Annotated in this window: 59 protein-coding genes and 1 tRNA gene (2 of these 60 only partly in view); 31 read left to right on the top strand and 29 right to left on the bottom strand. The window is 67.6% G+C overall.

The window, feature by feature from the left end:
• The 4 genes from ABTU82_RS16345 to ABTU82_RS16330 all read right to left on the bottom strand — a co-directional run.
• Positions 1 to 66 carry the 5' portion of a hypothetical protein gene (locus tag ABTU82_RS16345; RefSeq protein ID WP_407174368.1) on the bottom strand. Its footprint begins 186 nt before the window's first position, so the window shows 66 of its 252 coding nt (coding positions 1-66); its start codon is at positions 64 to 66; the stop codon falls past the left edge of the window.
• The gene (locus tag ABTU82_RS16340; RefSeq protein ID WP_407174366.1) at positions 63 to 818 is read right to left on the bottom strand and encodes a phage antirepressor KilAC domain-containing protein; all 756 of its coding nucleotides are present in this window, start codon (positions 816 to 818) and stop codon (positions 63 to 65) included. The genes ABTU82_RS16345 and ABTU82_RS16340 overlap by 4 nt, the downstream gene beginning before the upstream one ends.
• Positions 815 to 973, bottom strand: a complete 159-nt coding sequence (locus tag ABTU82_RS16335; protein WP_407174364.1) for a hypothetical protein — start codon at positions 971 to 973, stop codon at positions 815 to 817. Before ABTU82_RS16335 ends, ABTU82_RS16340 begins: the two co-directional genes overlap by 4 nt.
• 86 nt (positions 974 to 1059) lie before the next feature.
• Positions 1060 to 1290, bottom strand: a complete 231-nt coding sequence (locus tag ABTU82_RS16330; RefSeq protein WP_407174362.1) for a helix-turn-helix domain-containing protein — start codon at positions 1288 to 1290, stop codon at positions 1060 to 1062.
• 80 nt (positions 1291 to 1370) lie between these two features.
• Between ABTU82_RS16330 and ABTU82_RS16325 the strand changes: the two genes are divergently transcribed.
• From ABTU82_RS16325 to ABTU82_RS16315, 3 genes are read left to right on the top strand one after another with little or no spacing between them, the layout of a single operon-like run.
• Complete coding sequence (locus ABTU82_RS16325) at positions 1371 to 1853, top strand: helix-turn-helix domain-containing protein (RefSeq protein WP_407174360.1); 483 nt, start codon at positions 1371 to 1373, stop codon at positions 1851 to 1853.
• Between the two features lie 19 nt (positions 1854 to 1872).
• Positions 1873 to 2316 (top strand): ImmA/IrrE family metallo-endopeptidase, encoded by a 444-nt coding sequence (locus ABTU82_RS16320; RefSeq protein WP_407174358.1) that lies wholly within the window; start codon positions 1873 to 1875, stop codon positions 2314 to 2316.
• Between the two features lies 1 nt (position 2317).
• Positions 2318 to 3427, top strand: a complete 1110-nt coding sequence (locus ABTU82_RS16315; protein ID WP_407174356.1) for a site-specific integrase — start codon at positions 2318 to 2320, stop codon at positions 3425 to 3427.
• A gap of 320 nt (positions 3428 to 3747) precedes the next feature.
• Here ABTU82_RS16315 and nrdF read toward each other — a convergent pair whose 3' ends face one another.
• Genes nrdF through nrdH form a run of 4 tightly spaced genes read right to left on the bottom strand, consistent with a single transcriptional unit; the run spans position 3748 to position 7615 of the window.
• Positions 3748 to 4725, bottom strand: a complete 978-nt coding sequence (gene nrdF / locus ABTU82_RS16310) for a class 1b ribonucleoside-diphosphate reductase subunit beta (RefSeq protein WP_116647524.1) — start codon at positions 4723 to 4725, stop codon at positions 3748 to 3750.
• A gap of 42 nt (positions 4726 to 4767) precedes the next feature.
• Positions 4768 to 6924, bottom strand: a complete 2157-nt coding sequence (gene nrdE, locus ABTU82_RS16305) for a class 1b ribonucleoside-diphosphate reductase subunit alpha (RefSeq protein WP_407174353.1) — start codon at positions 6922 to 6924, stop codon at positions 4768 to 4770.
• Positions 6906 to 7379: a class Ib ribonucleoside-diphosphate reductase assembly flavoprotein NrdI gene (nrdI, locus tag ABTU82_RS16300; protein WP_116647526.1), complete on the bottom strand. Its 474-nt coding sequence runs from the start codon at positions 7377 to 7379 to the stop codon at positions 6906 to 6908. The genes nrdE and nrdI overlap by 19 nt, the downstream gene beginning before the upstream one ends.
• A 2-nt stretch (positions 7380 to 7381) precedes the next feature.
• Positions 7382 to 7615: a glutaredoxin-like protein NrdH gene (gene nrdH, locus ABTU82_RS16295; protein ID WP_116647527.1), complete on the bottom strand. Its 234-nt coding sequence runs from the start codon at positions 7613 to 7615 to the stop codon at positions 7382 to 7384.
• Positions 7616 to 8001: 386 nt separating this feature from the next.
• On the opposite strand from nrdH, the gene ABTU82_RS16290 reads away from it, so the two are divergent.
• Positions 8002 to 9207, top strand: a complete 1206-nt coding sequence (locus tag ABTU82_RS16290) for an MFS transporter (protein WP_407174350.1) — start codon at positions 8002 to 8004, stop codon at positions 9205 to 9207.
• A gap of 27 nt (positions 9208 to 9234) precedes the next feature.
• On the opposite strand, the gene ABTU82_RS16285 is transcribed toward ABTU82_RS16290, so the two are convergent.
• Complete coding sequence (locus tag ABTU82_RS16285) at positions 9235 to 9639, bottom strand: pilus assembly protein CpaE (RefSeq protein WP_407174348.1); 405 nt, start codon at positions 9637 to 9639, stop codon at positions 9235 to 9237.
• Positions 9640 to 9792: 153 nt separating this feature from the next.
• On the opposite strand from ABTU82_RS16285, the gene ABTU82_RS16280 reads away from it, so the two are divergent.
• The 8 genes from ABTU82_RS16280 (at position 9793) to ABTU82_RS16245 (ending at position 17777) form a co-directional block, all read left to right on the top strand.
• Positions 9793 to 10986 (top strand): acyl-CoA dehydrogenase family protein, encoded by a 1194-nt coding sequence (locus tag ABTU82_RS16280; RefSeq protein ID WP_407174396.1) that lies wholly within the window; start codon positions 9793 to 9795, stop codon positions 10984 to 10986.
• A gap of 84 nt (positions 10987 to 11070) precedes the next feature.
• On the top strand, positions 11071 to 11718 hold the full coding sequence (locus ABTU82_RS16275) for a LuxR C-terminal-related transcriptional regulator (protein WP_116647531.1): 648 nt from the start codon (positions 11071 to 11073) through the stop codon (positions 11716 to 11718).
• On the top strand, positions 11711 to 13849 hold the full coding sequence (locus ABTU82_RS16270; RefSeq protein WP_407174346.1) for an ATP-binding protein: 2139 nt from the start codon (positions 11711 to 11713) through the stop codon (positions 13847 to 13849). The genes ABTU82_RS16275 and ABTU82_RS16270 overlap by 8 nt, the downstream gene beginning before the upstream one ends.
• A gap of 75 nt (positions 13850 to 13924) precedes the next feature.
• On the top strand, positions 13925 to 14476 hold the full coding sequence (locus ABTU82_RS16265; protein WP_407174344.1) for a hypothetical protein: 552 nt from the start codon (positions 13925 to 13927) through the stop codon (positions 14474 to 14476).
• Between the two features lie 80 nt (positions 14477 to 14556).
• Positions 14557 to 15552: a hypothetical protein gene (locus tag ABTU82_RS16260; RefSeq protein ID WP_407174342.1), complete on the top strand. Its 996-nt coding sequence runs from the start codon at positions 14557 to 14559 to the stop codon at positions 15550 to 15552.
• A gap of 106 nt (positions 15553 to 15658) precedes the next feature.
• Complete coding sequence (locus ABTU82_RS16255; RefSeq protein WP_407174340.1) at positions 15659 to 16942, top strand: DUF445 domain-containing protein; 1284 nt, start codon at positions 15659 to 15661, stop codon at positions 16940 to 16942.
• Between the two features lie 5 nt (positions 16943 to 16947).
• Positions 16948 to 17313 carry a gamma-glutamylcyclotransferase family protein gene (locus ABTU82_RS16250; protein ID WP_407174338.1) on the top strand — a complete coding sequence of 122 codons (366 nt, stop codon included), beginning with the start codon at positions 16948 to 16950 and terminating at the stop codon, positions 17311 to 17313.
• Positions 17310 to 17777, top strand: a complete 468-nt coding sequence (locus tag ABTU82_RS16245; protein WP_407174336.1) for a SixA phosphatase family protein — start codon at positions 17310 to 17312, stop codon at positions 17775 to 17777. Before ABTU82_RS16250 ends, ABTU82_RS16245 begins: the two co-directional genes overlap by 4 nt.
• Before the next feature lie 49 nt (positions 17778 to 17826).
• Here the strand turns inward: ABTU82_RS16245 and ABTU82_RS16240 are convergent, their stop codons facing one another.
• Both ABTU82_RS16240 and ABTU82_RS16235 read right to left on the bottom strand, forming a co-directional pair.
• Positions 17827 to 19131 carry an MFS transporter gene (locus tag ABTU82_RS16240; RefSeq protein ID WP_407174334.1) on the bottom strand — a complete coding sequence of 435 codons (1305 nt, stop codon included), beginning with the start codon at positions 19129 to 19131 and terminating at the stop codon, positions 17827 to 17829.
• A gap of 38 nt (positions 19132 to 19169) precedes the next feature.
• Complete coding sequence (locus tag ABTU82_RS16235; protein WP_407174332.1) at positions 19170 to 20000, bottom strand: SDR family NAD(P)-dependent oxidoreductase; 831 nt, start codon at positions 19998 to 20000, stop codon at positions 19170 to 19172.
• 83 nt (positions 20001 to 20083) lie between these two features.
• Here ABTU82_RS16235 and ABTU82_RS16230 point away from each other — a divergent pair, with 83 nt between their 5' ends.
• On the top strand, positions 20084 to 20782 hold the full coding sequence (locus ABTU82_RS16230; protein ID WP_407174330.1) for a GntR family transcriptional regulator: 699 nt from the start codon (positions 20084 to 20086) through the stop codon (positions 20780 to 20782).
• Here ABTU82_RS16230 and ABTU82_RS16225 read toward each other — a convergent pair.
• Positions 20779 to 21513 carry an SDR family NAD(P)-dependent oxidoreductase gene (locus ABTU82_RS16225; RefSeq protein WP_407174328.1) on the bottom strand — a complete coding sequence of 245 codons (735 nt, stop codon included), beginning with the start codon at positions 21511 to 21513 and terminating at the stop codon, positions 20779 to 20781. The two genes, ABTU82_RS16230 and ABTU82_RS16225, sit on opposite strands and share 4 nt — an antisense overlap.
• A gap of 99 nt (positions 21514 to 21612) precedes the next feature.
• On the opposite strand from ABTU82_RS16225, the gene ABTU82_RS16220 reads away from it, so the two are divergent.
• Positions 21613 to 22473 (top strand): N-acyl homoserine lactonase family protein, encoded by an 861-nt coding sequence (locus ABTU82_RS16220; protein ID WP_407174327.1) that lies wholly within the window; start codon positions 21613 to 21615, stop codon positions 22471 to 22473.
• A gap of 10 nt (positions 22474 to 22483) precedes the next feature.
• Here ABTU82_RS16220 and ABTU82_RS16215 read toward each other — a convergent pair whose 3' ends face one another.
• The 4 genes from ABTU82_RS16215 to ABTU82_RS16200 all read right to left on the bottom strand — a co-directional run bounded on the left by ABTU82_RS16215 (position 22484) and on the right by ABTU82_RS16200 (position 26063).
• Positions 22484 to 23635, bottom strand: a complete 1152-nt coding sequence (locus ABTU82_RS16215; protein ID WP_407174325.1) for a serine hydrolase domain-containing protein — start codon at positions 23633 to 23635, stop codon at positions 22484 to 22486.
• Positions 23636 to 23674: 39 nt separating this feature from the next.
• Positions 23675 to 24568 carry an NAD(P)-dependent oxidoreductase gene (locus ABTU82_RS16210; protein ID WP_407174323.1) on the bottom strand — a complete coding sequence of 298 codons (894 nt, stop codon included), beginning with the start codon at positions 24566 to 24568 and terminating at the stop codon, positions 23675 to 23677.
• Positions 24561 to 24950, bottom strand: a complete 390-nt coding sequence (gene pcaC, locus ABTU82_RS16205; protein WP_121150127.1) for a 4-carboxymuconolactone decarboxylase — start codon at positions 24948 to 24950, stop codon at positions 24561 to 24563. Before pcaC ends, ABTU82_RS16210 begins: the two co-directional genes overlap by 8 nt.
• Before the next feature lie 105 nt (positions 24951 to 25055).
• On the bottom strand, positions 25056 to 26063 hold the full coding sequence (locus tag ABTU82_RS16200; protein ID WP_407174321.1) for a LacI family DNA-binding transcriptional regulator: 1008 nt from the start codon (positions 26061 to 26063) through the stop codon (positions 25056 to 25058).
• A 152-nt stretch (positions 26064 to 26215) separates the two neighbouring features.
• On the opposite strand from ABTU82_RS16200, the gene ABTU82_RS16195 reads away from it, so the two are divergent.
• The 4 genes from ABTU82_RS16195 to ABTU82_RS16180 are packed head-to-tail and all read left to right on the top strand — an operon-like array spanning position 26216 to position 31461.
• The gene (locus ABTU82_RS16195) at positions 26216 to 27451 is read left to right on the top strand and encodes a sugar ABC transporter substrate-binding protein (protein ID WP_407174319.1); all 1236 of its coding nucleotides are present in this window, start codon (positions 26216 to 26218) and stop codon (positions 27449 to 27451) included.
• A 7-nt stretch (positions 27452 to 27458) separates the two neighbouring features.
• Complete coding sequence (locus ABTU82_RS16190) at positions 27459 to 28601, top strand: carbohydrate ABC transporter permease (RefSeq protein WP_407174317.1); 1143 nt, start codon at positions 27459 to 27461, stop codon at positions 28599 to 28601.
• Positions 28598 to 29521: a carbohydrate ABC transporter permease gene (locus ABTU82_RS16185; RefSeq protein WP_407174315.1), complete on the top strand. Its 924-nt coding sequence runs from the start codon at positions 28598 to 28600 to the stop codon at positions 29519 to 29521. The genes ABTU82_RS16190 and ABTU82_RS16185 overlap by 4 nt, the downstream gene beginning before the upstream one ends.
• Positions 29518 to 31461: a glycogen debranching N-terminal domain-containing protein gene (locus ABTU82_RS16180; protein ID WP_407174313.1), complete on the top strand. Its 1944-nt coding sequence runs from the start codon at positions 29518 to 29520 to the stop codon at positions 31459 to 31461. Before ABTU82_RS16185 ends, ABTU82_RS16180 begins: the two co-directional genes overlap by 4 nt.
• 104 nt (positions 31462 to 31565) lie before the next feature.
• Here ABTU82_RS16180 and ABTU82_RS16175 read toward each other — a convergent pair whose 3' ends face one another.
• Together ABTU82_RS16175 and ABTU82_RS16170 are read right to left on the bottom strand one after the other, a co-directional pair.
• The gene (locus tag ABTU82_RS16175) at positions 31566 to 32042 is read right to left on the bottom strand and encodes a YbaK/EbsC family protein (RefSeq protein ID WP_407174311.1); all 477 of its coding nucleotides are present in this window, start codon (positions 32040 to 32042) and stop codon (positions 31566 to 31568) included.
• 52 nt (positions 32043 to 32094) lie between these two features.
• Complete coding sequence (locus ABTU82_RS16170) at positions 32095 to 32823, bottom strand: acetolactate decarboxylase (protein ID WP_407174309.1); 729 nt, start codon at positions 32821 to 32823, stop codon at positions 32095 to 32097.
• Positions 32824 to 33402: 579 nt separating this feature from the next.
• On the opposite strand from ABTU82_RS16170, the gene ABTU82_RS16165 reads away from it, so the two are divergent.
• The 6 genes from ABTU82_RS16165 to ABTU82_RS16140 all read left to right on the top strand — a co-directional run bounded on the left by ABTU82_RS16165 (position 33403) and on the right by ABTU82_RS16140 (position 39777).
• Positions 33403 to 34275: a hypothetical protein gene (locus ABTU82_RS16165; RefSeq protein ID WP_407174307.1), complete on the top strand. Its 873-nt coding sequence runs from the start codon at positions 33403 to 33405 to the stop codon at positions 34273 to 34275.
• A gap of 280 nt (positions 34276 to 34555) precedes the next feature.
• Entirely contained in the window at positions 34556 to 35299 is a 744-nt protein-coding gene (locus tag ABTU82_RS16160) for a DUF2971 domain-containing protein (RefSeq protein ID WP_407174305.1), read from the top strand.
• Between the two features lie 136 nt (positions 35300 to 35435).
• Positions 35436 to 35726, top strand: coding sequence for a hypothetical protein (locus tag ABTU82_RS16155; protein ID WP_407174303.1), 291 nt, complete (start codon positions 35436 to 35438; stop codon positions 35724 to 35726).
• 1 nt (position 35727) lies between these two features.
• The gene (gene dgt / locus ABTU82_RS16150; protein ID WP_407174301.1) at positions 35728 to 37377 is read left to right on the top strand and encodes a dGTP triphosphohydrolase; all 1650 of its coding nucleotides are present in this window, start codon (positions 35728 to 35730) and stop codon (positions 37375 to 37377) included.
• Positions 37378 to 37772: 395 nt separating this feature from the next.
• Positions 37773 to 38930, top strand: coding sequence for a PIN domain-containing protein (locus ABTU82_RS16145; RefSeq protein ID WP_407174299.1), 1158 nt, complete (start codon positions 37773 to 37775; stop codon positions 38928 to 38930).
• 274 nt (positions 38931 to 39204) lie between these two features.
• Positions 39205 to 39777, top strand: coding sequence for a sce7726 family protein (locus ABTU82_RS16140; RefSeq protein WP_407174297.1), 573 nt, complete (start codon positions 39205 to 39207; stop codon positions 39775 to 39777).
• On the opposite strand, the gene ABTU82_RS16135 is transcribed toward ABTU82_RS16140, so the two are convergent.
• Positions 39746 to 40831: a beta family protein gene (locus ABTU82_RS16135; protein ID WP_407174295.1), complete on the bottom strand. Its 1086-nt coding sequence runs from the start codon at positions 40829 to 40831 to the stop codon at positions 39746 to 39748. The genes ABTU82_RS16140 and ABTU82_RS16135 overlap by 32 nt on opposite strands.
• Before the next feature lie 339 nt (positions 40832 to 41170).
• Between ABTU82_RS16135 and ABTU82_RS16130 the strand changes: the two genes are divergently transcribed.
• Entirely contained in the window at positions 41171 to 41710 is a 540-nt protein-coding gene (locus ABTU82_RS16130) for a hypothetical protein (RefSeq protein ID WP_407174293.1), read from the top strand.
• Here ABTU82_RS16130 and ABTU82_RS16125 read toward each other — a convergent pair.
• Positions 41700 to 43814, bottom strand: a complete 2115-nt coding sequence (locus tag ABTU82_RS16125; RefSeq protein ID WP_407174291.1) for a hypothetical protein — start codon at positions 43812 to 43814, stop codon at positions 41700 to 41702. The two genes, ABTU82_RS16130 and ABTU82_RS16125, sit on opposite strands and share 11 nt — an antisense overlap.
• Before the next feature lie 661 nt (positions 43815 to 44475).
• Here ABTU82_RS16125 and ABTU82_RS16120 point away from each other — a divergent pair.
• On the top strand, positions 44476 to 45312 hold the full coding sequence (locus ABTU82_RS16120; RefSeq protein WP_407174289.1) for a hypothetical protein: 837 nt from the start codon (positions 44476 to 44478) through the stop codon (positions 45310 to 45312).
• On the opposite strand, the gene ABTU82_RS16115 is transcribed toward ABTU82_RS16120, so the two are convergent.
• Together ABTU82_RS16115 and ABTU82_RS16110 are read right to left on the bottom strand one after the other, a co-directional pair.
• Positions 45309 to 45743 carry a DUF488 domain-containing protein gene (locus tag ABTU82_RS16115; protein ID WP_407174394.1) on the bottom strand — a complete coding sequence of 145 codons (435 nt, stop codon included), beginning with the start codon at positions 45741 to 45743 and terminating at the stop codon, positions 45309 to 45311. The two genes, ABTU82_RS16120 and ABTU82_RS16115, sit on opposite strands and share 4 nt — an antisense overlap.
• A gap of 131 nt (positions 45744 to 45874) precedes the next feature.
• On the bottom strand, positions 45875 to 46288 hold the full coding sequence (locus ABTU82_RS16110) for a hypothetical protein (RefSeq protein ID WP_407174287.1): 414 nt from the start codon (positions 46286 to 46288) through the stop codon (positions 45875 to 45877).
• A 440-nt stretch (positions 46289 to 46728) separates the two neighbouring features.
• On the opposite strand from ABTU82_RS16110, the gene ABTU82_RS16105 reads away from it, so the two are divergent.
• Positions 46729 to 47082 carry a hypothetical protein gene (locus ABTU82_RS16105; protein ID WP_407174285.1) on the top strand — a complete coding sequence of 118 codons (354 nt, stop codon included), beginning with the start codon at positions 46729 to 46731 and terminating at the stop codon, positions 47080 to 47082.
• Between the two features lie 89 nt (positions 47083 to 47171).
• Here ABTU82_RS16105 and ABTU82_RS16100 read toward each other — a convergent pair whose 3' ends face one another.
• Complete coding sequence (locus tag ABTU82_RS16100) at positions 47172 to 47957, bottom strand: hypothetical protein (RefSeq protein ID WP_407174283.1); 786 nt, start codon at positions 47955 to 47957, stop codon at positions 47172 to 47174.
• Between the two features lie 75 nt (positions 47958 to 48032).
• On the opposite strand from ABTU82_RS16100, the gene ABTU82_RS16095 reads away from it, so the two are divergent.
• The gene (locus ABTU82_RS16095; protein WP_407174281.1) at positions 48033 to 48761 is read left to right on the top strand and encodes a hypothetical protein; all 729 of its coding nucleotides are present in this window, start codon (positions 48033 to 48035) and stop codon (positions 48759 to 48761) included.
• A gap of 16 nt (positions 48762 to 48777) precedes the next feature.
• Here ABTU82_RS16095 and ABTU82_RS16090 read toward each other — a convergent pair.
• From ABTU82_RS16090 to galU, 5 genes are all read right to left on the bottom strand, one after another.
• Positions 48778 to 48853, bottom strand: a tRNA-Ala gene (locus ABTU82_RS16090).
• Positions 48854 to 48909: 56 nt separating this feature from the next.
• Entirely contained in the window at positions 48910 to 49899 is a 990-nt protein-coding gene (locus ABTU82_RS16085) for a large exoprotein (RefSeq protein WP_407174279.1), read from the bottom strand.
• A gap of 60 nt (positions 49900 to 49959) precedes the next feature.
• A complete protein-coding gene (locus tag ABTU82_RS16080; RefSeq protein WP_407174277.1) occupies positions 49960 to 50832 on the bottom strand; it encodes an LLM class F420-dependent oxidoreductase in 873 nt (290 codons plus the stop codon).
• A gap of 52 nt (positions 50833 to 50884) precedes the next feature.
• Positions 50885 to 51514 (bottom strand): GNAT family N-acetyltransferase, encoded by a 630-nt coding sequence (locus ABTU82_RS16075; protein WP_116647543.1) that lies wholly within the window; start codon positions 51512 to 51514, stop codon positions 50885 to 50887.
• Between the two features lie 23 nt (positions 51515 to 51537).
• The gene (gene galU / locus ABTU82_RS16070; RefSeq protein ID WP_116647544.1) at positions 51538 to 52428 is read right to left on the bottom strand and encodes a UTP--glucose-1-phosphate uridylyltransferase GalU; all 891 of its coding nucleotides are present in this window, start codon (positions 52426 to 52428) and stop codon (positions 51538 to 51540) included.
• 64 nt (positions 52429 to 52492) lie between these two features.
• Between galU and ABTU82_RS16065 the strand changes: the two genes are divergently transcribed.
• Genes ABTU82_RS16065 through mscL form a run of 3 tightly spaced genes read left to right on the top strand, consistent with a single transcriptional unit; the run spans position 52493 to position 53877 of the window.
• Positions 52493 to 53089: a 5-formyltetrahydrofolate cyclo-ligase gene (locus ABTU82_RS16065; protein WP_407174274.1), complete on the top strand. Its 597-nt coding sequence runs from the start codon at positions 52493 to 52495 to the stop codon at positions 53087 to 53089.
• A 19-nt stretch (positions 53090 to 53108) separates the two neighbouring features.
• Complete coding sequence (locus ABTU82_RS16060) at positions 53109 to 53414, top strand: FmdB family zinc ribbon protein (RefSeq protein ID WP_116647546.1); 306 nt, start codon at positions 53109 to 53111, stop codon at positions 53412 to 53414.
• Positions 53415 to 53448: 34 nt separating this feature from the next.
• Positions 53449 to 53877 carry a large conductance mechanosensitive channel protein MscL gene (gene mscL, locus ABTU82_RS16055; RefSeq protein ID WP_407174272.1) on the top strand — a complete coding sequence of 143 codons (429 nt, stop codon included), beginning with the start codon at positions 53449 to 53451 and terminating at the stop codon, positions 53875 to 53877.
• A gap of 326 nt (positions 53878 to 54203) precedes the next feature.
• Here mscL and ABTU82_RS16050 read toward each other — a convergent pair whose 3' ends face one another.
• Positions 54204 to 54830: the end of an AAA family ATPase gene (locus ABTU82_RS16050; RefSeq protein WP_407174270.1), read on the bottom strand. 3108 nt of this gene lie beyond the right edge of the window; the window shows 627 of its 3735 coding nt (coding positions 3109-3735); its start codon lies beyond the right edge, outside the window; the stop codon is at positions 54204 to 54206.

Below are 54830 nucleotides of genomic sequence, written 5' to 3'. Positions count from 1 at the left end.
ACCGGACGCGTACAGAGCCATCACTGCCAGGAACACGCCCAGGGCGATGTAACGGACCGCGTTCATGACGCCTCCACGGCGCGCAACACGCCAAGCCGTACGCGGAGCCGCTCGACCCCGCGCAGAGTGATGCGCACCTGGGGCGGGTCGATGATCAGCTCGCCAGTGCGGGGGTGGTGGTGCGACTGAGGTCGCTCGGCCAGGTAGCCGGCGCTGACGTGTTGCGCGTACGCGCGCCACTTGCCATCGCTCGCGCGGAAAGTCCATGCGAGAGCGGCGAGCTGCTCGAATAGGCGTTGGGGGCCGGTCTCGATGCCTGATCGCGCGAGAATCTTCGCGGCATCCGCGACGGAGTAGTCACCCTCTGCGGAGGCGAGCTCATCCCACGCCTCGGCGCGGGGTGTGAGCACGGCGATCTGCTGGTCTCTTCGGGCGACGATGTCCTGCGCCTGGATGAGCGCTCGAGCGACGAGCTGCTCGGGGGTCTCGGCGACGGCGTAAGTACCGGTGCGCCGGATGCTGGGCAGCACTTCGTGCGTCACCCACCGCTTGAAGGCGCGCGCCTCGGGGCGTCTCGACCGGATGACCAGCGAGTACAGGCCCGGCTCGTTCACCGTGGCGCGGGTGGGGTTTCCCGGGGTTCCGTCAGCAATGCTGATGGAACCCTTCTCGTCTTCGTCGAGCCCGGCGAGTGCCTGAGCTACGTTCGCCAGGCCGAGCGCGGCGCAGACATCGGCCGCGATGAACCAGGGCTCTCCGCTGTTGTCGACGACGCGGACGGGAACCTCGTCGAACCGGAAGACCTCGAGCGCGCTCATGCGGCACCACTCTGGGTCTGCACACGTGCGGCGATGACCCAGGCAATGATCTCGGCTCGGTCGTAGAGAACGACCTTGCCGCTCTCGCCGGTGGGCTTGAAGTAAGGGGGGTCGAGCCGCTTCTTGCGGCGCTTGGTCAGAATCTCTTCGGTCATCCCGGGGAGGAGCTCGCACACCTGTGCTGGCGAGAGCCACTCGACCGCTGGAGCGGGAGTGCTTCTGATTGCGGTCAGGCTTCCCATCAGGGGGCAACCTTGCCCGCGAGGGTGTCAAGGTCGACGCGAAGGAAGTTCGCCGCCGCCTCGATCTCGTCGAGCTTGAACGGGGCGTGCCCGTTCACTCTCGTCGACGTGTAGTTTCTGCTCCGGCCAATCGCTGCTGCGAGCTGCCCCTGATCGATGCGCTGTCTCGCGAGTTCGACGCGAACGCCCTCGGCGATGCGCTTCCAGAAGGGGGTTTCGGTTGGGCTCATATGGGAACGCTATATCTTGCATGAGGGCAAATGCAACCCCAAGCGGAATTCTGTGTTCCCATACGGGTACGCTGATGCTCATGGCTTCAGGAGCACAGGGACGCGCAGAAGGACTCGCGAAGCACTTCGCCGACTTCGTTCGGCGAGGTGGTCTCACGCACGACGAGATCGCCAAGGGCATTGGGATGTCGAAGACCTACACGTCGAAACGGATCAACGGTGAAGGCCAATTCACCCTGAAGGATTTCGAGCGATACGCCGTTCTGCTCGGCCTCGAGCCGCAGGAGTTGCTTGCGCGCGTCCGTCTTCCAGAGGCGTTGGAGTACGACGGGCGTCTCGTCCCCGAGTTCGAGGTCGTAAGCGGTCCCTCCGGGCGAACGGTCTACCTCACTCGCGGGGTCGATCCAGCGCCGCGCCCGGTCGGGAACGTCATCGAGGGCCGGTTCGGTGTCGGACCCTCCATCGAGGATGAACCCGGTATCCAGCAGCCGCCGGCCGACGTCGAACGCACTGCCGCACGAAAGGGCACCCGGAAGGCCGACCAGGCGCCGCACGCCGAATGATCTCGGGGAGGAGGTCTCGATGAAGGAGATACTGCGGTTCGCCGCTTCCTTGAACATCGCGGTCCACGGCGCCCACCTCGAGCCTGGAGTCCTCGGCGAATGGTACGAGGAGCGACGCGAGGTGTACTTCGACCTCCGCCTGACACCAGACGAGCAGGTCTTCACAGTCGCCCACGAGCTCGGCCACGCGCACCACGGCCATCAATGCCGCGCAGACCAGCGCGCTGAAGACCAGGCCGACGAGTACGCAGCGCGGCTCCTCATCGACCCCGCAATCTACGCAGCGCTCGAGCGACAGGGCCTCCATCAATACGACATCGCCGAGCACTTCGGCGTCAGTGTCCACGTCCTGAATCTCTGGATGACCGATTGCCTCCTCGCGCTCCGCGGTGTGACCTACGTGCGCTCAAGGATGGGCGTCGGCCAATGGACCGCACGCCACCTCCGCGCGCAGACCGCCTGACATGGCCGGCACGATCGAGCCCTACCCCACCGCCAGCGGGAAGCGTTACCGCGTCCGCTACCGGAAGCCAGACGGGAAACAGACAGACAGGCGCGGCTTCAAGACGAAGCGCGAGGCTGAGACGTTCCTCGCCGAAATCACCGTCTCGAAAGCCACGGGCGGCTACCTAGACCCGACGCTCGGCAAGAAGACCGTGACGATGTTCGGTGAGCAATGGAAGACCGGCCGCCTCGCACGCCTCAAGCCGTCGAGCCGGAACACCATGGAGACGGCCTGGCGCGTGCACGTGCAGCCGAAATGGGGCGGGCGCGGCGTCGCCAGCATCCGTTCATCAGAGGTCGAGGACTGGGTCAGCGCACTGCTTACGAAGACCGACGATCGGAAGGCGCTCAGCGCGCAGACCGTCCGCCGCTGCGTGTTCGTCCTGTCGAGCGTCATGGCGATCGCCGAGCGCGACGGCATCATCCGCTCGTCGCCGACCAAGGGCGTGCCGCTGCCGGCGAAGACCTCGAAGCCGAAGCGCTACCTCACCCATGAGCAAGTCGAGCATCTCGCTGCTGCCGCGCCCGGCCACGAGACGCTGATGCTGCTGCTCGCGTACGCAGGGCTCAGGTGGGGTGAGGTGTCTGCGCTGCGAGTGCGACACCTCGATATGCTCCGTCGACGCATGCTGATCGAAGAGAACGCAGTGCTCGTGAAAGGCGTCTACGAGATAGGCACCCCGAAGCAGGGTGAATCTCGCGAGGTTCCGATCCCCCTGTTCCTTGTGAAGCCGATGGCGAAGCTCTGCGAGGGGAAAGGGCGCGACGGGTTCGTCTTCTCCGACGGCGCCTCGCCGATGACCTACCCGCACCGCACGTCGGGGTGGTTCGTGAAGGCCGTGACCGCACGCCAGCTCGCCGACGCCAGCTTCCCGCCAATCACCCCGCACGATCTGCGCCACACGGCGGCCTCGCTCGCGATCTCCGCCGGAGCGAACGTGAAGGCCGTGCAACGGATGCTCGGACACGCCTCTGCGGCCATGACGCTCGACGTCTACGCGGATCTCTTCGACGATGATCTCGAAGCTGTTGCCGTGGCGATGAACAAGGCTCGCGCGGCAGCCATCTAGTGGCTGTAACGTGGAACGCGGCGAGGCCCCGGACTGGTACTCCGAAAACCTCGCCGCGTTCACCTGGATTTACTTACCTGACTTCTTGGTGGGCCTCTCGACGACGGTCGTCCGCGGGTTGCGGGCGGCCGTCGACTTCTTTACGAAGCGCCCGGTGATCGCGCTTCGTGCGCGTCCCTTGCCTGCCATAACATCACCCCCTCCCATACGAATGTGGGCAGAACGTGGGCAAGCCCCCACCGAGACGGCACCGAAGTGCGCGGCTCGATGAGGGCTTGCGGATCGCAGAAACCCCACGTTTACCTCTGCGATCAGGCATTTTAGAAGTCCCAGTCGTCGTCTTCGGTCGCCTCGGCCTTGCCGATGACGTACGACGATCCCGAACCACTGAAGAAGTCGTGGTTCTCGTCGGCGTTCGGCGACAGGGCCGACAGGATCGACGGGTTCACGTTCGTCACGGTCGCCGGGAACATCGCCTCGTAGCCCAGGTTCATCAGGGCCTTGTTGGCGTTGTAGTGCAGGAACTTCTTGACGTCTTCGGTGAGACCGACGGCGTCGTAGAGGTCTTGCGTGTACTGGATCTCGTTGTCGTAGAGCTCGTAGAGCAGCGAGAACGTGTAGTCCTTGATGTCGTCGCGCTCGGCCTGCGTGACCTTCTCGAGGCCCTTCTGGAACTTGTACCCGATGTAGTACCCGTGCACGGCCTCATCGCGGATGATGAGGCGGATGATGTCGGCCGTGTTCGTCAGCTTCGCCTTCGACGACCAGTGCATCGGCAGGTAGAAGCCGGAGTAGAACAGGAACGACTCGAGCAGGGTCGATGCGACCTTGCGCTTGAGGGGCGAGTCGCCGCGGTAGTACTCCATGACGATCTGAGCCTTCTTCTGAAGGTTCGGGTTCTCGACCGACCAGCGGAACGCCTCGTCGATCTCGGTCGTCGAGCACAGCGTCGAGAAGATCGACGAGTAGCTCTTGGCGTGCACCGACTCCATGAACGCGATGTTCGTGTAGACGGCCTCCTCGTGCGGGGTGATCGCGTCGGGGATCAGCGAGACGGCGCCCACCGTGCCCTGGATCGTGTCGAGCAGGGTCAGACCGGTGAACACGCGCATCGTCAGCGTCTGCTCGTCGGGGGTGAGCGTGTTCCACGACTGGATGTCGTTCGACAGCGGCACCTTCTCGGGCAGCCAGAAGTTGTTCACGAGGCGGTTCCACACCTCGAGGTCTTTATCGTCCTGGATGCGGTTCCAGTTGATGGCCTCGACGTGCGAGAGCAGCTTGAGCGGTTCGGGTGTCATGTCAGTCCTTGTCGGTTCCTGAGCCTGTCGAAGGACGCGGCACTAGAGGGTGCAGCTGACGCACATGTCGAGCTCGGTGCCCTCGAGCGCCATCTGACGCAGGCGGATGTAGTAGATCGTCTTGATGCCCTTGCGCCACGCGTAGATCTGCGCCTTGTTGATGTCGCGCGTGGTGGCGGTGTCTTTGAAGAACAGCGTGAGCGACAGGCCCTGGTCGACGTGCTGCGTCGCCGCGGCGTAGGTGTCGATGACCTTCTCGTAGCCGATCTCGTAGGCGTCCTGGTAGTACTCCAGGTTCTCGTTCGTCATGAACGGCGCCGGGTAGTAGACGCGGCCGAGCTTGCCTTCCTTGCGGATCTCGATCTTCGCCGCGATCGGGTGGATCGAGCTCGTCGAGTTGTTGATGTACGAGATCGAACCGGTCGGCGGCACGGCCTGCAGGTTCTGGTTGTAGATGCCGTGCTTCTGGATCGACGCCTTGAGCTCTGCCCAGTCGCCCTGCGTCGGGATGTGGTGGCCGGCGAACATGTCCTTGACCTTGTCGGTCTGCGGCACCCACTCCTGCTCGAGGTACTTGTCGAAGAACGTGCCCGACGCGTAGGTCGAGTCTTCGAAGCCCTCGAACGCCTGCTTGCGCTCGATCGCGATGCGGTTCGACGCCTGGAGGGCGTGGAAGAGCACCGTGTAGAAGTAGATGTTCGTGAAGTCGATGCCCTCTTCCGACCCGTAGTGCACGTGCTCGCGCGCCAGGTAGCCGTGGAGGTTCATCTGCCCGAGACCGATCGCGTGGGTGCGGTCGTTGCCGTCCTCGATGGAGCGCACCGAACGGATGTGGCTCTGGTCGCTGACCGCGGTGAGGGCACGGATGCTGGTGTCGACCGTCAGCCCGAGGTTGCCGCCGTCCATCGCCAGGGCGATGTTGAGCGAGCCCAGGTTGCAGGAGATGTCCTTGCCGATCTGGTCGTACGACAGGTCTTCGTTGTAGGTCGTCGGGGTGTTGACCTGCAGGATCTCCGAGCACAGGTTCGACATGTTGATGCGGCCCTTGATCGGGTTCGCCTTGTTCACCGTGTCTTCGAACATGATGTACGGGTAGCCCGACTCGAACTGGATCTCGGCGAGGGTCTGGAAGAACTCGCGCGCGTTGATCTTCGTCTTCTTGATGCGCGCGTCGTCGACCATCTCGCGGTACTTCTCCGACACCGAGATGTCGCCGAAGGGAACGCCGTAGACCTTCTCGACGTCGTACGGCGAGAAGAGGTACATGTCTTCGCCGTTCTTGGCGAGTTCGAACGTGATGTCGGGCACGACGACGCCGAGCGACAGCGTCTTGATGCGGATCTTCTCGTCGGCGTTCTCGCGCTTGGTGTCGAGGAACCGCATGATGTCGGGGTGGTGCGCGTTGAGGTACACCGCTCCGGCGCCCTGACGCGCGCCGAGCTGGTTGGCGTAGCTGAAGCTGTCTTCGAGCAGCTTCATCACGGGGATGATGCCGCTGGACTGGTTCTCGATCTGCTTGATCGGGGCGCCGGCCTCACGGATGTTCGACAGCAGCAGGGCCACGCCGCCGCCGCGCTTGGAGAGCTGGAGCGCGGAGTTGATGCCGCGCGAGATCGACTCCATGTTGTCTTCGATGCGCAGCAGGAAGCAGGAGACGAGCTCGCCGCGCTGCGCCTTGCCCGTGTTGAGGAACGTCGGGGTGGCGGGCTGGAAGCGGCCGGAGAGGATCTCGTCGACGATCTGCATGGCGAGCTTCTCGTCACCGTCGGCGAGGCCGAGACCGGTCATGACGACGCGGTCTTCGAAACGCTCGAGGTAGCGCTTTCCGTCGAACGTCTTCAGCGTGTAGCTGGTGTAGTACTTGAACGCGCCGAGGAAGGACTCGAAACGGAACTTCTTGCCGTAGGCGAAGTCGTTGAGCTTCTGGATGAACTCGAGCGAGTACTTCTCGATGACCGCGGGCTCGTAGTACTCCTTCTCGACGAGGTAGTCGAGGCGCTCCTTCAGCGAGTGGAAGAAGACGGTGTTCTGGTTGACGTGCTGCAGGAAGTACTCCCGCGCCGCGCGCTTGTCGGCGTCGAACTGGATCTTCCCGTCCGCGTCGTACAGGTTGAGCATCGCGTTGAGGGCGTGGTAGTCCATGCCCTCGAAACGCGCCTGGGTCTTGAAATCGAGATCCTTCAGAACCGTTTCCACCATCGTTCCAATCCTTCGTTGACGTGGTCGACGTCTTCCGGCGTGCCGAAGACCTCCACCCGATACAGGTGCGGCACGGAGCACTTCCGGCTGATGACGTCACCGGCGAACCCGAAGTGCTCGCCGAAATTCGTGTTGCCCGCGGAGATGACCCCGCGGATCTGACTGCGGTTGCCCGGATCGTTCAGAAACCGGATGACCTGCTTGGGAACGGCACCCTTCTCGACCCCGCGGCCCTGCCCCCCGCCATAGGTCGGGGTCACGAGCACGTACGGTTCGTCGACGTGAAGGGGTGGTTCGGAGGGGAGAAGAGGAATCCGCGCCGCGCGCGCTCCTAGCTTCTCGATGAAACGTGCGGTGTTGCCCGACACGCTCGAGAAGAACACCAGGAGCGGCGCAGCGGCATTCGATTCAGTGCTGGACGACTCGGCCGCACTGGACTCAGTGGCGACCGTCATCGTCAGACGAGTCGCGAGGCGAGTGCGTCGATCTTGTCGGGACGGAAGCCCGACCAGTGGTCTTCGTCGGTGATGACGACGGGAGCCTGGAGGTAGCCGAGAGCCTTGACCTGCTCGAGCGCTCCGGCGTCCTGCGAGAGGTCGAGGACCTCGTATTCGATGCCCTTCGAGTCCAGCGCTCGGTACGTCGCCGTGCACTGTACGCACGAGGGCTTGGTGTACACCGTGATAGCCATCAGAACCGTTTCTCCCCTCACAACCTTCGTTTTCCCGGTGGACCGCCGCCGGGACCTCAATACTACATATGGGTGCCGACATCGGAAGACACCACAAGGGGTAGTAGTTACATTCGTGTAGTTTTCCACCGCCCTCCCCATATACAACACAGGTTGTCCACCGTTTCATCCACAGGCGCGAGCATTGATCGATACCTGGAAAACGCCTGAACGACGGGCTTTTCGGGAGGGCCTGCAGCATCCCTCCACAGGCGCGACCATACGAGCACCCACCGACATCGGCACACCTGTGGAAACCGACGTCACGGCGTGTCGCGAGCCGACGCCTCCGGCCCCCTCGCGACCGGGCACCCGAACCCGCGCGGAGTCGGTACCGTAGAGCGGTCATGGCTGGCTACGGAGATCTTCTGCGCACCCGAGGGGTCGCGCGCATCATGGCGGCCCAGCTCACGGCCCGCTTCCCCAACGGCATGACCAGCCTCGCCGTTCTGCTACACATCGAGCAGGTCACGGGGTCGTACGGCGCCGCGGGCCTCGTGCTCGCCGCGACGTCGATCGGCCAGGCCGTGGCCGGCCCCGTCACCAGCCGGTGGATGGGCCGGTGGGGCATGCGCCGCGTGCTGACCCTCACCCTCATCGTGTGCGCCGCGGCGATCGCGGCCCTCGCCCTGGTCGACCTGCCCGTTCCCGGGTACATGGCGCTCGGGCTCCTCGCCGGCCTCGCTACCCCGCCGGTGCAGTCAGCCGTGCGCACCATCTACCCCAAGATGGTGACCTCGAAGCAGCTGACGCCCCTGTTCTCGCTCGACGCCTCCCTGCAGGAGATCATCTGGATCGTCGCGCCGGTCGTCATCACGTTCGTCGCCACCCAGGTCGGTACCGTGCAGGCACTGCTGCTCATCGTCGTCATCCTCATCGGCGGCGGCGCGTGGTTCATCCTCTCCCCCGAGGTCGGGCGCGTGCGCATCCCCCGCAGCCGTCGCGGTTTCGGACGAGTGCTCGCCAAGCCGCCGGTCATCCTCGCCACCGTCTCGGGTTTCCTCCTGATCGGGGCCTGCGCGGCGGTAGAGGCCGGAGTCGTCGCGACCTTCGGCCACGGCGGCGCCGAGGCGGGCATCGTGCTGGCCGTCTTCGCGATCGGAAGCCTCACCGGCGGCCTCAGCTTCGGACACATCCCGATGGGCCGCTGGGCCATGGCTCGCCGACTGGCGATCGTCGCCGGAGGCCTGGCGCTGACGATGATCTCGCTCGAGATGTGGTGGCTCAGCGGCACGCTGTTCATCGCCGGCATCGGCATCGCCCCCGCTCTCGCGGTCATCTTCGCGATCACCTCGGCGAGCGTGCGCTTCAGCGAGACGGCCGAGGCCTACGGCTGGGTCGGCACCGGTCAGCTCATCGGCGCGGCCGCGGGCTCGGCGGTCGCGGGGTTGCTCATCGACGCGGGCGGCGCCAGCGGCGCGTACGTGGCGGCGACGGCCTTCGCCGTGGCCGGCGTCGCCGTGGCAGCGACATTCGTGCGGGGCTTCCCCGACCTGCGCGGGCGCGATGCGAGCCCCGCGCCCGATACCGAGCCGGTGCGGACGATCACCTGACCGCCTCGCTCACGATCGGCGTGTGACTCAGGCGATGCGGCGCAGGTGCTCGAGAACGGCGAGCGCGTAGGCGTCGGAAGGCTCCGGATGCTGGAAGGTCACCACGTCGGCGCCGATCGCGGCTTCGACCTCGTAGGTGTCGGTGAGCCGTCGCAGCATCCGGAATCCTCCGCGCAGCATCTCGCGCAGCTGCTCCTCGGCCGGGAGCCACAGGGCGTCCTGCAGCGCGACCGAGTCGAGCGCCCACTCGGTCGTGCCGTTGAACGCGAGGATCGTGCCCGTCGAATACGCGCGCGGCTCGATCGTCATCTCGCTGACAGTGAAGACGTCGGCGTCGAACTCGGGGTCGTTCAACTGGAAGCGATCGCCTGACTGCGGGCGCCAGACGAGACCGGCGTCGCGCAGCGCCATGGCCGACTCGGAGGAGATCATGCCTCCAGTCTGCGACCCCTCGGCGCCTGCGGACGGAAACGGGCGACGAACGGAGGAGATGTCACCGCGGGAGTATCCATCTCTCCCGCCCCGCCCTCCGCTCGTGAGATGTCCTCCTCCGATGACGGAGGCACGGGCGCCGGGGCTCGCCGGATGCTGCGCGATCGGGCGGACAATGGAAGGGTGACCGACACGTTCGACCCCGCCCGGATCCTCCCCGACGACCTGCTGGAGCGGATCCGCGAACGCGCCGTGGTGCACGACCGCGAGAACACCTTCCCCGAAGACGACCTCGCAGAGCTTCGCGAGGTCGGGTACCTCTCGATGCTGGTGCCCGCCGATCGCGGCGGACTCGGGCTCGGGTTGGTCGAAGCATCCGTCCTGCAGCAGCGGCTCGCGACCGCCGCGCCCGCCACGGCGCTGGCGATCAACATGCACCTGGTCTGGACCGGTGTCGCGAAGGTGCTGCGCGACCGGGGCATCGACGACCTCGCGTTCGTGCAGGAGGGGGCGGCGGCCGGTGAGGTCTTCGCCTTCGGCATCAGCGAGGCCGGCAACGACCTGGTGCTCTTCGGCAGCGGAACGGATGCGGCGCCCACCGGCGACGGCGGATACTCCTTCACCGGAACCAAGATCTTCACCTCCCTCTCCCCCGTCTGGACGCAGCTGGGCGTGCACGGGCTCGACACCACCTCGCCCGACGCGCCGAAGATGGTCTACGCCTTCGTTCCCCGCGGCGACGCGGTGGCCACCCGCGACGACTGGGACACCCTGGGCATGCGGGGTACGCAGAGCCGCACCACTGAGCTGCGCGGGGCCGTCGCGCCCGCCCACCGCGTGGTGCGACGCGTCGACCCCGGACCCCAGCCCGACCCGATCGTGTTCGGCATCTTCAGCGTGTTCGAGATCCTGCTGGGCTCGGTCTACACCGGCATCGCCCGCCGCGCGCTCGATCTCGCGGTCGAGGCCGCGTCCGGCCGGCGTTCGAAGAAGACCGGCAAGGCCTACAGCCAAGACCCCGACATCCGCTGGCGCGTCGGCGCGATGGCACTCGAGTACGAGGCCCTCCCGCCCCAGCTGGCCGCGCTCGCCCGCGACGTCGACGAGCGCGTCGACCACGGCGGCAGATGGTTCTCGCTGCTCTCGGGCGTGAAGCACCGCGCGGTGGTCTCGGCCAAGCACGTCGTCGACGAGGCGATCCTCGTCGCCGGCGGGTCGTCGTACTTCGCCTCGAACGAGCTGTCGCGCCTCTACCGCGACGTGCTGGCTGGCATGTTCCACCCCTCCGACCCCGAGTCGGCGCACGGCACCGCGGCGAGCGCGTGGCTCGGGCCGATCGAGGGCTGAACCCCCGCCCGCCCGCGTGCGGGCGGCCTCCCTTGCTCGTGCGTCCACGCCATACTGAGTGCGAGAAGAGAGAGGGGCGGGGCGATGACGGATGCGGCGACCGTCGCCATCGTCGACGATCATGAGCTCATCGCTCTGGCCGTTCGAGGGATTCTGGCGCAAACCGACGATCTCGTCTTCGCACGGCATGCCCCGACCGTCGGCGAGCTCGTTTCGCGCCCGCGCGACGCCGACCTGGTGCTCCTGGATCTGAGACTGCGCGATGGAAGCCGGCCCGCCGACAACGTCGCAGCCCTACGGGAATGGGGGGCCAGGGTGCTCGTGCTCACCTCGGCGGAGAACCCGTATCTCGTGCGCGAAGCGGCCCGCACCGCCGCGGAAGGGGTGGTGCGCAAGTCCGCCCCCGCAGAGGTGCTGCACCAGGCGCTGCGCGACGCCGCGCGTGGGGACCTCCCGCTCAGCCCGGAGTGGGCGTCCGCCCTCGACACCGACCCGCTGATGGACGCGGCACCGCTGACCGACCGGGAGCGCGAGGTTCTCTCGCTGTACGCGTCGGGCCTGGGCGCCAAACAGGTCGCACGTCAGCTCTACGTCAGCGAGAACACCGTCGACGACCATCTGCGGCGCATCCGGAGCGTTTATCAGCAGATCGGGCGCCCGGCGGCCACGAAGGTCGACCTGTATCGACGCGGCGTGGAGGACGGGTTCCTTCCGGGACCGACGCGTGGGTGAGATCGGCGGGGCGGAGCTGGTCAGCCGGCGCGTCTTGGCGGTCGCCGCCGCGTTCATCACGGTCGTCATCACCGCCGTCACGCCGCGATTCGTCGGTGGCGAGGGGGCAGCGTTGCCGACGTGGTACGTCACCCTCGTCGTGGCGGTCATCGCCGTGATCGTCGTCACCGGCACCGTGGCGGCGTGGTCGAGCGCTCGGGTGCTGCGCCTCGGCGCCGCGGTCGCGACGACGGGTTACGTGCTCATCCTCGTCGGCTTCGCGCCCGCGGCGCTCGCGACGCCGTCGCTCGGTCGGGTGCCGTGGATGTTGTCAACGGTGGGGCTCGGGTCGGGCATCGCGCTCCTCGCCGGCGGGGTGGTCCTCGCCGGCGCCGTCCTCGCGCTCGGTGCGGGACTCGGTGTGACCTACCGCCTGGCATTCGGCGGTTTCGACCTCGACGGCGTCGTGAACGATCTCGAGAGCGTCATGACGGCGACGATGGCCTGCGCTCTGATCGCGCACCTGCTGGCCGTGACCGGCTCGATCGACCGGGCCCGCGCGGCGGAGAGGGAAGCGAGGGCACGCGCGGCCGCAGAAGGCGGCCGCCTCGCCGCCCGCACCCGGGCAGCGGCGCTCGTGCACGACGAAGTGCTCGCCACTCTCACGATCGCGGCGGCGAAGGGAGCCGCGGCCTCGCTCATCCCCCGCGCGGCACTGTCGCGTCAGGCCGCGCAGGCACGTGCCCTGGTCGAAGACCTCGACCGGCAAGGGGCATCGCCGGTGGGCACCCTACGCGCGGAGCTCGTCACGGTCACGAGCGGCGCCCGCGCCGAGCTCGAGGTGCTCATAGCGGACGCCGTCGAACCGCCCCCCGCGGCGGAGGAGGCATTGCTGGCCGCCACGCGGCAGGCGCTCGTCAACAGCATCCGTCACGCCGGCGAGGGCGCCGCCCGGCGCGTGACGTTGCGAACGGCCGCGAGCGGGATCACGATCGAGATCGTCGACGACGGATGCGGCTTCGACCCTGCGACGGTGCCCGCCGACCGGCTCGGCATCGCCACCAGCATCCTGCGTCGCATGGCCGATGTGCCGGGCGGCACAGCCGCGGTCCGCAGCTCACCGGGCGAGGGAACCGCTGTGACGGTGCAGTGGGCGCCCCCACCCGTGACACCCGTCGCCCCCACGCCCGGCACCCGCTCGGTGCGCGGTGCGATCACGGCGACGGCCGTCGTCTTCGTCGTGACGCAGGGACTCGCCGCAGTCGCCGCGGCGCTGGCAGGCCCGGCGTGGTGGGTCGCGCCGGCACTGCTGGTCACGCTGCTCGCTTTCGGTGAAGGGCTTCGCCGTGCCGCGCGCCCTCAACCCCCGGTCTGGAGTGCCGCGTATATCGCCGGAGGCCTGGTCGCGGTCGTGGCAATGGGCGCACTGGTCAGCCCGTACGGCTTCGGCCGATTGTGGTTCGTCACCGCCGCCGGGTTCGTGCTGGCCGCGCTCGCCCTGACCGGTCGGCCACTCATCGCGGTGACCGCGCAGGTCGCGGTGGTGGTCGCGGTGGTGGCGATCGTGCTGGTGCGCCACGATGACCTCGTCGTCCTCGGGTGGGTGATCACTCGCGCGCTGCTGGTGGTCGGCGTCTCCGCGGGGCTGTGGTTCGTGATCGCTCGGCTCATGCACCGCCGTCGGCTGCTCGACGCGCAGACCATGTCGGAGGCTGGGGCGCGGGCATGGGATGCTGCCGCCCGGGCGGAGCTCGCCCAGCACGCAACGACGCTTCGCGCACAGGTCGCGCCCGTCCTGACGCGACTCGCGGGCGACGAACCGCTGGACGAGCGAGACCGCAGCGCCTGCGCGAGCCTCGAGGGCCAGCTGCGCGACGAGTATCGCGCGGGCGTGCTGGCCCGCGATCCGCTCGATGCCGCCGTCCGCGCCGCCCGCGCGCGAGGGGTGGACGTCGTGCTCCTCGACGACGGCGACGGATCGGCATCCGACGGGCTCGTCGACGAGGTCGCGCGCTGGATGGGACCGCTCGTCGACAGCGCGCGCGAGCGCGTGCTGGGGCGCCTGCTTCCCCCCGGACGGTCGGCGATCGCGACGATCGTCACCGACGACGAAACCACCCTTTTCCGGGGCCCGGACCCCTCCGCTCCGTAGCCGCCGCTCCCTAGGGTTTCGGGTGACGGCCCGCCATTCCGGCAGGTTCCGACTCGCGAAGGAGATCGCACGACCATGCGTCACATCACACGCGCCGCCCTCATCACCGTCGCGAGCGCGGCGCTGGTGGCAACGGCCTCCGCGCCCGCCCTCGCTGTACCCGACGCCTCCGACACGACGGCCCTCACCGCGACCATCGGGAGTGGATCGCTGTCCATCAGTTCCCAGGCTTCGGTCGCGTTCGCGGCGTTCACCCCCTCGGTGTACAACGGCGACCACTACGAAAACGAGAGCTTCGGCACCGTCGTCACCGACAACCGAGCCGGGACCAGCGGGTACACCGTCAGCTGGAGCGTCACAGACTTCACCACCAGCCCCAGCAACGGCAAGCCGATCGCGGCGAACCGCCTGACCGTCACCCCGATGCCGGCGGACGACACGAGCGGCACGGTCACGTGGACCGCAGGATCGGCGAGTTCCTCCGGATCCGGTGTGCTCGGGACGGCGAGCAACGTCAGCGGGGTCAACGCTATCGCGCTCAGCACCGACCTCGAGCTCAGGATGCCCGAGAGCGCACTGGCCGGCGAGTACGGCGCCGTGCTGACCGTCTCGGTGACCGGCGGCTGAGGGCGGGTGGGACGCCGACGCTCGGCCCGCACCCCGCACGCCGTGCGCGTGCCCGCGCGCGGTAGTGAGGCGACGGCGGCGTGATGAAGATCGCCGCCGTCGCCCTCCTCGGCGCGCTCCTCGTGGGCGCGCCCTCGCCCACGCCGATCGCCGACGGCAGCGGGGGCAGCGGGATCGGCATCCAGCTCCTCGACATCCCGGTCGACGCGCAGGACGACTCCCGGGCACGCACCAACATCGTCGACAACGTCGCCCCGGGAACCACGATCCAGCGCCGCGTGACGATCTCGAACTTCGACGACGGGGAACAGCAGGCGTCTGTCTCGGCGGCGGCCTCCACGGTCGTCGACGGGGCCTTCACCCCCGATGACGCGCACCCGAACGAGCTCGTGAGCTGGATCTCGGTCGATCACCCCACGCTCACCCTGCCCGCACGCTCGGCCGCCGACGTCACGGTGACGATCGCGGTGCCCGCCGACGCTCCCGAAGGGGAGCAGTACGCCACCGTCTGGGCGCAGGCCGACGCCGGGCGGCAGACCACCTCGGGCGTCACGATCGTCAATCGCAGCGGCATCCGGGTGTATCTGTCCGTCGGTCCCGGCAACGGTCCGGCGTCGGACTTCGCGATCGAGGGCGTGACGGCATCGACGGGAGCGGACGGCGTGCCGCAGATCGACGCCGTCGTGCACAACACGGGCGGACGCGCGATCGACGTCAAGGGCAGCGTCGCTCTCCGCGACGGACCCGGGATGACGTCGGCCGGCCCCTTCGATCTGGGAACGGCGACCACGATCCTGCCCGGGAAGACGCACACGGTCTCGATTCCGCTCGCGGCCGGGCTGTCGGCCGGCCCCTGGACGGCGGCGCTCACCTTGCGCAGCGGGCTCATCGAGCGCACCGAGACCGCGACCGTCGCGTTCCCCGTCGCAGAGGCGGATGCACCCGCACCCGCTCCACAGCTGTGGAGCGCGGTCCTGGTCGCCGGCGCCGGCCTCGTGGCACTCTCCGCCCTGGTGTGGGCACTCGTTCTTCTGCGTCGACGCTCGAGCCGCGCGCACGCCCGCGCGGCGGGTTGACCCCCGCGCCCGCGGCGCCGCCCGGGGCGCGCAAACCCGCGGAGCCGACTTCGCACCCCGCCCGCAAGCCCCGGCCGCGTGCCGGTGCGCGTGCGAGGATCGGGGCATGTCCCCCACCCCCGCGGCCCTGCTGACTCCAGCCGACCTCGAACGGCGGCGCGGCCTGCGTCAGATGAAGGGCGTCGCTCTCGGCGCACTCGTCTTCATGGCGGTGCTGTTCGTCGTCGCCTACCTGTTCCAGGAGCGCTACCCCTGGCTGCAGTGGGTGCGCGCAGCCGCCGAAGGGGGCATGGTCGGCGCCCTGGCCGACTGGTTCGCGGTGACCGCCCTGTTCCGCAGGCCCCTGGGGCTTCCCATCCCCCACACCGCGATCATCCCAAGGCGCAAGGACGAGATCGGCCGCACCCTCGGCGAATTCGTCGAGACGAACTTCCTCTCCGGCCCCGTCGTCCGCGCACGCCTGGAGGGCACGCCGCTCGCCGCGCGCTTCGGCGGCTGGCTTCGACAGCGCGTCAACGCCGAGCGCGTGGCCACCGAGGGCGCGTCGGTGGCCACGGCGGTGCTCGGGGCCCTCAGCGACGACGACGTGAGCGAGCTCATCGGCGACCTCGCCCGCGAGCACCTCATCGCCCCCGACTGGGGCCCCTCGCTCGGCGGCTGGCTCGAGAAGGTCACCGAGTCGGGCGCGCACCACGGCGCCGTCGACCTGGCCGCCGAGAACATCGTGAACTGGCTGAACGACAATCCGCAGGCCTTCGACGGCATCGTCTCGCGGCGGCTTCCGTCGTGGGTGCCGAGCATGGTGGTGCGGCTCATCGACGACACGCTCTACCGCGAGGCGGTCTCGTTCGTCTCGGCCGTCCGCGCCGACGGCGACCACCCCGCCCGTCACGCCATCGACGCCTACCTCGCGCGTCTGGCCGACAACCTCCAGCACGACCCCGCCACCATCGGGCGCCTCGAAGACGCGAAGGTCTCGGTCTTCGACAGTCCACGCGTGCGGGGTCTGGCCTCCGAGGCCTGGGAGACGGCGAAGACCGGGTTGCTCACGGCGCTCGCCGACCCGCAGAGCGGGCTGCGCGTGCGCGCGGCGGACGCACTGGTCGAGATCGGCGAACGACTCGAGACGGATGCGGCGCTGCAGAGCCGCGTCGACGGGTGGGTCATCGACGCCGCGGTCTTCGTCGTGGAGCGCTACCGCCATGACATCGCCTCGATCATCACCGACACCGTGCAGCGGTGGGACCCGGCCGAGACCACCGAGAAGATCGAGCTCATGGTGGGCCGCGACCTGCAGTACATCCGTTTGAACGGCACGATCGTCGGCGCGCTCGCGGGCGCCGTCATCTTCACCCTCGCCCACGTCGTGCTGGGCGGGGCGGTAGCGTGATCTCCGTGGCCGAAGCATCCGCCGACCAAGCGCTTTTCACCTACGGAACCCTGCAGCTCCCCGAGGTGCAGCTCGACACGTTCGGGCGCCTCGTCGAGGGCGAGGACGACGTGCTGCCCGGCTACACGACGGTCGACGTCAACGTCGACGATCCGCGCGTCGTGACGCTCTCGGGGTCAGCCCTGCAGTCGGTGCTGCGGCGCACGGGCAGCGCCCGCGACAAGGTCGTCGGCACCGTGCTGTGGGTCACCGAAGAGGAACTCGACGCCGCCGACGAATACGAGGTCGCCGTGTACCGCCGGGTGGAGGTCACTCTCGCCAGCGGCCGTACCGCGTGGGTCTACGCCGCGGCGGCGGGGGTCGGCGCATGATCCAGCTCGCGGTGGTGCGTCACGCCAAGGCCGAGCACGGCGGGCTCGAGCTCGTCGACCACGAGCGCCGGTTGAGTGCGCAGGGCGTGCGCGACGCCGCCGACGTGGCGGCCCGCGTTCTGCGCTCGGGCGTGAGATCGGAGGTCGTGCTCTCGAGCACGGCGGCCCGCGCCACCGCGACCGCCGCGGCGTTCGCCGACGCCTTCGGCACGACGGTCGTCGAAGACCCCGAGCTCTACGCAGCATCCGCCGACCGCATCCTCGCGATTGCCCGCGCCCACGGCGCCGCCGAACTCACGGTCGTCTCGCACGACCCGGGTGTCAGCGCTCTGGTGAGCGAGCTCAGTGGCCGGGACGTGGGGATGACCACCGGTGCGGTGGCGCTGTTGACCTGGAACGACGGCGACTGGAACGACGTCGGCATCGTGCCGCCCGACGAGTTCACGCTGCTGACGCCCGGCTGAGCCGAGGCTCGAGCCGGGCGTCAGGAAAGCTCCTCGGCAGTGGTCGCGGTTACTCGACGCGGATGCGGCGACTCGTCAGCACGGCGATGATTCCGATGAGGGCGAGCACCGACACGAGCGACGTGAGCAGATAGGTCGCCCCGCCCGCAGCTCCGATGAGGCCCGTCGCCACGAGAGGCGCGAAGCCTGCGGCGATCGTCGCGGCGAGCTGGTACGACACTCCCACTCCGGTGAAACGGTTGCGCACCGGGAACAGGTCGGCCATGTAGGCGGCGAGCGGCCCGGTGATCATCGCGTTTCCGATGGGCTGGAGGATGATGAACGCCAGGAGCACGGCGGCGAGATTGGGCTGAGCGAGCAAACCAAAGGCGACCCAGACCAGCGCACCGCTCACGACGAACCCGATGACCATCAGACGCACGCGGCCGAAGCGGTCCGACAGCGCCGCGAAGAAGAGCGTCGCGAAGATCGTCAGGGCGTTGCTGATGGTCAACATCCACAGCGCCGGCGCCTGCTCGTTGCCGTTGCCGATCGCGTACTGCAACCCGAAGGTCGCGGTCAGCGACTGCAGGAAGAAGGGCGACAGCGCGGTGAGGACGACCAGCAGCACGCTGATGCCGTTCTGCGAGAACGTCGAGAAGAGCGGAACCCGCGGCGTGCCCTCGGTGGCCTCCGTCGCCTCGAACTCCGGCGACTCCTTGACGCCGAGTCTCACCAGGATCGCCACGATGACCAGCACGGCCGACGCGAGGAAGGGGATGCGCCACCCCCACGACAGCAGCATCTCCTGGGGCATGAGCGAGACGAGCGAGAACGTCAGCGTCGCGAGGACCGCGCCGCTCGGACCGCCGCTCTGCACCACCGCGCCGGCGAAACCGCGCCTCGCGGTCTGCGCGTGCTCGATCGACATGAGGCTCGCACCCGCCCACTCGCCGCCCACGGCGAAACCCTGCACGACGCGGAGGGTCACCAGCAGCACCGCTGCGAAACCCCCGATGGCGGCCGAGCCGGGGATGAGGCCGATGCCGATGGAGGCCGCCCCCATGATGATCATCGTCACCACGAGCATCTGGCGGCGTCCGAGCCGGTCTCCGAAGTGCCCGAACACGACGGCCCCCACGGGGCGGGCGACGTAGCCCGCCGCCAATGTCACGTACGACAGGACGATGCCGAGCGCCGGGTCGATACCGGAGAAGAACACCGCGGGGAAGACGATGGCCGACGCCGTCGAGTAGATCACGAAGTCGTAGAACTCCAGCGTGGCGCCGAGGTAGCTGCCGAGAGAAGCCCGTCGGGCGTCTCGGGGGTTCTTACGGACGTCGGGGTGGACGGCTGTGGATGCAGGGGTGGACACGTCGGCTCTCCTTCGAGCGGGATCGGCTGGAACGGGGGTCAGTGGGTGGAGGCTGCGGGATCCGCGGCGACGGGAGAGAACGCGCGCAGGATGGCGTCGAATCGCCCTCTCGGGCGGAAGGCGAGCGCAGGGTGGGTCGCGATGAACAGGAGACCGGCGTCGACGCCGGCGAGAATCCGCCGCGCGGCCTCGTCGGGATCGATCATGTGGTCGACGATGGGGCCGCTCAGCTCGCCGTCGACGAGCCCGTGCACGCCATCGGCGTTGCGGTGGCGCGCACTGGTGTTGATGTTCGTGCGCACGGGGCCGGCGAGCACGACCGAGACCGAGATCGGCTCACCGGCCTGCGCGAGCTCGGCCGAGAGCGTCTCGCTGAGCGCCAGCACCGCAGACTTGGCCGCCGCGTACGCGCCCAGACCGGGAAGAGGAGACACCGCCGACATCGACGCGGTGTTGACGATGCGTCCCCCGTCGGCGTTTCGTCGAAGGAGGGGGAGGAACGCGGAGATGCCGTGGATCACGCCGTGGAGGTTGACCCCCAGCATCCATCGCCAATCGTCGGCGGTCATGCGGTCGATCGGCCCTCCGGAGCCGACCCCGGCGTTGTTGTAGAGGTCGTCGACGCGTCCGAAGCGATCGAGGGTGAACTGCGCCAGCGCGTCGACCTGAGATGCGTCGGACACGTCGCAGACGAACGCCTCGCCCCCGATCTCGGCCGCCACCGCGCGCGCCGCACTCGAATCGACATCGGCGACCACCACGCGGCAACCGCGGGCGCTCGACGCCCGCGCGAGGGCGGCGCCGATCCCGGAGCCGGCGCCGGTGACGACGACGACCGGTGCGTCCCCGCCGCGTTCTTGCTGGGCCACGATGCCTCCAAGCTGTCTGACAAGCTGATAGTAGGCGAGCTGTCTTTCCGACGCAAGCCTCGACCCGGCCTATGCTGGCTCGCATGGAACTCGCGTCCGGTTCGTCCATGGCGGTCACGCGGCACCCGACGATCCGCGACCAGATCGCGACCACTCTTCGTCGCGCCATCGCCGACCTCGAGCTCAAGCCCGGACAGCTCCTCATCGAACGCGAGCTGACAGAGCGTACCGGCGCGAGCCGCCCCTCTGTTCGCGAGGCGCTGCGTCAACTCGAGGCCGAGGGCCTCGTCGAATCGCGCAACGGGCGCGGCACCTACGTGCGGGCCCTGACGCTCGACGAGGCGCGCGACGTCTACGAAGTGCGCGCCCAGCTCGAGGGTCTCGCTGCCCGTCTGTTCACCGAACGCGCCGACGCAGCAACGCGCGCCCGCCTCTCCACCGCGATGGATGCCCTCCGCGCCGCGACCGAGCAGGGCGACAACAGCCGGGCCGTGCTCGACGCGCAGGCGGAGTTCTACGCCGCGCTCTTCCACGGCTCGGGCAACGACGTCCTCGACCGAACGGTTCAGGGCCTCCAGGTGCGGATCGCGCAGCTGCGGGCACTGACCCTCGCCGTCGAGGGCAGGGATCGAGCCTCACTGGAGGAGTTCGCGCGCATCGCCCGGGCCATCGAGACGGGCGACGCCGCTGCGGCTGAGCGCGAGGCCACCCTGCATATCCAGAACGCCGCGCGGGTGATGGCCACCGCGCACGATCTGCTCTCGCGCAGCAACGACGGCTAGAGGCCGCCGTCGACGTTCAGCAGGTGCCCGTTGACGTAGGCGGCATCCGGCGAGAGAAGGTAGGCGACGCCCGCCGCGATGTCTTCCGGCGTCCCGAGTCGGCGGAGGCCGTTCATGGTGCGGCGGATCTCGTACCCCTCTTCGTCCACGACCGCGCGGGCACCGGGTGTGGGCACCGCGCCGGGAATGATCCCGTTCACCCGGATGCCCTCAGGCCCGAGCTCGCGAGCCGCCTGCCACGTGAAGCTCGAGACCGCCCCCTTCACCGCGGAATATGCGCTGCTGCCATCGAACCCGCGCGTGGCCGCGGGCGATGAGACGTTGACGATCGCACCGCTCCCCCGGCGCACCATCGAGGGTCGGGCCGCCTGCGTGGTCCAGAAAGCGGCCTTGAGCCCGATGGCGAACATGCCGTCGAGGAGCTCCTCGGTCATCTCGACGATCGGGGCATAGCGCACCCACATCGCATTGTTGACGACCGCATCGACGCGGCCCCGATCCCGGTCGATGTCGGCGAAGAGCTCGAACACCGCTGCCCTGTCGGTCACATCGACGGCGATACCCCTCAGCCGTTTGGGAGAGACGTCGCTGCCGAGCCGCTCCATCGCCGCCGCATCACGGTCGACGGCGACGACGAACCAGCCGTCGTCGACGAGCCGGCGCGCGATGGCCTCGCCGATGCCTCGACCCGCTCCCGTGACGACCACGACCCGCGTCTCGTCGTTGTCCATTCGTCCTCCTCGACCGTCCATCGGCTCCACTGTAGATCCTCTCGGCTCGACCTGTCCGATAGGTCGATAGCTCGTATCGTTCTCGCGTACGCTGAGAGCATGGCGGCCTCGATGGGGATGGACGATCGATCTCCCGCGGCACGGATGCTGCGCGAGTGCGCCGCGTCGACGGAGCGCTACGAGGTGCTCGCGGTGCACCAGGGATCACTCGACACCCTCCGCTCCCACGTCTATCTCAACCACGACCTCTACGGCGAGGCGGACGGCGAGATGACCATCGACTACTTCTTCTGGGTGCTCCGCAGTGCCGAGCGCACCGTGCTCGTTGACACCGGCATGTCCGAGAGCGGCGCCCGCTCGCGTGGCCGCCGGTTCGAGCGCACCACCTCCGACGCGCTCGCCGATCTCGGCATCCGACCGGAAGACGTGGAGCGCGTGATCCTCACCCACGCGCACTACGACCACGCCGGCGGACTCCGCGAGCTCCCCGGGGTGCGCATCACCGCGTCCGTCGCCGAGCTCGCATTCTGGCGCGATGCGCGCTCGCAGCGGTCCCTCCTCCGCTCGGTCGTCGACGACGACGACCTCGCCGTGATCGATGCCGCCGAGGCGGCCGGCATCGTCGACGCGATCGACGAAGCATCCGTCATCGCACCCGGAATCGCAGCGATCCTGGCCCCGGGTCACACGCCCGGGGAGCTGGCCGTCCTCGTCCGCACCCGTAAGGGGGTCGTCGTCCTCGCCGGCGACGCCACGCATTTCGACGAAGAGCTCGCCCGCGACATGCCCTTCCGGCATCAGACCGATCTCCTCGCCATGTACGACAGCCTCGCCGTGCTGCGGGAGCTGAGCGACGACCCCGCCGTCTCAGAGGTCGTGGCCGGACACGACGGCGCGGTGCGCGCTCGTCACCGCTCACTGCCCGCGCTCGATCACGTGACCGTCATCGCGGAGCGCTGACCCTTCGCGCTCAGATCGCGGCGGCGACGACCATGTCGGAGATGCGCTGGTACCGCGCGATGTTGTCCGCCTGCGTCAGCAGTCCCGCGCTCAAACCGACGAACGACACATCCGTCGCCGGGTCGACCCAGACCAGACCGGTGCCCGCACCGTAGTTGCCGAAGGTCTCTGGGCTCGTGAGCGTCCCCAGCTGCGTGACGAACATGCCGTCACCGCGCACATTGAACCCGAGACCGAGATTCGCCGGCGGCACCGCGTCGCCGTTGCGGAGCGCGACCGTGCGGTAGAGCTCGTTCGGCAGATCAGCCGTCCAGACGCGTCGCGCCGCGGCGACCGTCTGCGGCGAGAGGATCCGCACCCCGTCGAGTGCGCCGCCGCACCGCAGCATCTCCATGAAGCGCTGCAGATCGCCGGTCGTCGACGCCGAACCCGCCCAGACCGCTTCGTTGCGCTCGGCGGTGTAGAGCCCGTAGTCACCGGGGCTCGTGCGCGACTTCGACGTGATGGGCAGGACACCCCGCATCTGCGGCACGACGTGGCGGTCGCGCATGTGAGGCAGGATGCCCAAGTTGGTGTCGGTCATACCGAGCGGATCCCAGAGATCCTCGCGGAGAATCCGCCCGATCGAGCGACCCTGGGGATCGGTCCGCCGCAGGGCCTCCGCCAGCAGGACGTGGTTGGCCATGGGCGCGTAATCGCAGCGCGATCCGGGCTCCACCGAGCCATGGACGTGCCCGACGACGGCCTCGACGGCTTCCTGCAGCTCTTCCAGGAGCAAGCCGGGCACCGGCTCCCACACGCCGGGCATGCCGGTCGTGTGCGTGAGGAAGTGGAAGATGGTGGCGCGCTCGCGGGGCTGCCCCGTGAACTCGGGGACGATCTCCGACATGCGCGTCGTCAGGGCGAACCTCCCGAGCTCGACCGCGCGCAGCACCAGCACGTTCACGAACGCCTTCGTGATCGAGAAGACGCTGAAGACCGAATCCGTCGCGATGGGGTGGGACCGCTCCGGGTCGGCATGCCCGACGGCGATGTCGAGAACCGTGCGCCCGTGTCGCGACACCTTCAGCGCGGCGCCGTAGTACCGCCCGCCGTCGATGTCGGCGCGGATGACCCTCTCGAGCTCGTCCAGACGCGCGGCGTCCATCGTGGGGTTCGCCATGGGTGTTCCTCTCAGACGTGGGATGCGTGCGGGCTCGCGTCAGACCGCACGCGAGTCGGATGCTGCGGATGCCCGGAGCCAGCGGACGATCTCGGTGTGGTCGGCATCCGAGGGCAGGTTCGCCGACGCCTCCGCCCAGCGTCCGACGGCGGCGTCCCCGAGTTCGACGGGGATGTCGAGGCTGTGTGCCAGGTCGGTGGCGATCTTCATGTCTTTCAGCATCAGCGCCAGGCTGAATCCCGAATCGAACCCGCCCGGGAGCACGAAGTCCGGCCACTTCTTCTCCGTCGAACCGCTGCGGCCGCTCGACGCGTTGATCGCCGCGAGCATCGTCGCCGCATCCAGTCCGAATCGCTCACCGACCAGCATCGCCTCGGACGTCGCCCAGAGGTGCGTCGCCGAGAGAAGGTTGTTGAGCGCCTTGAGCGCGTGGCCCGCGCCGACCGGACCCACGTGCCGGACGCGCCCGAGGTGCGAGACCACGAGCGATGCTCGTGCCGCGTCGGTTTCGGACCCGCCGAGCATGATCGTCAGCGTTCCCGCGACGGCCCCGGTGACGCCTCCCGAGACGGGCGCGTCGACCAGGCCGACCCCGTGCTCTGCGAGGCGCTCGGCGACGGCCTGAGTGCGCAGCGGCGCGGACGAAGACATGTCGATCACCAGCGAGCCTGGCGCGAGCTGTTCGACGAGACCGCCCTCGAACAGCACGGCCTCCACGACATTCGAGTCGGGCAGCATCAGCACGACGGTGTCGGCCGCGGCGTCACCGGCGGAGGCCACCGGCACTCCTCCGACCGCCGAGAGCGCCGTACGCGCGTTTTCCACGGGGTCGTACCCCCGAACCTCCCAGCCCGCCCGTGCGAGCCGGGCGGCCATCGGGGCACCCATCTTGCCCAGGCCGACGAAGCCGACCCGCCGGTCGGCCTCAGTCATCGGCCGCGCGGAGCTCGGACAGCGTCGACTCGGCGATGCGGAAAGACTCCAGCGCCGCCGGTACCCCGCAGTAGATCGCCGTCTGCATCAGCACCTCTTTGATCTCCTGCTCGGTGACGCCGTTCGTGATCGCGCCGCGCACGTGGACGCCCAGCTCGTGTCCGCGGTTGAGGGCCGTCAGCATCGCCAGATTGAGCATGCTGCGCGTGCGGTCATCGAGCCCGTCCCGGGTCCAGACCGCCCCCCAGCAGTACTCCGTGACGAGTTCTTGGACGTCTCTCGTGAAGTCGCTCGCAGCCTCGAGGGAGCGCTCCACATGCTGAGCGCCCAGCACCTTCTTGCGCTTGGCGAGGCCCAGTTCGTAGAGGTCTTCCGCTGCCATGGGGACTCCATCATCCGTCGTGAGTTGAGCTGTCTGACAAACAGACAATATCTCAGCAGTCACCCGCGGACAAGCACCGGGCCGATGGCGGCGGCCCCGCCGGGGTCAGCGCGTGACCAGGAGCGGCTCGACGAGAACGTGCGCCGAGCCGGATGCTGCGGGCCGGGGCGCGACGACGCTGCCGGTCTCACCCATGAGCAGGTCCAGCGCACCAGCCGCGACCTTCTCGGGCAGCTGTTCCACGCTCGACAGGCCCAGCGCCTCGGCGGTGGGGGTGTTGTCGAAGCCGACGACAAGCAGATCGGGACGCCCGGCCGCGGTCGCGGCGAGATGCGCGCCGATCGCGAGCGAGTCGCTCGCGCAGACGATCGCGTCGACGCGGTCGTCGGCGAGCGCGGCTCCGACCACGGCACGAGCGACGTCGACGCGATCTTCGCTGATCCAGCGCGGACCGTGCGCGCCCGAGATCGCCGAGGCTTCTCGCCACCCCCGCTCGCGATCGTCGCCGGTGCCCGAACCCGACGGCCATCCGAGGAAGGCGACCCGCGGGCCCGCGATCGACACGGCGTAGGCCGTCGCGTCCCTCGTGCCGGACGCGCCGTCGACATCGACCCAGAGGTGCGCGGGTCGAGCGACGTCGTCCGCGCCCCAGGGGCGGCCGAACGAGACGAACGGGAGTCCGCGCTCGACGAGCCAGTCGGTGCGCGGATCGCCGTGAAAGGTGCCCGTGATCACGACCGCGTCGACCTCGCCGCCCTCGTGCAGGTCGCGAAGACGGATGATCTCCTCCTCCGGCGAGCGCGCGGTGTAGAGGAGCACGCGCATCGCGCGCTCGTCGGCGCGGTCGGTGAGCGCGTGGACGAATCGATCGAGCACGACGCCCGAGATCCCGCCGGCGTAGGAATCGAGGTGGATGCCGATCGTCGAGCTGCGTCGGGTGCGCAGGCGGCGCGCGGCCATGTGCGGGCGATAGCCGAGGCCGGCGATCGCCGCCTCGACCCTGTGCCGGGTCTCGTCGCGCACGATCTCCGGGGTGTTCAGCACATTCGACACGGTCTGACGAGACACCCCGGCCACGCGGGCCACGTCTTCGACGGTGGGCGCCTTCGCCATGGGAAACCTCCGGTGGGATCGTTCAAATCGTCATCTTACGGTGACCTTCTCGCGCCTTGACATCCGCCCTGCCGCATCCGTACCTTAGACGAACCAGAGAAGTTTGATCGTTCAAACAGCCCTCACATGCCTCGTCGAAGGAGAAGAGACACATGGCACGGCACACCCGCGCACTCATCGGAACGGGAGCTCTGCTCACCGCGAGCGCCCTGGCCCTCACCGCCTGCGGATCGGGATTCTCCGACCCCTCAGAATCCGGATCGGCCGCGGGCGGCGGATCCCTCAACATCCTCATCGGCTCCTCGGGCGATGCCGAGACCGCGGCCGTCCAGTCGGCGGTCGACGCCTGGTCGGAGCAGTCCGGCGTCGACGCGACGGTGCAGACCGCGAACGACCTCTCGCAGCAGCTCTCCCAGGGCTTCGCCGCAGGATCGCCGCCCGACCTGTTCTATCTGGCGCCCGAGGCCCTCGCCGGCTATGCCGCGAACGGCTCGATCGCGGCCTACGGCGACAACCTCGCCAACAAAGACGACTTCTACCCGTCGCTCGTGGAGAACTTCACCCTCGACGACCAGTTCTTCTGCGCACCGAAGGACTTCTCGACTCTCGCGCTCATCATCAATTCCGACATGTGGGCGGCTGCCGGTCTCACCGACGGCGACATCCCCACCGACTGGGACCAGCTCGCCTCCGTCGCCCAGCGACTCACCGCCGACGGACACGTCGGGCTCGCCTTCGGCGCCGAGTACCAGCGCATCGGCGCCTTCATGGCCCAGGCCGGCGGCGGCATGGTCGTCGACGGTCAGGCCGTCGCGAACAGCTCCGAGAACGTCGAAGCGCTCACCTCCGTCAAGGAGCAGTTGAACGCCGGCTCGTTCGCGTTCGCCGCCGACGTCGGCGCGGGCTGGGGCGGAGAGGCCTTCGGCACGGGAGCTGCCGCGATGACGATCGAAGGCAACTGGATCACGGGCGCCCTCACGAACGACTACCCCGACGTGAACTACACCGTCGCCGAGCTCCCCGAAGGACCGGGCGGCAAGGGCACTCTGCAGTTCACCAACTGCTGGGGCATCGCGGCCGACAGCCCGAACCAGGACTCCGCTCGCGACCTCGTCGAGTACCTGACCGGCACCGACCAGCAGCTCGTGTTCTCGGAAGCCTTCGGACCGATGCCGTCGATCCAGTCGGCCGCCGATGCGTGGACGCAGGCGAACCCCGAGCTGGAAGCGTTCCTCGCCGGCGCGGAGTACGCCCAGTTCCCGCCGAACATGGCGGGTGCCGCCGATGTCGTGAAGGACTTCAACGCCCAGCTGGAATCGCTGAAGACCGGCGACCCGCAGGCGATGCTCGACACGGCGCAGTCCAACCTCGAAGCGATCGTCGAATAGGTCGGACATGACCGCTCTGGCCACCGCGCCCGACGCCGCCCGCACGGGCGGGCCTCGTCGCGCCGGATCCTCAGGAAAGGGGATCCGGCGCGGCGAGGCCGCCGCCGGGTGGCTCTTCACGCTCCCGGTGCTCGTGATCCTCGGTGTGTTCCTGCTCGTTCCGGTGCTCATGGCGCTGTGGGTGAGCTTCTCCGACTGGAACGGCCGGGGAAGCCCCCTCTCCCCCTCCGTCGGTTTCGTCGGCCTCGACAACTACGCCGAGATCACCACGGGCGGCGGGCTCGCCGAGCGCGACTTCGGCACGGCGCTGCGCAACAACGCCTGGTACGTGCTGCTCGTCGTGCCGTTGCAGACCGCTCTGTCGCTCTTCCTCGCGCTCCTGGTGAACCGCGCGGTGCTGCGCGGGCGCGGCTTCTTCCGCACCGCGTTCTACTTCCCGTCGGTGACGAGCTCGGTCGCGATCACCGTGCTGTGGCTCTTCCTCTTCTCGGCCTCCGGCGCGGTGAACGAAGTGCTCTCGTGGGTGGGCGTCAACGGCCCGAACTGGTTCAACGAGCCCAGCGGCGTGCTCCACAACATCCTCGGCGCGTTCGGTGTCAGCTCCGGCCCCGCCGCTCTCACCGGAAATAGCTTCCTCGGACTGTCGTGGTGGGACTGGCTCGCCGGACCGTCCGTGGCGATGTCGGCCTTCATGCTGATGGCCGTCTTCACCACGTCGGGCACGTTCATGCTGCTCTTCCTCGCGGGCCTCCAGAACATCGGCGGTGACGTCGAGGAGGCCGCGATGATGGACGGCGCCAACGCCTGGCAGCGGTTCTGGCGGGTGACCCTGCCGCAGTTGAAGCCTGCGCTGTTCACCGTGCTGACCCTCGGTCTCATCGGATGCTGGCAGGTGTTCGATCAGATCTACACCGGAACCCAGGGCGGGCCCGGCAAGACCACCCTCACGCCCGCCTACCTCAGCTACGAGTCGGCGTTCCTCTCGCAGGAGTGGGGGCGAGGAGCGGCGATCGCGTTCGTGCTGTTCGTGATCATCGTGTTCTTCACGATCCTGCAGCGTTGGGTGCTCCGCGACCGTCCTGTCTCGCGCCGCCGTGCGCGCCAGTACGAGGTGCCTGGGGCTCCGCGCCGGAAGGAGGGTGCACGATGAGCGGCACCACCCCCGCCCAGTCGACCGTGCTGGTCGAGCAGCGCGAGCAGGCGAAAGCCGCGCGCCCGTCGAAGCGCCGCGTTCACCTTCCCCGCAAGGTGCTCGCGTGGCAGCTCGTGCTCTACGCGGTGCTGATCCTCCTGGCGCTCGTCTACATCACTCCGTTCCTCGTGCAGGTGGCGACGGGCTTCAAGACGAACGCGGATGCGACGGCCGACCCGCTCTCCCTCATTCCGAACCCGTTCACCGTCGCCGCATACGAGCGTCTCTTCGGCCAGTCGGACTTCCCGGTGTGGTTCATGAACTCGGCGATCGTGACGATCTTCGTCACGGCCGGCCGGGTGTTCTTCGCCTCCCTCGCGGGATACGCGCTGGCGCGGCTCACGTTCCGCGGTCGAGGCCTCATCTTCGCCGCTCTCATCGCGGTCATGGCCGTGCCGGCCGTGGTGCTGCTCATCCCGAAGTTCCTCGTCATCAACCAGCTCGGCATCTACGACTCGTACGCGGGCATGATCCTTCCGCTGCTCGTTGACGCGGCGGGCGTGTTCATCATGAAGAACTTCTTCGAGTCGATCCCCCCGTCGGTCGAGGAGCAGGCCCGCATCGACGGTGCCGGCACCTTCCGGGTCTTCTGGTCGGTGGTGCTGCCTATGGCACGGCCCGCACTCATCACCATCGTGATCCTGTCGTTCCAGGGGTCGTGGAACGAGCTGAGCCACTTCATCGTCTCGACCCAATCGCCCGAGCTGACGACCCTGACGAAGGGCGTGGCGGCCCTCGCCAGCGGTCAGCTCAGCCAGGGCAACGAATATCCCATCAAGCTCGCGGCGGCCGCGATCATGACCATCCCCGTCGCGGTGATGTTCTTCATCTTCCAGCGCCGCATCATGAATTCCAGCGAAGGAGCCGTCAAGGAATGACGCACCCCATCACCGACATCGACAACCGCGCCGAGGCTCCGCCGCGGCCGTTGCAGCCGCTGCTCAGCGACGCCATCATCGCGCTGCGCGCCCCCACCCAGGTCTGGTCGGGGCGCAGCGGCGACATCGGCGACGCGGCCATCGACGCCATCGACGGCGTCTACCACGGCGACGTGCGGCACCTCCGTTCCCTCGCCCTGACGTGCGAAGGCTCGACCATCGAGTGGATCTCGGTCGCGCCCGACGGCCCCTCGCGCGTCGTCTTCGGCGGACTGCTGCGGGGCTTGGACGATCCGACCCCCGACCCCAAGGTGCGCATCCTTCGCGAGCGCCGCGTCGACGCGGGGCGGATCACCGAGACGTGGACCCTGCGCTCGCAGATCGCCGAGGCTCGGACGACCGACCTCGTGCTGCGCGTCACCCCCGACTTCGCTCTGCTGCACGAGGTGAAGTCGGGCGTCGACCGCCCGCGCGAGACGCGCGTCGACGTGACCGGTGCGTCGGCCACCGTTGCCGGCGGGTCGCCCTCGTTCACGCTCACCGCGCCGGGAGCGCGCGTCAGCCAGGACGACGGTCAGGTCGTCGCGGCGTGGCACCTCGATCTCGATCCGCGCGGCAGCGCGAGCGTGGAGTGGTCGATCGAGCTCGCCGATGCCGCTCTCGTCGTGCAGACGGCGGCATCGGCCGCCCCGTGGAATGCCGCATCCGTCGCCGCATCCGCCCCCGACCCCCGCCTCGGCCGGTGGCTCGAGACCGCTCTCGGCGACCTGGACGCGCTGCGTCTAGCCCTGCCGGGTGCCCCCGGCGACGAGTTCTATGCCGCCGGGGCGCCGTGGTTCTTCACGCTCTTCGGCCGCGACTCGATCTGGGCGGCCCGGCTCGCCCTCCCCCTCGACGTGCGAGTGGCCGCCTCCACTCTGCGTGTGCTGGCCCGCCTTCAGGGCGAGCACGACGACCCGGCGACCGCGCAGGAGCCGGGCAAGATCCTGCACGAGCTGCGCGGATCGGCCCTCGAGATCCCCGGCGAGGGCATCGTGCTGCCACCGCTGTACTACGGCAGCGTCGACTCGACCCCGCTGTGGATCTGCCTCCTCGCCGATGCCTGGCGCGCGGGCATGCCCCACGACGAAGTGCGCGACCTGCTCCCCGCCCTCCGCGGAGCTCTGACGTGGTTGCGCGAGTCGGGCGACAGCGACGGCGACGGCTTCCTCGACTACATCGACCGCCTCGGCACGGGGCTCGCCAACCAGGGCTGGAAAGACTCGGGCGATTCGATCCAGTGGCGCGACGGTCGGCTCGCGGAGGGCCCCATCGCGCTCTGCGAGGTGCAGGGCTACGCCTACGAGGCCGCCCTGGCCGGCGCCGACCTGCTCGACGCGTTCGGCGACGACACCGACAACACCGCGGCTCTGCGCACCTGGGCCGCCGACCTGAAGACCCGGTTCGCCGAGGCCTACTGGGTCGAGACCCCCGAGGGCCGCTACCCCGCGATCGCGCTGGATCACGCGAAGCATCCGGTCGACACGCTCACGAGCAACATCGGCCACCTGCTCGGCACGGGCATCCTCGACGCCGACGACGAGCGGCGCATCGCCGACCTGCTCCTCGGGCCGTCCGTCTCGAGCGGCTTCGGCATCCGCACCATGTCGACCGGGGCGGAAGGCTATTGGCCGCTGTCGTACCACGGCGGCAGCGTCTGGGTGCACGACACCGCGATCACCGTGCACGGGATGCTGCGCGCCGGGCTCGGCGACCAGGCCCGCACCGTCGTCGACGGGCTGCTGAACGCCGCCGAGGGCTTCGACTACCGCGTGCCCGAGCTGCATTCGGGCGACCCGTCTACCGAGTCGTCGGTGCCGACGCCCTACCCCGCCGCCTGCCGCCCGCAGGCGTGGTCGGCGGCGGCCGCCATCACCTGCCTCCAGGCGCTGTCTCGCTGACCCGGCGGGGCCTCCTCGGATCGAGCGAATCGGTCGAGGTCGGTGCTCTTGAGCGATCACGGGCACCGACCTCGGCCGATTTCACCGCTTTCGCGAGGCGGCCGTCAGTCGACTCTGACGACCGGGGCGCCGGTCAGGCTCACGAGCTCGTCGAACGTCAGCGGGAAGACCGTGTGCGGCGTGCCGCCCGCCGCCCACAGCTGCGGATACTCCGCCAGCGCCTCGTCGACGACCGTGCGGATCGGCGCGGGGTGGCCGGTCGGCGCGACACCGCCGATCGCCTGGCCCGTCGCCTCGCGCACCTGATCGGCGCCGGCCCGGGCGATGTGGGCGAGGCCGAGCCGTTCCGCCAGAGCGGCCGTGTCGACGCGGTGGGCGCCGCTGGTCATGACGAGCAGGGGTTCGCCGTCGCCGATAAAGACGAGGCTGTTCGCGATGGCCCCGACCTCGACACCGAGAGCCGCGGCGGCCAGGGCGGCGGTCGACGCGGCATCGGGCAGCACACGGATCTCACCCGTGATGCCCGCCTCGCGAAGGCGGGCGGCGACCAGCTGACTGCGGGCGGGAAGCGCATCGGTCATCCCCTCAGCCTAGAGCGGCGCGGGGTGCGAACGGGAGACGGATGCTGCGCCCTCAGCGCGCTCCGACGCCGCCCTCCACCGCGACGATGCGGTGGTCGCGGTCGTGGGTGAGCTCGGTGCGCAGGAACAGGTCGTCGACCGGAAGGTGCAGGTGGAAGCGGGCGTAGGCGGCGACCCGCAGCTCGCCCCTTCCGGCCGTCAGCTCGAGCACGTGTCCGCCGGCGAGTCGGTCGTCGGCGAGGAAGTGGAGGTGCAGCCCCGCGACCGCGATGCCCTGGTAGATCGCCGGGGCCCAGAATCCGACGAGCGTGCCGCGGCGCTCGACGAGGTCGGTCTCGACCTGCGTGCGGGTGACCTCATCCAGCGGCGGCAGCGGGTGGTGCTGACGGGGCGTCGCCCGGATGCGCACGCGCGCCAGCACCCCGTCGAAGCGCACCGCGTGGAAGAGGTTGCGGCTGACGAGGCGGTTCTCGACCGCGGCCGTGAAGCCCGCCAGGTCGAGCCCGCCGACGTCCGTCGCCTCCGTCTCCGCGAGAGGGGCGATGTCGACGAACGGCAGGATCGCCGAGTCGGCCATCCGGGAGGGCGGACCGTCGACGGTGCACTCGAACGCCTCCCCGTCGACGACGACGACCTCGCCGCCGAGGCGGTCGCAGCATCCGACCCCGAAATCCCCGTGCTCGAGCGCGAATCCGACCGTCATGCCCGACTCGTACGTGCCGGCGAGGAGGGCGTCGAGAACGGCGAACTGGGTCACGGCATCGGTGGAGAGGGTGGTCACGGATGCGACGCTACCGCCTCCCTCGCGCGACGGGCGGAGGAAACCTCACGACGGGAGGACGATCCGGCGCCCGGGCGTCGTCCACCCGTGAGATCTCCTCCCCCGGTGACGGCCCGGGCAAGCAAGAAGGCCCCCGGCGAACCGGGGGCCTTCTGCCGTTCTGGTGGGGAGTTCCCGTATCTCGTTCTCCCTTGAGTTTCCTGGAGCGCTCGAGGGTAAAGCCATCCCGTTTCCTCTGGGATCCCACCGCTAATCCTTTTTGCTGACGATGCCCAGTCGACTGCGAGGCCGCGTGCGTCGAGCCCATCCAGGTTGACGTGTTGCTCGACGTCCCCGCGCGCTCGAGGTACCCGCCGGCGACACAAACATCACGAAGACCAGTTGCAGCCCGCGGACGATGCCCTCGTCACCGTCGCGCCATCCGGGCACGCGGGCTGCGTCGCCACATTCAGCTCACCCACGTCCACGCCGCGTCGTAGCGGCCAAGGTCGCATCACTGCGGATGGGGGACGCTTCGCGAGATCGTCGCCGGCGGCATGCCTCCCACCCCGCCGTCGGCGTCCCAATAGAATCCCGGACGTGTCGACCGACCTCACCTGGCAGACCGAGTCACTGTCCAACGTGGACGTCGCCGTCCTCAGCTCGTGCGCTCTCGGTATCGCAGACGCGGTGGAGTCGCTCGTCCATGCCATCGCAGAAAGCGGACCCGGGCTCGACTGCCGGGCGTTGCGCGATGTCGGGTGGGAAGGGAACCCGGAGAACGCGGAAGGTAGCACCCACCTCGAGAGTGCGCATAAGTCGACCCGCACGATGTGCCGAGCGGCGACGGATCACCTGCGCGCGTTCAGCTACGGCATCCGCACCGGACAGACGACCGTGTCGAACTGGACCCTCGCCCGAGGAGCCGTGGAGTCCTTCGGAACCGCGCACTTTATGCTCGGAACGGAGAGCCCAGCAGAACTCCTGGGCCGGTACGTCGCTCTCGTTCTGGAGGAGACGAAGTACAGCAGAGGACAAATGTTCGCGTACCGGTACGGCGACCTCATCGGCGTCGACGACTACCGGCAGGGGATGAAGGACCTACTGAGCGAACGGCGCATCCCGCTGCCCGTCGGCGCGTCGCCGACCGCCGTGGCGCGCACCGTCATCGACGACGCAGCGCCCGGGTCCGACGGCAGACTGCGATATTCCCACCTCTCCGCCGTGGCACATGGACAGGCACCGGGGGTTCACATGTTCATGCCGAACGAGACGGGGGCCATCGCCTCACCTCGCAATCTCGCGCTCGACGCCGCTCACATCCAGATCGCGTGCGCCGCCCTCGTCGGCGACGAGCTGGTTGCCTATTTCGCCCCTGAGGAGGGCGCGCAGACGTTGTGGCGAACCAGGCGGGATCGCGTCATCGGCGAGGCGCTCTCGCACGGCGGGGTCCACCCGCCGTCCGCGTCGTAAATACGCTCCCTCCCCGCCCGTCGGAGAAGCAAAGACGGCGGATCGACGCCCCCGCGCCGTGACACCCTCGTGCCAGGATCGGCATGTGCCATCTCTCACCGACTCGGGGCCGCTGGGATTACTACTCGCTAAACCCAAGCCGTCCCATCTATACCACTACACCAATTCCGCTGGCGCAATAGGAATCATGCAGTCGCGGTCTTTTTGGGCTGGCCGAGCGACGGATATGAATGATTCCACGGAGCAGCTACTCGCCCACCAATGCGCCCACGACATTCTCATGAAGTACAAGTTCCCTCGCAGATCATTCGGCGAGGGCATGACAAGCTATGCGCTGGAGCATCTGGCGAATCCGGGCAGGCGCTTCTTCAACCCGTCGCGCGCCTACACCGTCTCCCTCTCCTCAGAAAAGGACTCTCTCGAGCAGTGGAGGGCGTACTGTCCGCGCAGCGGAGGTCTCGCCCTGGGATTCTCGACCGAGCATCTTCAAAAAGTTGCGACTGACCAAGGATTCATTCTGGCACCGTGCGCGTACGATGAGGACACTCACGTGGCAATCGTCCAGCAGATCGTCGACCACCACCTGGAAATCTGGGACCGCCGGCAGAGGTTGGACACTCCGCGGCAAGGAATCAGCAGCCACCTCGTCCGCGACCTCATTACAGACGTGGAGCGTTTTGCCCCACTCTTGAAGCATTTCTCTTTCGCGGCCGAACGCGAATGGCGCCTCATTTCTCCACTCGTGGAGGAGCGGCGCAATGAAGCGCGATACGTGCACATGCCGAGCCAAACCGGAATAAGGCAGTATCAGGTATTCGACCTCCTCACGCCGGAGCATCCCGTTATAGAAAACCCGCCGCGGGACGAGGAATCAGACTTTCTGTATTCACCGGCCCAGGGGTTCCGACCGGTTATCGGCCCGAACGTTGACCCAACCGGCATGGTGGAAGCCGTCTGGATGCTCATCCCCCGGCAGTTCGGCGAGGTCTGGAACATCGAGAGGACGGCGTCGCCGTTCAAGTGAGGCCACCGCGGTAAGCCTGCTGAGAACCGCCCGCCGCTTCATACCTGACGGCGCCGCCGCAGGGTAACCTGAAGACGCGACGCAGTCGGGGGTACCTGTTGTCAGGCCTGGCGGCGTTCGCAGAATGGGGAACCGAATGAGTCTTGCCTGGTCAGCAGAGATCACCGGAAGCAACGACGTTGCGCGTGGCATCGCCGTGCTCCAGCGGCACGCCGCGTACGACGCGACCGTGTGGGCGCGAGCGATAACCGCGGTTAGAAACATCACGGAGAAGAACCAGCCCATCGGCGAGTGGAACCTCATCGACCAGGTCACCGCCGCAGCGCAGGTCAACGAGTCCATCGCGTCCAGTGCTGTCTGCAAGCTCTGCGACGACGGGGTACTAGACCAGAACGCGGATACCTCGGAACTCTCCCTCGCCCACTGACGTGGTCCGAGACTCGACAAGACGAGTTCACCGACTCGCACACCGGCGAGAGCTCTGGCGCTCCAGCGCCCAAGTGGATAAGGACCGCGTTTTCTACTCGCGCGAGTTCCGCCGACTGTCCGGCGTAACGCAAGTCATCCCGCCCCAGACGGGATTTCTCTTCCACGACCGGCTGACCCACTCACTCAAGGTCGCTCAGGTCGCCGAGACTCTGGCGCGCCGACTCATCCACAAACACAAGACCGGCACGGTGCGCAGCGGGCGCATCGAAGACTGGATCAGCCCGGACCATTGCTACGTCGCCGGCCTGGCGCACGACATCGGCCACCCGCCTTTCGGCCATGCCGGCGAACATCAGCTACAGACGATGTTCGAGAAGCTGCCAGACGTGTGGGTCGCGCAAGCTCACGCGGTCGGCGATCTATCCCCCGCCGAAATCCGGGCCACACGTGAGGGGCTCGCCGCGCTGTGCGCCCGTTCCTTCGAGGGGAATGCCCAGTCCACACGTATCGTCGCTTCTCTCTCTGTCCGACGGCAAGACCCCCACGGCCTGAACCTGACGCTGAGGTCACTTGCCGCCATCGCGAAGTACCCGTGGCTGCGGAACCAACACCCGGTAAACGTGCCGAAGCTGAGCAAGAAGTGGAGTTTCTACCGCGATGAGGCCTCCGTCCTCGAGGAGCTCACGACCGAGCGTTTCATCAGGACGGACACCGCGGCAAACGGTGCGGTACAGCGAGTCCACCGCTGGATCGAAGCCGAGATCATGGACTGGGCGGACGACATCACCTACGCCGTCCACGACGTTGAAGACTTCTTTCGCGCGGGAATGCTCCCACTGCACCGGGTACGTGCCGGTCTGCTCGACCTCGACCCGGACACCGACTGGATGACGGCCTCTTTTGAGCAGATCCGTGACGACGAGATCCGGTCGTGCTTCGTGTACGTCGCGGAGAAACTCTCGAAGAGCATCGCGTTCGACGGAACACCACTGACTGGGTCGCTACCCCCCATGTGGGACCGGCTCTTCAAGGTGGCACGCGCCCTGCCAAGCGGGCCATTCTCCGGCACCCACGACTCGAACTCGCAAATGCACCGGTTCGCCAGCTTCCTCATCCGCTATCTGAGCAGCGTGACCTCCGCCGTCTACGACACACGCACCCGGCGGGTGCAGCTGCACATCGCACCCGAGGGGATCCTGTTCGCCGAGTTCTTCAAGGCTCTGAACGACTTCTTCGTGATTCAGACCGGAGCACTCGCTGCGATGCAGGAGGGGCAGTCGAGCAGCCTCGAGCAGGTCTTCCACACGTACTGCACGATGAGCCGGCAGCTCCTGGCGCGGATGGATAAGGACGACGCCAGCCGTGTGCGCACAGTGCCCATCAGCCGGCAGGTGGACCTCTATCGCGAGGTGCCGGCCACGCTGCGCGAATACATCTTGGAGAACACGAAGCCGGACTCCCTCGCCGAACTACAGGCAGCGGGCGGTGGAGTGCTCGTCAACGCCGTGGCCGCAATGGAGTTCGCAGTCGCGATGGCGGTTGTCGATTTCCTGTGCGGCATGCGCGACAGCCAGCTCGCCCTCCTCGCCTCGCAGCTGAACGGATCCCGCGAACCCGGCTCGATGCCGGTGAGGTGGCTGGACAGCTGACCCAGCGCCAGGGCACCTCGCGGGAGTTCGGTGCGGCCCAGGCGGAGCAAGACGCTTTAGCAGCGCCGCTAGCGGTTTAGGTCCGCTCGCGGCTATGGGCGTCTGTCCAAGACCTTCACCCTCCAGCACCAGCACCGTGACCTGACTAGCTCGCCGGTCGGGGTGGAGTACCTCCTCACGGACCTCGGCGAATCACTGCGGGAGCCGTTCGGGCACCTGTACGGCTGGACGGTGAAGAACTCCGCCCTGATCCGACACAATCAATCGGCTTACGACTCACTGTTGGTCGCTCTCGACTGAACCGGTCCTGGCTCGCGACGCGAACTGCGACGTGTGGGGCCTCCGAAGACGGAGGACGCTCGACCGGCGCTGCGCGAACACGATAGACAGGGGGCGTGCTCTTCGCGTTTCTCGATACGACCGCCTTGCATAAGGCGTACCTGCTCCGCGGAGCCCAGTGGGACTCGGTCGCCCAATCGATACTCTTCGGCGTCGCCCGGGTTGCAGTCGCCGACATCACTGTCATGGAGCTCCAACGCCAGGCTATCGACGAAGCGCGGGAGATCGACAAACGCTTGAAGGCGGCCGCAGAAGATGCGAGCAGGTTCGGCGTCGACGTCACCGTTCCCGCCATCGCGGTTCGGCCGTCCGATTGGCGCGCCGAGTTCGAGGAACGACTTCAATCCCGTGGCATCGACGTCGCGCCACACGGGGAACCCTCCCACACAGCAATGCTCCAACGAGACCTTCGGGGTCTTCCCCCGTTCAAACCCAGTGGGGAGGGATACCGGGACGCTCTGATATGGCTGACGTTCCTCGACTGGCTGGGTGAGGTCGCACCCGCCGCGGAGGACACCGTCCTCTTCGTCTCGAACAACACCAAACAATTCGCCAAGCCGGGTTCGCAGGAGCTGTCCCCGGTGCTGAAGAAAGAAGCCCGGGACCGGGGTTACCCGAGTGTGGAACTCGTTCCCGACCGCACGCGGTTCGTCGATCTTGCCCGCGAGCTTTCACGTGAAGCGTCTCAGGCCTCCCTCCCCGAGACCCCAACCCTCGGTGAGGACGCGATCGAACGCGAAGTCCGTGCAACGCTCGAGCAGCTGTCTGGAGCCGAGTTCGAAATCTTCGGCCGGCTCGAGCTCAACGGAGTGCGCGTCGTAAACGAATTCGACATTCCGGAGGCTTACGACACCAGAGTCGTCTGGGCCCAACCAATAGGTGACATCGTCGACTCCTTCGCAGTCGACACTTTCAACGAAACGACAGAGCTCTGGGAGGCGGTCACCGAGGCGATCCTCTGGATCGAAGGACGAATGGACCCTCGGGACCTGCAGCAGCTACCTCGCACTGCGCGCGTTCACTCTCGCGAATGGCACGAAGAATCATTGGTGGGAGTCGAGTTCCCGCTCGCCGTTCGACTGAGATACGACGTGAGACTCGAACAGGCCGGCACATCCTCCGCCGAGCTTGTGGACGCCATCGTGCTCCCCGAAGACCGGTGGCGGTGGCAAGTCGAGCATTCCCTCGATTGGGCTTCCTGGGACTCGTTCTGACTCTTGGACAACGGCACTCAGCGCCATGGGCTGGCGTCTTCGCCATCTGGGCCTCATCGAACGATGACGGACGAGGATCCGCTGAACGCGTTGAACGCGCTCCCCCAGCATGGGAGCCCCTCTTGCGTCACCGGCCGCCGCGTTGACGCGCGCCACACGACGCGAGAGAAGTGCTCGCAGAGGTCGCAGTAGCGCGCGATGAATGGCGGCATCCACGCACCCGTCGCCGTAGGGTAAGTCGAACGCGAACGACACACGCGCAGGAGGGACCGTCGTGAAGGACGCAGACGTACGCGTAGCCCTACACCGCTGGTTGCTTCAGCAGCACGCGGCAGAGCTTGATGACACCCGCGTCGTGGACGAGCTGGGCATCGCTGGTGAGGTTCGAGTGGATACCGTCGTGCTGAACGGATCTTTCGCTGGCTTTGAGATCAAGAGCGCGAGGGACACACTGCGCCGCCTCCCTAAGCAGGTCGAGGTCTACTCTGCCGTGCTCGACTACGCCACCCTCGTCGTTGCGAGCAATCACATTGCTCACGCACGGAGCCTCCTGCCTCGGTGGTGGGGCATTGTGGAAGCTCGCGCTGACGGCGACGAGGTCAAGCTGGTACCGCGGAGAAAACCCCGCCGGAACTCTCGCATCAACGCCTTCATGCTGTGCACTCTGCTTTGGCGGGCGGAGGCACTGGAGGAGCTGGACGCCGTCGGCGCCGCGCGGGGATATCGCAGTAAACCAAACGCAGTGTTGTGGGAGCGCCTCGCGACCGTCCATGACCCCGAGGCGCTCCGCACCATCGTGCGTGAACGACTTAAAGTCAGGCCAGAGTGGAGAGCTGGTGCAGCGTGACCTCAATATGACGGAGCGTTCCCCACTCCCGCCACTTCGTGGGATTGCCCGGCGTGGTCGTGCCCGCGACAACCGCATCAATCCAGTCATCCGTTTGTGTACGGATGGGAGTAGCGAAATCCGGGTGCGTGCGTAGGACCTGAAGGGGCGCGATGAGTGCCGCTCCGCCGGTCAGCACGCCGGGCCGGGGCTTCCCGCCCTTGAACAGCGCTCCTTTCGCAATCAACCATTTCTCAGTGACGGTGTACCGCAGCATCGCGCTGATGCTGAGAACGCGGGGGTCGACCTGTTGGTCAATCAGGTCGGGACAGACAATGATGTGGTCGAGATAGTCCGGGGTGGAGTCCTCTCGACCGGCTCGGACTGCCTGCACCGACTCGTAGGTCAGCCAATCGTCTCGGTCGAACTCGCTCGTACCGCGCGCCGCACTCGTCAACGCGGGGAAGGCTGATCCCCCGACGGTAATCGAGCGAAACCCTCCAAGACGTTCAAGCGCGTTGACCTCCCCATCAACGGCCACCCGGACCAGAGCCCCGCTACCCGTTCGATAGTCGACCATGACATCGACCACGGAGGGAGCGACGCCCAGGGAGGAGAGCAAAGCCGGCAGCGCCGAAGGATCCACCGTCAGCCAGTAGTCCTCCTCCAGATGCACGCCCACTCCTCCGCTTCGCTCGCGCTGGATGGCAGCGGCCTCGGTGACGAATGCAGCAGACGAGTCAGGCCGAACCAGCGGCATCAAGTTCACCCCGCCGGTAGCCGCGGTTTCGACGACGTAGCGCAGCGGGTGAACCCCGTGAATGGCGGCATCGGACCCGAAGAGGGACAGGTCCACGTAACCCGCGCTGCCTCCCCAGGCAGCTACAAGCTTCTTCGTCACCGTCTCAACATGGGCTGTCTCCGTCTTCGAGAAGCTGCCCTTGTCATAATCCCACTCACGCGCGGGGATCCGGAACACCGGGGTGACGTTTCCTCGCCCTGGCGTACCCAGGCGTGTGAGTCCGGCAAACTCGCCGGCTTTGGCGAGCGTGAACGGACGGTAGTGCTTTCCCAATTGATCCCCCAATAGCTTGTTCCTAAACGGCTGCAACCATAGCGTTCAACTTCGCAGATACCGGCAGCTTTGACGCGCGTCAAAGATTCTCGCGCGTCATGCAACGGCGTCTCACGGGACCGGTCGCGGTCGATACAATCGCTCATGTCCACGACCAGACACAGCGACCGGGGGGAACCGTGCCTGACGAGAGTCTCATCGATCCAGCGACAGGACGCCCCATTGGCGGGGATCCGAACGACGACCGGCCGGGATGGCTGAGAGAGAAGTTCGACCGTGAGGCTAGGAAGGAAAGAAAGAAGCGCTCGCGTAACGAGCGCGGCTTCGGAACGAAGCGCGATGACTGACTCCGACCGCGCAAAGGCAGAGCTGTCGCGGCGCAGTGCCGCCACCGCTGCGAACTTCCACGAGCTATCCGCACGCATCGACTCGGAGCTCGCCGATGCCACAGCGGTGAAGTCATCGCTGGAGGGGCGCACGCTCGGAATCTTCGCCCTCAACTTAGGCGTCGTAACGCTCTATCTAGCTCTGAGCGAACAGCTGAAGGTGACAGTGCCCGGCCCCGAGAGCTTCTACTTCTGGGCCTTGTGCACCGGCTTCGCCGCCGCCGGGCTTTCCCTTGTGGCGGGCATCTGGGCCGCCTGGCCGGCGGTGTATAGCCGAATTCCGGTGAGCTTGTTGGACGACGCATATATCAACGCCAAAGAAGTGGACACCATCCTGCTGCCGGACCTCGTCCCTGAGCGCATTACGTCGTTGGAGCGGCTGAGAAAGGTCAACGGAAGGAAGGCCGTCCTCGTCATCGTGTCCCTCGGCCTGTCCCTCGTGAGCATCCTGGGCTTCGCCACCAGCGTCGTGGGACCAGTTCTCAACCTTTGACGGCGACCGCACCTTTTCCGTGGATGGCGACACGCTCGGCCGCCCCCTTCGTGAGCTGGTTGTGATCCCAGCGGCCGGTGGAGTAAGCCTGGAACGTGTCGCGAACCCACACTGAACCGGGGATTGGCTTGACGGCGTAAACGAGCGAGCTCCCGGGAATGTGGATGAACATCGGCCGCACAGTCACTTTCAGTGTCTCGTCGTCCAGCGAGCCCGATATCACTTGAGAAGCGTCCAGCACCAGAAGCGCCCTCACCGTATCCCGCTTGCGAGCTCGGCGCCTCTTGCGGTCGATGACCTCCAGAACCCAGACGAACTTGGGAAGCGCCTGCATTGTCAGCGCCGTCGCGAGGTCGGGGAAACGCTCGCCCAGACGTCGGCTCACTCCCGCTTTCAGGTCGACGCCGGTGGTCACGTACGTACGGATTGTGTACTTCTGACTTCCGGAACTGGGCGTCGCGGGATCCGCGAGCCGGGATACCTGGCTGTCAGCGGTCGCCAGGTCTTCGCTGAACTGGAGTAGCGCCGACTCTCGTAGTTCCGCCGGGAACCCTTCGGCGCGTATCGGCCGGGCGCAGATGTCAACGTAAAGGCCCATGAGCCGAATGGCGGTGCGCTCCGCAGTCTGCCCCGTGAGGGCGAGACCGTGAGGGAGCGGCACCATGACCTTCGAGTCGTCGGTGTCGACGCTTTCGGCCAGCGACTCCAGGCTCAGAAGCTCGAACGGCCCGCGTTGGTCATCGGCGACGATGAGATAGACAACATCAGACTGGGCGTCGACGTGAGCGGAGTTGGGTGCAGCTGGCGACAGGAGGTCGGCGAGGTCCTCTTCATCGGACGTCGGAATCTCGTGCAGGTCGATCTGCGCGGTTCCCTCCCCGGCCGCCTCAAAATCCGACCGCCGAAGGTAACCGACCACAACGACCGTGTGGTCCTCGTCGGCCCGAAGGACGATGGACGGCAACCCCGAGTTGAGGTACCGACAGATCGACGCACCCAGGTTCTCCGCGATCCACTGCCGCCGGCGCTGTTGGGCGGCACGGCGACTGCTCTCCTCGGGGACGCCGGGGACCTCTGCCGGTTCGGACCCGAACCGCTGGTGGTGGATCTGTCGATCCGTCCAGTTCAGAGTGCGAGGTTTGGTCAACGCTGCCGCGTCGAGCAACTCGGGCGGCATATCGGATCGCGCCAGCATCTGCGCAATCTCGAATGTCGTCACACCTGAGGACGGAAACGAGCGACCTGTTGCGTAGGTCCCTCCCTCCCGATGGAAGTGCGCCACGGGCCGCCGAGGCACGAAACCGCGTAGCACCGCCGTGTAGTGACACATCCAAGCGCTGACGTGTCCGCAACGAAGCAGCGCACCGTCCTGCTCCATGAACGGGATTCCTGTGGCGACCAGCGTCACGCCGTACACACTGACGTGCTCCGTCACAGCAGTACGAACCTGTGAGAACACGGCCTGCGCGTCGACCCGCACCTTCCCATCAGCGGACGTCGCGGATGCGTACGGACTGACGAGCGTGCGCCCGATGGGAGCTCCGTCCTGTCCCTGCACGATGCTGTAGCCGAGATAGACCGGTGGCCGGACGGGCAACACCAATTCACCTTCGGCGGCTTCGTCCCTTTCGGTCTCGGTATTGTCCGGCCCGTCCTCGCGACCGCGAGCTTCCACCGCGGCACGCTGCACGAAGTCTCTCAGGCTCTCGCCATCGGTCGCCTCGATGGAAAAGAAGTGCAATCTCAGCGAAGACATCTGGAACGGCTCGAAGGCGTGCTCCTGCAGCTCAGCGATCTCGCTACGCCGGTCGAGGTCGAAGTACTGCGTCTCAATGAGGAGGGTCTTCGCCTCCTCGCAGAACGACGCGTACAACCGCGCGCCCGGGCCGCTCCGTGTGGGCACGGAAGTACGAGCTTGTCCGCGCTCTTCCAACTCATAGGACAGCGCCACAAACGGTCGCGCTGTGTCCGGTGCGGGGCCTTTAGCCGGAGGGAGCTGAACACCGGCGAGCTCCATCACGTGCGCGACAGCAAGGTCACACAGCCGGTAGAGCGTTCCGGCGCTGGCGTCGAGGTCGTTCGCCGGAGCGAGCGGATCACACACCGTCAGTCCAGGCGTCGTCCCAGAACTGTGGTGTCACGATCTCGACGCGCACGTCGCGATGGCTCAGCGGCCGGCGCGGGAGAAACCTCCCGGGAGAACCGGGCCGATCCGAGCAGCCGCTCAACGACGTTGACGTCACGCGCCATCCCGTCGAGTGCGGACCGACGAACAGGAACAGGGTTGGCCGAGACCACGATGCGTCCATCACCAAGACGGTGCGAAATGTGCGCGTTGTTCATCAACCGACTCCCCCAACGACCTGCTTCAGGCCGGATCCCCCATGTGCATTTTCCAATCGCAGCCGAACACCAGCGTTCGCCCGCAAATCAGACATCGAACCCCAGCCTAGCGCAACCTCAGGAATGGACTTCAGCAAGGACAGCATGGTCTCACCTTCCCAGGGCCCACGGACACTCGAGGCGACCGCCACGCCACAGAGATGTAGACCGCCCGTCTCGTCGCCGAAGTGCGCGGTGCCAGTCCGGTTCTCGCGCTTCGCGACATCGACCACCTCTGATCTTCACCCTGCGGCAAGTCCACCGTTCTGCGCTCAGCAGGCAGGGGGCACAGTGCGCACGAGACCACCCCGGCGTTGACACCGATCCGTCCTCGCTACCGCACTGCCGCGCCGACGTTCCCTAGACTTTCGCGGGGGGATCAGATGCTGAGCGAGCAAGCACGTGTCTTGATTACGGTAAAGGCGTCGCCGGAGCCGTCGAAGACGTACGGGGACACGGTCTGCGTGGCGGGCGTGCGGCTTCACGAGGACGGCAGCGGTTCCTGGGTGCGGATCTACCCCGTCGCTTTCCGTCATCTTGAAAGCACCCAGCAGTTCAAGAAATTCGAGGTCATCGACGTTGAGTTGAAGCGGTCGGCGACCGATTCCCGGTTGGAAAGCTATCGCCCGAACTGGGACACCCTCAAGCGGGACCCCGACCGGACGGGCAAGTACAAGACCTACGCCGAGAAGGCCCGCGGACCCATCCTCGAGAAGCTCATCGGCCCGTCGATGTGTGACCTCCGGGCCGGCGTCGAAGCCGACCTCACGGCGCAGTCCCTCGGCCTAGTCGAAGTGCGCGAGCTTCGGGCGTTGAAGTTCACCGACCACGGGCCATGGACGGATGCCCAGGTAGCGAGCATGACGGCGGCGATGAGTCAGCCCGACATCTTCGGCGAAGTCGACACAACACCGATACTCGTTCCGCCGCGGTACAAGGTGCACTACGACTACCACTGCGCGTCGACGACGTGCCCGGGCCATAAGCCGCGGATCCTCGACATGGAGCTGAGCGCGCTGCAGTACAAGAACCGGCACAGATCTGACGCCGACCTGAAAGCGCTCATTACGCTGAAGTTCCACACGGAGATGTGGAACGAACGGCGCCGCACGTACTTCTACGTCGGCAACTTCGGTGACGTCGTGAAGCGGAAGAACTTCTCCGTGCTCGGCGTCTACCGCCCGCCGCGGACAACCGACTACGGCACGACGCTGTTCTAGGCCGAGGCGAAACGCTCCCGCACTGCCGAGATCACAAGCTCACGATGGCACCGGGTCTCATCTTGTTCGAAGCACAGTAGCGCGACCGTCCCGAACTCTGAGAGCGTGATGATCTCGTCGAGCGCGTCGTGCGCCGCTTCAGTCTCCATCAGCGCAGCGAAACGCTCCCGGGCACCCAAAGCCACCGGCCCCACGACATCGGCGAACCCCTCGCGGTTGTCCCGCGGATTACCCAGCGCGGGAAGATGCCGATACCCGATGTCCTCTGAAACGAGTCGAGTGCGAAGCGCGGTCTTCGAGAGTCCTCGCTTGCGGGAGATCGGATTGAGCCGCACGTCTACGAGCGTCCGCACACCTCGAAGCCGAAGCTTCGAGACCAGACCGTCGAGGTCGAGACCCTCATAACCCACACCAAAGACGTCTAGACCCACGGTGTTCAAGTCTCGCATCTCACGACGGCCCCAGTAACCGCGTAGCTGTCTCGTGAGGGTCCAGAAGCGGCCCGCGGCACCATGTCGCCGACGCGGTGTGAGCGCTTCGCGTGTCGCGGGCGTCGATAGGATCACGCCGTGGCGATAGGCGATGTCGGGTTCTGGGCGAGCACCTTACTCACGATGGGAACCACCATGGCCGGCGTCTTCCTCGCGTTCGCGCTCCAACGCGCTGCCGACCGACGTCGGCAGGACGCGGCTGCGTTCTCACTGGCACGACGACGGGTCGGCACGCAGCGCGCCGCCGGGTCGACGGCTCGGGGAGAACGCTCATCCGCTACCTCATCTACGGGCGAACGAACCCGAAACGCCCCCTTGTCCAGGCTGCCCTCCTCGACGTCGATGCGGACGTGGAGAGGTGGTGGTCCCGGGTCACGGAATGTCTCGTGGTGGCCGAAGATCCGTTCCTCCCCGATTCGATAGTCGAACGTCGCGCGCGTGACTGGGCAGATCAGGTCGACATTGAGCTGCAACGCGCGCTTCACCGATTTCCGAGTCAAACCCGCCGGCTGCGCCGCCTCACGACCACCCTCCCGAATCCGCCCATCCTCACAGCGTCCGGCAACCCCGCATCGCCGTCATCGGCGGGGAGACATCAGAGGGACAGACGCATCGCCGCACGGGCCCAGGGAGCGGCCTAACGAGCGGGGGTGCTTTCGCCCTGCACGATGCCGATCTGCCGACGGATCTGTTCCAGTGGGTCCGCGCTGCTCGTAGCGATGCAGATCTTCTTCGTCGGGAGCGTGCTCGCCAGCTCTATCGCTATGCACAACGCTGCTAGCCGGCACACGGCCGACCTCGCCTCCAACGGTAACCTCCCCGGCGGCTGGGCGTACTGCATGGCACGCGCGGCGTCCCGCATCGCGCGAGCGCTCTGATCTCCGCCTTCGGGGCTGTCATCGTCGTTGCTTTCGCCATCGCTCAGGTGAACCCGTACATCGGTCTCGGCAGCAGCCTGGTCGGGCTCCTCACCATCGGCCTCTTCAGCATTCAGATCGTGGTTGTCGCGGCCGCGCTGCGGTACCTGGTACGAGCGGGGAAACTGAAGCCCGGCGCACTGTTGGCGTGCATCGCAGGTGGCGCGGGCCTTCTCGTCGCGGTGACGCTGATGGTCACGAACTACTCGGTACTCAACGGCGCGGACTCACCGTGGGCGAGCGTTCCGCTCCTGCTCCTGCCCGCGGCATTCGTGTCCGGCCTGGTGGTCCCCCGCGTGCGCGGCGAGAGAGCTTCGTCCGAGCTCCCCGCCGAGGAACCGGTGCAGGCCCCGGTCATCTGAATCGGTTCGACAGGCTGGCAGGCTTCCTCCGAGCCCGCCAGCCTGTCTCGTCCGCTCCGACGCGGGTCCTCTCAGCTCGACTGGGACAGTCAGTTCAGCCTGCTCTCCCCCGCGTTCGCGATGCGCCACCGTAATCGGTCTCGGAGTTCGACCGCGGCTTTCAAGACCGTAGCCAGAACGGCAACGCTCGCTTCAATTCGGCGCTGACCGGGCGAGCCACCCGGGACATCGGCCAACTCCGACAGAGAGGACAGGACCCACCGGTTCGCGTGGGTCATGCCGCTACAGATACGCCACGCCTCGAGAGCTGTGGCCGGCTCGATCCGTAGGTCGAGGTCCACGTCCGCAAGGATGGTCGAGATCGCGGGAAGTTTGGCGAGGTCGGCGCCTAAAGGGATGCTCTTCACGCTCCGCTTGTTCTGCTCAAGCTCCGCGTACACCGACTCGGCATCGTACGCCGAGCCGGTCGCTGCGACGATGACAGCGACGCTGCGTTGCGCGTCGTATGACAGTTGCAGCGAGCGTTTGACCCGCTTCGCGTGGTTGCCGCCTTTGAGGATCCAGATCCCGTACGCGGCGGACTCGATAGCCGACCGCGCCAACGTATACAGAGCCACCGACGGTATCCCGACGGGCCCTTCCACGATCTCCCGGATGGTCGACAGATGGTCCTGCGCGACCGTGAGGAAAAAGTGTGTCTGAAACGACACAGGGTCGTACGTGGTCCGGGAGTCGTCATGGGCGAGAGGCGAGCCGGGTCGTGGCGTCGCCCATCTCGAGTCCTCGGCTGACGCTTCCCTATCGCCTAGTCGGTCGACAATGGCTGAGAACTGGCGCTCTACCCGCCAGCGAATGTCATCGTCGGCAACAGTCATGGCGACACCGTACCGGTCCCGCGTTACGTAACCGACGACGACCGACACGATCTCGGCGCGGAATACCATGCGACCATGGACCCTTTCGCTCCGACCCCGTGGCCGGCGCGGTGTCAGCTCTCAGGCGCGCTCATCGACGCTGACACCTGCGCCCGACGGGTCCTCGCGGATCTCGCCAGGGCCGTCGGCCCCTCCGAGGGCGCACAGGCACGGGAATGGCTGGGCGCGGCCAGCACATGGTCAACCGGGTTCTCTGCGGTCATGCAGGCGCTGGCCACCGCGAACGACCATCATCGTGCCTTCGCACGACTGTTGCGGTCGCGCGAGGCGTATGGGCCGTCTCTGGCTGCGCTGTGCCGCGCGTTCGTGGAGGTCGCAGGCCGTGCCTGGTGGCTGCTTGAATCTGCCGACCGTTCTCAGCTCGAGCATCGTGCCGCGGCGATGCCGCTCAAGGAAATCTCGGACAGCCGCGGTCGCACATCCGGACGACTCGTCCGTGTCGCAGACGGAGCGTATGAGGAGGTTGGCTACAACGAGGTCCTGAAAGCGGCGCAGCAGGATCTCTCCAAAGCGGCCGTCGCTGGCCGCAAGGAGGCCGTGCCCGGGTACTCCAAGCTCGCGGAAGCGGTCATGACCGCTGGCGGCGTGAAGGAAGCAGACGCGAAGTACTCCCACCTGCATCCGTTGCACCGTAGGGCCACTGGCAGGGCCAACATGCTCCCAAACAGCAAGAAACCGCCGGGGCTGCCGGCGGTTTCTTGCTGTTCATCTGGCATTCCGAGATACGAGAACGATCTGCTCTAGTTCCGGGAATATCCCCTGGTGGACCTGAGGGGAATTGAACCCCTGACCTCCTCGATGCGAACGAGGCGCGCTACCAACTGCGCTACAGGCCCGAGAACTCACCAACATTATCACGGTGAAAACGCCCGGACGTGCCACCGGCGACCCGCTACTGCCCTGAGGCGCGGCGTTCCAGCAGGTGACGGACGTGCTCTTCGATCTCGGCGTCGTCGACGTAGCCCATGCGGCTGAACTCCGACTGACGCGCGACGCGGGCGGTGTCGATCGAGGGCGGGGCCTGCTTCTCGGCGAGCTCGCGCATGGCCTCCTCGCGGGCGGCGGCGCGAAGGGCGTCGCGCGCAGCCTGCTCGTCGAGCACGGCGGCGGCACGGGAGCCCGCCGACGACACGAGCGGACGCGGCAGATCGCGCGGGGTCCACGCCGAGACGCGGGCGACCTCGAGCGGGACGTCCTGCACGGGACCGGCGACCCGGGCGGCGGGTGCGACGGCCGGGCGCGCCACCGAGCGGGCGGCGACGCGCGAGAGCCGGTGGAGGGTGAGAACGCAGAGCGCGGTGACGGCGACGCCGGTCCACAGAAGAGCGACGGATGCGGCGACCACGGCCTGCCAGATGCCGACGCCCGTGACGGCGAGGGCGACGAGCGCGACGATCGTCGTGGCCAGGCGGAAGCGGCGGCGAGCGCGCGCGCGGCGCGCCTCGGGGAGGGCGTGCGTCGCAGCCTGGCGGGCACGCGCCTCGGCCTGGCGGGCACGGGCCTCTTCGCGGGCGATCGCGAGCTCGGCCTTGGCCGCCTCGCGCTCCGCAGCATCCTGTTCGCGTTCGACGTCGAGGCGGGCGCGAGCGACCGCGAGTTCGGCGTGCGCGCGCTGCTCCTGAGCGCGGCGGGCGAGCTTCTGCTGAGCGAGCGCCGTGCGCGCGTTCAGCTCGAGGCGCACTTCCTCAGGCGTCTCGCTCGTCTCGGCGAGAACGCGGATCGCCTGGTTCAGGCGCACCGCGTTGCGCTCGGCAGACGTGTACTGATGACGGCTGTGCCACGACGGCAGCAGATACACCAGCCAGAGTGCGACGGCGACGAAGACGATCACGCCGCCGCCCAACACCTGTCCACCCATGCGCACCACGGTATGCGACGGCATGCGCCCCGCCCCGCAACCCGCCGCCGTGTCGCGGGCCGGATGCTGCGGATTCGCCGTGTGTCAGAGCGACGCGAGCTTCGGCAGCACCTCGCCGGAGATGCGCTCGACCTGCCCGACGGGGTCGGGGTCTGCCGGGTTCCGCCCGAGGACGACCATCGTCACCCCGAGATCCGACAGCTTCTCCATGTCGCGGAGGAAGTCGTCGGAGAACGGGTCGCGCGAGCCGTAGATCACGGTCTTCTCGATCGCGTCGTAGTCGGTGCCGAGGCGGTCGCAGTGGCCTCGCAGCACGTCGAGGAGGCGCGCCACCTCGCCGGGTTCGGCCGTGGTGAGGTTCAGGATCTGCGCGTACTGGGCGACCATGCGCAGCGTCTTCTTCTCGCCCTTGCCGCCGATCATGATGGGCGGGTGCGGGCGCTGGATCGATGAGGGGCTGTTGAGCGTCTCTTCGAGCTGGAAGTGCGTTCCCCGGTAGGGCCCGTCGTCGTCGCTCCACATCTGGAGAGCGATCTGCAGCGCCTCTTCGAGACGCTCGAAGCGCTCGGAGATCGCGGGATAGGGAACGCCGAGACCGCGATGCTCCCGGTCGTACCAGGCGGCGCCGATTCCGAGCATGGCGCGCCCCGAGCTGAGCACGTCGAGGGTCGTCACGATCTTCGCCAGGAGAGCCGGGTAGCGGTAGGTCACGCCCGCCACGAGCGGCCCGAGCCGCATGGACGAGGTCTGCCCGGCGAGAAACCCGAGGGTCGTGAACGCCTCGAGCATCGGCTCGGTCGCGGGCGCCGCGGCCTCCATCTGGAACCAGTGGTCCATGACGGTGAATTGCGTGAACCCGCCCTGTTCGGCGGTGCGCGCGGTCTCGGCGAGGACGGCCGGAAGCGATCCAGGCGCGCCGGGGACGGTGAAGTTCCAGAAGTGGAAGCCTGCCTGCATAGCGTCAGGCTAAGCCCCTTGTGACCCGCCGAGGGCCGCGTTCACCGATCGGTCATGTGTGGAGACGGTCGGCCGGCGGGATCGTCGCGGCGTCCTGCGGCGCCCGCCCCGCGGCCCACCGCTCGAGCACGCCCTCGGGCACTTCCTCGCGCACCAGGGCGAAGGCGTAGTGATCGCGCCAGTCGCCGTTGATGTGGATGTACCGGCGCCGCAGCCCCTCGTAACGGAACCCGAGCTTCTCGACCACGCGCAGGCTCGCCTGGTTCTCGGGCCGGATACAGATCTCCATGCGATGCAGTCGCAGCTCGGTGAAGCAGAGGTCGGTGGCGAGGGCGACCGATGTCGGGGTGATGTTCTTCCCGGCGAACCGCTCGCTGACCCAGTACCCGATCGTCGCCGAGGACAGCGACCCCCGGGCGATCCCCCAGACGTTGAGCTGCCCGGCGATCTGACCGTCGTACTCCATCACGAGCGGCACCCCGACACCGTCGCGGTGCTGCTGGAGCAGGCGACGCACCCCGAGGCGCATGTCGAACGAGACGGGTCCGTCAGGACTCGTGGCCTCCCACTGCCGCAGCCACGAGCGATTCGAGAGCAGCTCGTTCTGCAGGGTGCGCGCGTCGCGCGCACGAACGAGGCGCACGCCGATGGGGCCGTGCTGCCGCGGAACGGACAGGTCCATCCCACTCCCTCGAACGAGCGGCGTCAGAGTGTTGCCGCGAACTCCTTGAACCAGGGACGCAGCTGGGGTCCGAGATCTTCGCGATCCGACGCCAATTGCACGATGGCCTTGATGTAGTCCACTCTATCTCCGGTGTCGTACCGGCGCCCGCGGAAGATCACGCCGTACACGCCGCCTCCGTCACCGCCTCCGGTCGCGAGCTCTTCGAGTGCGTCGGTGAGCTGGATCTCGCCGCCCTTGCCGGGTTCGGTGCGCTCGAGGATGCGGAAGACGTCGGGTCCGAGAACGTACCGACCGATGATGGCGAGGTTCGAGGGTGCGTCTTCCTTCGACGGCTTCTCGACCAGCTGGGTGACCCGCACCACGTCGTCTTCGTCGGTCGCCTCGACCGCTGCCACGCCGTAGAGGTGGATGTGCTCGGGGTCGACCTCCATCAGAGCGATGACGGTCGCGGTGCGCTTGTCGTACTCCTCGAGCATCTTCGTCAGCAGCGGGTCGCGCTCGTCGATGAGGTCGTCGCCGAGCAGGACGGCGAACGGGTGGTCGCCGACGTGGCCCTCGGCGCGCAGCACGGCGTGGCCCAGACCCTTGGGCTCGCCCTGGCGTACCATGTGGATGTCGGCGAGCTCAGACGAGTGCTCCACCTTGGCGAGCTTGTCGAGGTCGCCCTTCTGGCGCAGCTTCTCTTCGAGCTCGGGCATCGCGTCGAAGTGGTTCGCGATGTTGTTCTTGTTACGACCGAGGATGATGAGCACGTCGGTGATGCCGGCTTTGACCGACTCCTCCACCACGTACTGGATGGCGGGCTTGTCGACGACCGGCAGCATCTCCTTCGGCATCGCCTTGGTGGCGGGAAGGAATCGCGTACCGAGTCCGGCGGCAGGGATGACGGCCTTGAATGGCTTGTGCGGCATGCGAACAGATTAGCGGGATCGCATGGCGGGCATGTTAACGGAGCGCGCCCGTACAATCGTCTCCATGCCCGATCGCATCGAACAGGCCAAGCGCGCGCTGCGCGCCGACCTCCGCGAGCGGCGGCAGAATCGCTCCGAATCCGCCCGCGCCGACGCAGCCCTCGGGGTACAGGCCCAGCTCGACGCGCTCATCGAGAAGCTCGGGGCGACATCGCTGTCGTGCTTCCTCTCCACCACGACCGAGCCCGGCACCCACGAGTTCGTCGAAGCCGCGGTCGCCCGGGGCCTTCGCGTGCTGCTGCCGATCTCGCGTGACGACGGCCTGCTCGACTGGGTCGTGGCCACCCCGGGCGGCGCGATCGCAGAGGGACTGTTCGGACTCCCCGAACCCGTCGGTGAGGTGCTCGGTCCGATCGCGGTCAACGACGTCGACCTGCTCGTGATTCCGGCGGCGGCCGTTGACCAGAGCGGCATGCGTCTGGGATGGGGCCGCGGCTACTTCGACAAGACGATCGGCTCCATGGAGCGCTGCCCGCCCGTGTACGCCGTCGTCTTCGACTCCGAGTACGTCGACGACGTACCGCGCGACGTGCACGACCAGCCCGTCTCGGGCATCGTCACCCCCACGCAGACCATCACCTTCGCTTCGGCGAACCGCTGACCCTCCCCGAGGAGCCCCCATGCCTACCTACGCCTATGCCTGCAAGTCGTGCGGACACCGCTTCGACACCGTGCAGTCGTTCTCGGAAGCCTCGCTCACCGAATGCCCCGAGTGCGGCGGCGAGCTGCGCAAGCAGTACGGCTCCATCGGGGTGACCTTCAACGGTTCCGGTTTCTACCGCACCGACTCGCGCTCCGGCGAGGGCAAGAAGGCGGATGCGTCGTCCACGGCAGCGAGCGGATCGGCCCCCGCCGCCGCGTCGTCGACGTCATCGTCGGCGGGAAAGACAGAATCGAAGGCATCCGCCGCCCCGTCGGGTTCGTGACCCGGCGCCGGCGCACGAGACTGAGGAGCACAGCGTGATTAAGGGATTCAAGGAGTTCATCCTCCGCGGCAACGTCATCGACCTCGCGGTCGCCGTCGTCATCGGCGCGGCGTTCACCGCGGTGGTCAACTCGATCGTGTCGAGCATCATCAACCCGCTGATCGAGATCTTCTGGAAGCCCGCCGAGAACGGCATGGTCGGCATCCCCGTGCAGGGCTTCTACGGCGAGGTGGTCTTCCCCGTCGGAGATCTGCTGAACGCCGTCATCGCCTTCTTCGCGGTGGCCCTCGTGGTGTACTTCGTGTTCGTGCACCCCATGAACCTCATGAAGCAGCGCGCCGCCGCCAAGGCCGGCCTCGACAAGGAGCCGCAGGAATCGCAGCTGCCCACCGAGCAGGAGATCCTCGTGCAGATCCGCGATCTGCTCCAGCAGCAGCAGGACGGCACCTCGCCCAAGCCGTAGGGCCACGGACCCTTCGACACGCTCAGGGACCGCTCGCACGCTCCTCGACCCGCCCGGTCGCTGAGCCTGTCGAAGCGTCCACCCGCACGGTCGCTGAGCCTGTCGAACCGGTCGCTGAGCCTGTCGAAGCGGCCACGTCCCCTCGCACTCAGTAGTGCGGGGGGACGTCCTGTCTCAGCCGTGCATCGTTCGGGCCCGACTCCCCCGCTCGCGCGGCGGGCGCAGCATCCTGCTCCTCATCCGACGGCACCGGCTCGGGCGAGGTTCCCGGGGCGGGGGTCAGGCGCGCGCGACGCGCGCCGGGCACGCGTTCGACGCGTTGGCGATCACTCGACGACATCGATCGGCTGCGTGCTCGATTCGGCCGTCGGGCCGTCGACCTTCACGCCGAGAAGAGCGGCGATGCGCGCGGCGACCGTTGCCGGATCGCTGTAGAGATCGAACGAGTGCACCCGCACGTAGTGCCAGCCGAGGCGACGCAGAATCTGCGGGCGCAGACGCAGCGACTCCCGCAGCGAATCGCCCACCGTCTCGGGATCGCTCTCGGCGACGACCGCCTTGCCGCCGTGCTGCGCGACGAGGGGCAGCAGACCGCGGTAGTGCACGTCGACGGCGATTCCGAGGCGTCGCAGCTCGCGCGCGAGCGCCAGGGTGAGCGGATCGGCGAGGTCTTCGAGGCGCGACTCGCGGCCGCGCGCGGCCAGGTTGCCGAGGATGCCCATGAGGGTGGCGGCGCCGTGCTCGAGTCGTCCGTCGTCGAACGACGACGGGCGGATCGACGACACGATCACCATCGAGCGGCGCGCGCGCGTCATGCCGACCGTGAGCAGTCGCTCTCCGTCGGGCGTCGAGAGGTCGCCGAAGTCGCTGAGCACCCGGCCGTGCTTGGTGAGGCCGAACCCGAGCGAGAAGATCACGCGGTCGCGGCTCTCGGCGACGGACTCCTCGAGGGT

Origin of the sequence: Microbacterium deferens (assembly GCF_045517775.1) — a bacterium.
Lineage (GTDB): Bacteria > Actinomycetota > Actinomycetes > Actinomycetales > Microbacteriaceae > Microbacterium.
This window is presented reverse-complemented; position numbering and strand designations above follow the sequence as displayed.

Bases quoted from the DNA above. Each gene is read 5' to 3' on its own strand.
- ABTU82_RS16340 (WP_407174366.1), bottom strand. From the start codon at position 818: ATGAGCGCGCTCGAGGTCTTCCGGTTCGACGAGGTTCCCGTCCGCGTC.
- ABTU82_RS16335 (WP_407174364.1), bottom strand. From the start codon at position 973: ATGACCGAAGAGATTCTGACCAAGCGCCGCAAGAAGCGGCTCGACCCC.
- ABTU82_RS16330 (WP_407174362.1), bottom strand. From the start codon at position 1,290: ATGAGCCCAACCGAAACCCCCTTCTGGAAGCGCATCGCCGAGGGCGTT.
- ABTU82_RS16325 (WP_407174360.1), top strand. From the start codon at position 1,371: ATGGCTTCAGGAGCACAGGGACGCGCAGAAGGACTCGCGAAGCACTTC.
- ABTU82_RS16320 (WP_407174358.1), top strand. From the start codon at position 1,873: ATGAAGGAGATACTGCGGTTCGCCGCTTCCTTGAACATCGCGGTCCAC.
- ABTU82_RS16315 (WP_407174356.1), top strand. From the start codon at position 2,318: ATGGCCGGCACGATCGAGCCCTACCCCACCGCCAGCGGGAAGCGTTAC.
- nrdF (WP_116647524.1), bottom strand. From the start codon at position 4,725: ATGACACCCGAACCGCTCAAGCTGCTCTCGCACGTCGAGGCCATCAAC.
- nrdE (WP_407174353.1), bottom strand. From the start codon at position 6,924: ATGGTGGAAACGGTTCTGAAGGATCTCGATTTCAAGACCCAGGCGCGT.
- nrdI (WP_116647526.1), bottom strand. From the start codon at position 7,379: ATGACGGTCGCCACTGAGTCCAGTGCGGCCGAGTCGTCCAGCACTGAA.
- nrdH (WP_116647527.1), bottom strand. From the start codon at position 7,615: ATGGCTATCACGGTGTACACCAAGCCCTCGTGCGTACAGTGCACGGCG.
- ABTU82_RS16290 (WP_407174350.1), top strand. From the start codon at position 8,002: ATGGCTGGCTACGGAGATCTTCTGCGCACCCGAGGGGTCGCGCGCATC.
- ABTU82_RS16285 (WP_407174348.1), bottom strand. From the start codon at position 9,639: ATGATCTCCTCCGAGTCGGCCATGGCGCTGCGCGACGCCGGTCTCGTC.
- ABTU82_RS16280 (WP_407174396.1), top strand. From the start codon at position 9,793: ATGCTGCGCGATCGGGCGGACAATGGAAGGGTGACCGACACGTTCGAC.
- ABTU82_RS16275 (WP_116647531.1), top strand. From the start codon at position 11,071: ATGACGGATGCGGCGACCGTCGCCATCGTCGACGATCATGAGCTCATC.
- ABTU82_RS16265 (WP_407174344.1), top strand. From the start codon at position 13,925: ATGCGTCACATCACACGCGCCGCCCTCATCACCGTCGCGAGCGCGGCG.
- ABTU82_RS16255 (WP_407174340.1), top strand. From the start codon at position 15,659: ATGTCCCCCACCCCCGCGGCCCTGCTGACTCCAGCCGACCTCGAACGG.
- ABTU82_RS16245 (WP_407174336.1), top strand. From the start codon at position 17,310: ATGATCCAGCTCGCGGTGGTGCGTCACGCCAAGGCCGAGCACGGCGGG.
- ABTU82_RS16230 (WP_407174330.1), top strand. From the start codon at position 20,084: ATGGAACTCGCGTCCGGTTCGTCCATGGCGGTCACGCGGCACCCGACG.
- ABTU82_RS16225 (WP_407174328.1), bottom strand. From the start codon at position 21,513: ATGGACAACGACGAGACGCGGGTCGTGGTCGTCACGGGAGCGGGTCGA.
- ABTU82_RS16220 (WP_407174327.1), top strand. From the start codon at position 21,613: ATGGCGGCCTCGATGGGGATGGACGATCGATCTCCCGCGGCACGGATG.
- ABTU82_RS16215 (WP_407174325.1), bottom strand. From the start codon at position 23,635: ATGGCGAACCCCACGATGGACGCCGCGCGTCTGGACGAGCTCGAGAGG.
- ABTU82_RS16210 (WP_407174323.1), bottom strand. From the start codon at position 24,568: ATGACTGAGGCCGACCGGCGGGTCGGCTTCGTCGGCCTGGGCAAGATG.
- pcaC (WP_121150127.1), bottom strand. From the start codon at position 24,950: ATGGCAGCGGAAGACCTCTACGAACTGGGCCTCGCCAAGCGCAAGAAG.
- ABTU82_RS16200 (WP_407174321.1), bottom strand. From the start codon at position 26,063: ATGGCGAAGGCGCCCACCGTCGAAGACGTGGCCCGCGTGGCCGGGGTG.
- ABTU82_RS16195 (WP_407174319.1), top strand. From the start codon at position 26,216: ATGGCACGGCACACCCGCGCACTCATCGGAACGGGAGCTCTGCTCACC.
- ABTU82_RS16190 (WP_407174317.1), top strand. From the start codon at position 27,459: ATGACCGCTCTGGCCACCGCGCCCGACGCCGCCCGCACGGGCGGGCCT.
- ABTU82_RS16185 (WP_407174315.1), top strand. From the start codon at position 28,598: ATGAGCGGCACCACCCCCGCCCAGTCGACCGTGCTGGTCGAGCAGCGC.
- ABTU82_RS16180 (WP_407174313.1), top strand. From the start codon at position 29,518: ATGACGCACCCCATCACCGACATCGACAACCGCGCCGAGGCTCCGCCG.
- ABTU82_RS16175 (WP_407174311.1), bottom strand. From the start codon at position 32,042: ATGACCGATGCGCTTCCCGCCCGCAGTCAGCTGGTCGCCGCCCGCCTT.
- ABTU82_RS16160 (WP_407174305.1), top strand. From the start codon at position 34,556: ATGAAGTACAAGTTCCCTCGCAGATCATTCGGCGAGGGCATGACAAGC.
- ABTU82_RS16155 (WP_407174303.1), top strand. From the start codon at position 35,436: ATGAGTCTTGCCTGGTCAGCAGAGATCACCGGAAGCAACGACGTTGCG.
- ABTU82_RS16130 (WP_407174293.1), top strand. From the start codon at position 41,171: ATGACTGACTCCGACCGCGCAAAGGCAGAGCTGTCGCGGCGCAGTGCC.
- ABTU82_RS16120 (WP_407174289.1), top strand. From the start codon at position 44,476: ATGCTGAGCGAGCAAGCACGTGTCTTGATTACGGTAAAGGCGTCGCCG.
- ABTU82_RS16100 (WP_407174283.1), bottom strand. From the start codon at position 47,957: ATGACTGTTGCCGACGATGACATTCGCTGGCGGGTAGAGCGCCAGTTC.
- ABTU82_RS16095 (WP_407174281.1), top strand. From the start codon at position 48,033: ATGGACCCTTTCGCTCCGACCCCGTGGCCGGCGCGGTGTCAGCTCTCA.
- ABTU82_RS16085 (WP_407174279.1), bottom strand. From the start codon at position 49,899: ATGCCGTCGCATACCGTGGTGCGCATGGGTGGACAGGTGTTGGGCGGC.
- ABTU82_RS16080 (WP_407174277.1), bottom strand. From the start codon at position 50,832: ATGCAGGCAGGCTTCCACTTCTGGAACTTCACCGTCCCCGGCGCGCCT.
- ABTU82_RS16075 (WP_116647543.1), bottom strand. From the start codon at position 51,514: ATGGACCTGTCCGTTCCGCGGCAGCACGGCCCCATCGGCGTGCGCCTC.
- galU (WP_116647544.1), bottom strand. From the start codon at position 52,428: ATGCCGCACAAGCCATTCAAGGCCGTCATCCCTGCCGCCGGACTCGGT.
- ABTU82_RS16065 (WP_407174274.1), top strand. From the start codon at position 52,493: ATGCCCGATCGCATCGAACAGGCCAAGCGCGCGCTGCGCGCCGACCTC.
- ABTU82_RS16060 (WP_116647546.1), top strand. From the start codon at position 53,109: ATGCCTACCTACGCCTATGCCTGCAAGTCGTGCGGACACCGCTTCGAC.